The organism is Selenomonas sp. GACV-9, from assembly GCA_900116485.1.
In the GTDB taxonomy this organism is placed as follows: domain Bacteria; phylum Bacillota; class Negativicutes; order Selenomonadales; family Selenomonadaceae; genus Selenomonas_A; species Selenomonas_A ruminantium_G.
This window is the reverse complement of sequence record FPAX01000001.1, coordinates 461372-519042: the sequence shown is the minus strand read 5'-3', so window position 1 is coordinate 519042 and position 57671 is coordinate 461372. Positions and strand designations below refer to the sequence as shown.

The following is a 57671-nucleotide window of genomic DNA, read 5'->3' as shown; positions in this document are numbered from 1 at the left end:
AGAGCTCGGCCATCTATGTGGCCGACCCCAATACGGCAGTGCCTGTATACCGGAATGCCCGGACGGAGGAGACGGTCCGTTCGCTGGCGCTGACGTATACCTGGGCACCGCGCTGGGAGAACGCACCGCAGGATTTCCTGCGCATCTATCAGAATCAGGAAACGATCGATGGCCGCATGAGCGCTGCCTATACAGACGATCTGCGGGCGCTGGGCGCAGAGTATCAGAAGAACTGGCGGCTTGGCGATAAGAATACGCTCATCAGCGGTGTGTCCTACAATCATGAGAATATCCAGGAGGAGAATGATGGTAGCCTTGACCGTTCGGCGGCAACGACTTCTTTATATATGGAAGACAACTGGCAGTTTGATAAGGGCTGGCTGCTGAATTTCGGCACCCGGTGGGAGAACCACAGCGATTTCGGTGCGGATTTCACTTCGCATATCGGCTTGAACAAGGAGCTCTCGCAGGCAACGAATGCCTACATTTCCTGGGGGCAGGCCGTCAACAATCCTACCTTGAAGATGCGCTATGCCAACACCCTGTATTGGGAGGGGAATCCGAATCTCAAGCAGGAGAAATCGGAGACGGTGACGGTCGGCGTCAAGTCGAAACTGTCGGCGGCTACGGATCTGAATCTCAGCATGTATTACAGCAAGGTGGACGATGCTCTGGACTGGATCTATACCGACAAGACGCGGTATTACAATGTTGCCGATGAGACGCGGCGTGGCCTGGACATCAACCTGCGTCATCGCTTCTCGCCGCAGTGGGCGCTGGGCCTTGGCTATGCCTACGCCCAGGTGGAGGAAAGCGGTACGACCTGGAATAACCTGTATCGCAAGAATAACCAGCCCAACCGCTATCTGCTGGGATTGGGATACCAGCAGGACAAATGGGATGCCGAGGCGACCCTGCAGCATGTGTCTGGCCGCGTGGTCGGGGCGAATGCGTTCCTGGACAGCCAGTACACGACGCTGGATATGGTCGTCAACTACCGGTGCTCGGCGGCTACGAAACTGTATCTCAAGGGCTATAACCTGACCAATGCAAGCTACGAGTCCATTGCGGCAAGTGCGGGCTATTACATGGCGCCGGGGCGCAGCGTGGTCTTTGGTATTCAGCATGCGTTTTGATGATGATGGATTGTGAGGTTTGTATATGGAATATATTGCAACGGGAATAGAATTCTTCCAGAAGGGCGGCGCGGTCATGTATGTGCTCGTGCTTTGCTCGCTGCTGGTGGCAGCAATCGGCGTGGAACGCGCCCTTTACTACCGGCAGGCAGATTCCGGCCGGGAGTTTGCGCGCCGGTTCAGCCAGGAAATGGCGTCTGGCCGTTTCGGCGAGGCGGCCAGCCTTGCCAAGGCGGCCTCCGGCGCACTGGCATCCATACTGTGGACTGCCATGCATAAGCCAAGCGATGCGCAGGCTGCGCATCATATGGAACTGCAGACGGGAATCGAGCTGTCCAGGTTCCGCCAGCGGCTCTATTATCTCAGTGTCATCGTGACGATGGCACCGCTTTTGGGGCTGCTGGGAACCATCAGCGGCATGATTTCGTCCTTCAGTGTGTTCAATGTCACGGCGGGTCAGGCGACGGCTATCACCGGCGGTGTCGGTGAGGCGCTCATCGCTACGGCCATGGGGCTCTGCGTGGCGATCGCCGCTCTGACCGTCCATGCGTATTTTACCCAGCGGGTGGAAAACATCGTCACGGACATGGAGCTCTGTTGCTCGCTGGTTGAGGAGCATCGGGCGGAGCTGCTGGCGGCTGCGGAGGATGTCCAGGATGGCAGCTATGTGCTGAAAGGCGGCGCATTATGAGGCTCAGGGATAGACGGGCCGGTTCGCAGCCTGAAGTCATGATCATTCCGATGATTGACATCATGTTTTTCCTGTTGGTGTTTTTCATGATGAGTACACTGTACATGGTCAATCTGAAGACCGTCGATGTCGAGATGCCAAAGGCACAGCATGCAGAGACGCAGATGAATGTGAACTATCTGGTCACGCTGAAGCAGGATGGCTCGTTGTGGCTCGAAGATGAGCCGGTGGCCGAGCAGGATCTGCTGGAGCGGGCCAAGCAGGAATACAAGCGCAATCCGCGCTTTGCCGTTGTGGTACGGGCTGACCAGAATATCGACTATGGTCTGGTGGTCGCCCTGCTGGATAAGCTGCGCGGCGCGGGGATTGCCCGGTTCGGGCTGGCGGCTGAGCCGGGAGGCACCCATGGAGAGTAACAGAAGGCATAAGGCCATAGCCTGGGGCATTTCTGTGGCGGTCCATCTGCTGTTGTTTGCCGTGGTAGCTTTGACGGGCCTGTTTGCCAAGCTGTCGTCAGATCCCGATAAGGTGCTGGATGTCACGCTCTACGAGCTGGAGACGGCAGCAGCCGGCGGCGCTGAGGCTGCGGGAGCTGAAAGCGGTGGAAATGCGGAGCCTGCGGCTGGCGATGCTATGGCCGTCACCGTGGAGGAGGCGGTATTGGATCAGTCCGCTGCCGTGGTACGCGCGGTCGAAGAGAAGGCCGCAGCGAAAGCGGAGAGCACGCAGGCTGCCCGGCAGGAAAGCGGCAGTGGAGAGAAGGGCAAGGAATCCAGCCAGACTGGCAGCGGAATGGCAGGGCAAGAAAAGGGAAGCAAGGAAGGGACTGGGATAGGAGAAGGCCAGGAAACGGGAGCGGGCAGTGGCGACAGGGATGATGCCGCTGCCGGGCGCCCCGCTGTGCCGCCGCAGCTTGTCGCTGGTGCGGCGCCTGCATATCCGGAGGGCCTGCGCCGGCAAGGGATAGAGGGGGCGGTGCGCGTGCGCGTGGTCGTTGGCCGGGACGGCAGTGTGGAAAGCGCGGCGGTGACATCGTCTTCGGGGTACGAGGAGATGGATGCTGCTGCCGTGGCGGCTGCTTACCGCTATCGCTTCGCAGCGGCGCGCAACAGCTATGGCGACCCCGTGCGCTGTGCGGTCGGACAGACCGTGCAATTCCGTTTGGATGGAGCAGGATAATGCGTCCAGCTTGGCGAATTAAACAACAGAAATCGTTGACGATTCCGTTGCCAAGCAGAAGGATAGGACGCCTGCCCCATGAACATAGTGAGGGATAAGAATGAGGACTGTTGTATGTTGGGAAAGGCATATGACAGTCCTTTTTTGTGCAGGCGGCGTCAGCGCAGCTGTTTCCGCTGCTTGAAGACGAGGACTCGTCCGCGCAGCAGGAACTGGACATTTGCTTGCTGGAAGATCTGTCTCTTAAAAGGGGAGCTGCGAGTATGAGAAATTTTTTGGAAAAACTGTTGTATCGGTTCATGCGGAAGAACCGCAGGAACATCCTGGATAAAATGGTACGCATCGTACTGGGAAGCAATCTGGCGGCAGTGCTCATTTTAGGAGGGATCGCACTCTATGGCATGAGCTTTGCGCTCAGGCAGGCACAGGATATGGGGGAGAGCCTGGGGGAGAATTCCTATGAGAACAGTTCGAGACTGCTGATAAGCCAGCGGCAGGAAGAACTGGTACACATTGCCCAGGACAATGCGGCTATCATCAATCACAGGATGCTGGACATTTCCCGGAGTGTGCAGGGCGTGGCCAGGGAGGCTGAAGAAATCGAGCGCTATCCGCAGCGGTTCCTGTCACAGGAGGTGAATATCCCGACGCCTGCCAATTACCGCAGCCTGTATCTTTATCTCCAGTATGGGCCGGAGGTTTCGCCGGAGGCTTATCAGAAGCATATCTCCATGATGGCCAATATCGGGGATCTGCTGGCCCGGACGATAGAGAGCAATGACATGGCCGAATCGGTATTCATCACCGCCAAGGATAACTTCACCTTGTCTGTGGATGCCCCACGGGTGCTGGCCGAGGATAAGTCAGATATCCCCAAGCCGCACTATGATGCAGTCGGCAGCGACTGGTACAAGCGGGCAGCTGGCAAGGATGGTCTGGTTTTTACCCCGGTCAGGCGGTTCATGTTCAACAAGAAGCTGGGGATGTTCTGCTCGGTGCCTTATTATGGGACGGATGGCAGGCTGGCTGGCGTGGCCTGCATGCAGACCTCGCTGGACAATCTGCGCCATATCCTGAAGGAAACCAACCTGCACGATGAGGGCTTCTGCTTCGTGACGGACAACCGGGGATACGTCATCCTGTCTTCCCAGGAGAACGCTGCTGGGAAGGAGCGGGAACTGGAGGTGAATATCCAGAACGACCTCCGGCAGTCGGATAATGCGACGCTGGCGCTGACCATCCGGGAGATGGTGGCCGGAGGGAATGGCGTGCGGCAGACGCAGGTGGATGGCAAGGATTACTACATCGCCTTTGCGCCTATCGAAAGCACGGGCTGGAGCTTTGCGGCTGCCTTTGCCGCTGACGATGTCATCGCTCCGGCGCTGCAGAACAAGGCCGACATTGCCCAGGTCACCAAAGAGAAAACCTCCCTCATGCAGCAGAAGATGTCGCTCATCATATTCCTGATGGTGGTGTTCATCGCTGTCCTGCTGGTGGTGTTCGTTTACAGTGGCAGGAAACTTTCCCGGCAGTTCGTGGCACCTATCCACGAATTGGCAGATGGTGTAAGGGAGATTACCAGTGGCAATCTCAGCAAGAAGGTGGAGATCCGCACAGGGGATGAGATCGAGCATCTGGCAGTCTGTTTCAATGCCATGACCGATGAGCTGCAGACCTATATGAAGAATCTCACCGCAGCCACGGCCGAGAAGGAGCGCATAGCCACGGAACTTTCCGTTGCCAGAGACATCCAGCTGGGCGCCCTGCCGCAGGAATTCCTGCAGGACAAGAAAAGCATCCAGCTTTATGCGGCCATGTTTGCCGCCAAGGAAGTGGGTGGAGATTTCTATGACTTCTATATGTTGGACGAGAATCATCTGGTGCTGGCGATGGCTGATGTATCGGGCAAGGGGGTGCCTGCGGCCCTGTTCATGATGCGGGCTAAGACGACGCTGAAGAATCTGGTGCTTATGGCAAGGGTCCCCGATGATTTCGCCGCGGTCATGACACTGGCCAACCAGGAGCTTTGCCAGGACAATGAGGAAATGATGTTTGTCACCGTCTTCCTGGCCCAGCTGGATCTCACGACGGGTGAGCTCATCTACGTGAATGGTGGCCACAATCCGCCGCTGGTCAGCCATGACGGCCGTTACAGCTATATCCGGGAGGAGCGGGGACAGCCGGCCCTGGGCGCACTGGAAGAGGCAGCTTACGAGGCCCACAGGCTGCGGCTGGCGCCGGGGGAGAAGCTCTTCCTGTATACCGATGGGGTGACGGAAGCCATGGACACGCAGAAGCGCTTCTACTCAGAGGAACGCCTGCAGCAGACGCTGGATCGTATCGGTCGTGAGGCCGATGTGCAGGAGATCCTGACAGCGGTCAGACACGATATAGCTGTCCATGCAGAGGGGGCGGAGCAGTCCGACGATATTACCATGCTGGGGCTGATGTACTGTGGGAAATAAGGGCTGGCAGGCATAGGAAGGCTTTGCCTGTCGACAAGATCTGGATAATAGAGTTATAATGCGGCATCGATCAGCAGCAGGCTGCCCTGGAAGTCCAGCTGAAGGAGCTGGAGGTTGCCAAGGAACGCCTGACCCTGCGTGCCCCGGAGGATGGCAAGATCCTCAAAGTGCTGGCCAAGGAGGGGGAGATGATTTCGCCCTCCACGCCGGTGCTGCTCAGTGGCAACATTGCCAAGGATGCGAAGGTCGCTGTCATCAATCTGGATAACTCGGCGTATTCGCGCGAATTGATAAACCATATCGAGGCTTCGGAGTTCATGAAGGTCACGGCGGTGCTGAACACGCCGCAGGATCCCAAGGAGCTGTTCTATCAGGACAAGGCTGTGGCAGTGGTCTACTTCCCGCCGGGGCTGGAAAAGGCCCGCTATACCGGTGAGGCGGCCAATCTCGGCGTTTTCTATGATAACACCAGTTCTGCGGCTACCAGCAACATCAAGGAGGACCTCAATGAAATCGTAGGGCTGGACAATGCGGTGGCCAACGGTGACGTGGGCAGCAGCAATGACAGTCTGCAGGGGCAGCTCAGTCTGGCATCCCGTAATCTCTTCAATCCCCAGGATTCCAAGGATAACGGCGAAACGCTTGGGTTCCTGCTATTCTTTGGGGCCATGTTCTTTACCTTTGCCACCATCGGCATCAGCTATGTGTTTCCGCTGACCTGGGAATTCCATTTCCAGCGGGATATCATCGCCCGCGGGGCAGGCTTCCTGGATATTTCCCAGACCTTTGGGGCTTTCCTCCTCTATACCCGTGGGTTTTGGCGATAGATTGGAACCATCTGACAGGAAATAATCGTTCTGTGGCGAAGTATAGGCATAGAGAGGTTATGTCGACGGATTGATATGAGGATGGTGTATGCAGATGACAGAGGAAAAGGCGTATATCGATCATGCGGCGGTTACGGTAGCCGATATCCAGTGGAGCTTGGCGTTCTTTGAAGAGGTGCTGGGCATGACCGTGACCCGGCGGCGGGAAAATGATGGCAAATTGCAGCAGGTTTGGCTCGATGGTGGTATTCAGCTCATCGAGGCTCCCGCTACAGTTCCAAGCGGTCAGGCCCATCACTTGGGGATAAGGGTGCGTGACTTTACGGGCACGCTGGCGAAAATGCTGGCTTATGAGGGCGTGCATTCCGTGGAGGGAAAGCCGGAAAAATGGGTGCAGCTGCCTGATGGCTTGCTATTGGAGCTGTTTCCCATTGAGACATAATCCAAAATAATATAAGCAACGAGATGCTCGTCAGGTGGTACAACTTTGACGGGCTTCTTTTTTTACGGCAAGGCAACAAAAAAACAAAAAAAAAAAGAAAAATATCTGCTTTTGCTATTGATTTATCTGTTATTGTGTTGTATTATGAGCATGTAAGCAAAAATAAGACAAAAGAAAACAAACAAAAACAACATGGTTTTCTTTAGGGGAGTTGGCAAAATGGCGAATACGTACTATCTGGCCATTGATATTGGGGCATCTTCCGGGCGGCACATCCTGGGCTGGCTGGAACATGGGAAAATCAGGCTGGAGGAGCTATATCGGTTTGAAAATAAGCTGGTGAAGCGGAATGGCCATCTGTGCTGGGATATCGAGCATCTCTTTGCAGAGGTGGTGGCAGGAATCAAGGAATGTCAGCATCGGGAGAGGATTCCCGCCAGCATCGGCATTGACACTTGGGGCGTTGATTTCGTGCTGTTGGACAAGGAGGGGAAAATCCTTGGGGACACGGTGGCTTACCGCGACAGCCGTACCCAGGGCATGGACGAGGAAGTCCGCCGGGTAATCAGCGATGAGGAACTTTACAGCCGCAACGGCATTCAGAAACAGCTGTTCAATTCCATTTATCAGCTGTTGGCCATTAAGAAGGAAACGCCGGAGCTATTGGATGAAGCAGAAAGCTTCCTGATGATCCCTGAATACCTCAACTACCGGCTGACAGGCATAAAGAAAAACGAGTACACCAACGCCACCACGGGGCAGCTGGTCAATGCTCAGACCCGGGATTGGGATTATGAACTCCTGGAAAAGCTGGGGATTCCTACCAATATATTTGGTGAGCTGAATATGCCTAAGACGGTGGTAGGGAAATTAAGCCTGGAGATAGAGGCAGAAGTTGGTTTCCAAACTGAGGTCGTACTGCCTGCTACTCATGATACGGGGTCGGCGGTAATGGCGGTGCCGTCCATCACGGACGACAGCATTTACTTGAGTTCCGGAACCTGGTCGCTGATGGGCATTGAACGCCTGATTCCTGATTGTACGGAGAAGAGCCGGGCCTACAACTTCACCAATGAAGGGGGTTACCACTACCGCTACCGTTTCTTGAAAAACATCATGGGTATGTGGATGATGCAGTCCCTGCGACGGGAGTTCCGGCACAAATATACCTTCGAAGAGCTCTATCAGCTGGCCTATATTGGCAGGTATTTCACTTCGGTGGTTAATGTCAACGACGAATCCTTCTTAGCACCGGACAATATGATTGAAGCCATTAAGGATTACTGTCGCAAGCATAATCAGGAAGTGCCGGAAACGGAGGGGGAAATCCTTTACTGCGTGTATATGAGTCTGGCTCGCTGTTATGCGCAGACGGTGGCAGAAATTGAAGAGGTCACGGGAAAAAAATATGATTGTATTCATGTGGTGGGGGGCGGTTGCCAGGATAAGTTCCTCAATGCTCTGTTGGCCACAGAAACGGGCAAGGAAGTTTTCGCTGGGCCTGTTGAAGCTACGGCTATCGGGAACTTGTTGGCTCAGATGCTTAGAGATGAATGTTTTGCCGATTTGCGTGAGGCACGGCAGGTAGTAGCCAAGTCCTTTGCCATGGAAAAAGTGGAAGGCAAATTGGTATTTTGATAAATGGAGGCGTAATCATGTCCAGATTTGAAGAAGCGGCAAAAAAATATGCCACCTTAGGCATTGATGTGGAAAAAGTACTGGCAAAGCTGAAAGATGTCAGTATTTCACTGCATTGCTGGCAGGGGGATGATGTGCGGGGCTTTGATACGGACCCCAATAAACCCCTAACCGGCGGCATTCAGACCACGGGAAATTACCCGGGCAGAGCCCGTAATCCTGAGGAACTGATGGCGGATATCGATGAGGTGATTTCCCTGGTGCCGGGGAAGCCAAAGATGAACCTCCATGCCAATTATGCGATTTTTGACAAGGACGAATGGGTAGATAGGGACAAGCTGGAGCCTAAGCACTTTGCCAAATGGGTGGAGTTCTGCAAGGAGCGTGGACTGGGCTGCGATTTTAACCCCACATTCTTTTCTCATCCCAAGTGTGACCCGCTGACCTTGTCTTCGCCCAATGAGGAAACCCGCAAGTTCTGGATTGATCATGGCAAGGCCTCGATCCGCATCAGCTCTTATCTGGCCAAAGAACTGGGTCAGCCCTGCGTCATGAACATTTGGACAGGGGATGGCTTCAAAGACATTCCCGGTGACCGCCTTGGCCCTCGGAAACGCTATAAGGAAAGTATCGATGCCATTTTAGCCGAGCCATTTGACTTCAAGCAGGTCAAGCCTTGTGTAGAAAGCAAGGTCTTTGGCATCGGCGTGGAATCCTATACGGCAGGCAGCGGAGAATTTGCCCTGACCTATGCCGCCATGAACAAGGATAAGTGCATCCCGCTGATGGATAACGGCCATTACCATCCCACGGAAGTGGTCAGCGATAAGATTCCCGCACTTCTCACCTTCTTTGATGAGATTGCCCTCCATGTGACCCGCCCGGTACGTTGGGACAGCGACCATGTGGTGCTCTTCGATGATGAAACCAAGGAAATCGCCCGGGAAATCGTCCGCTGCGGCGGCCTGGGTGGCCGGGTGAAGATGGCTCTGGATTACTTTGACGCTTCCATCAACCGTGTTTCGGCCTGGACTGTGGGCTACCGCAACTTCCAGAAGGCTCTGCTCTTTGCCATGCTGCAGCCGGTGGAGGAACTCAAAGCCTTGCAGGATACGGGTAATTTCACCAAGTTGATGGTGGTGCAGGAAGAACTGAAGACCCTGCCCTTCGGGGATGTGTGGGCGGAGTACTGCAGCCGCAGTGATGCTCCCCAGGATGGGGAATGGTTCGCCAAAGTTGAAGCATATGAAGAAAATGTACTGGCTAAACGCCGGTAAGAAGGAAGGTTTATTTATGGATATCAAACAGGCGAAATTTATGGAGGGCTTTATCCGACTAACGTCGGATGCTTTTAAAAAGGGGTGGCACGAACGCAACGGGGGAAATTTGACCTACCGTGTGGCTGAGGTTGAGGTGGAGGCCGTGAAGGACAGCCTGCACGAAGTAACGGAATGGCTGCCTATTGGCAATAAGGTACCGGGGCTTGCCGGGGAATATTTCTTGGTTACTGGTAGCGGCAAGTACATGCGCAATGTGGAGCTGGCTCCCGAAGATAATGCAGCCCTGATTAAGATTGACGACAAGGGGGAAAACTACGGAATTGTCTGGGGGCTGGAGAGTGGCGGCCGTCCCACCAGCGAACTGCCCACGCATCTGGCCAATCATGAGCTCAAAAAGAAGATGACGGGGGGACGCAATCGCATTATCTACCACGCCCATCCCACCAATCTTATTGCGCTGACTTTTGTTTTGCCCTTAAACGACAAGGATTTTACCCGGGAACTCTGGGAGATGGCAACGGAAGACCCCGTGATTTTCCCTGAAGGGGTAGGTGTCGTTCATTGGATGGTGCCAGGTGGCAAAGCCATTGCTGATGTGACCACCAAGCTTATGGAAAAATATCGGGTGGTGGTCTGGGCTCATCATGGACTCTTTGTTTGTGGCGATGATTTTGATGAAGCTTTCGGCCTTATGGATACGGTGGAGAAGGCCTCGGAAATCTGTGTCAAAGTTCGCTCCATGGGCGGTAAACGCCAAACCATCACCAAGGAAAATTTCCTGGACTTGGCTGAGGATTTTAACATCAATTTGAACAAAGACCTGATAGATTGATTTTATGTATAGGCGGGCGGAAGCCCTACGGGCTTCCACGGCTTATACTGGAAATTATCACAATATTTATTTCTTTAACAAGTTTAAGAAGAGAGTGAAAGGAAAGGTAAGATGTTTAACGTAAAACTCGATTACAACATGTCTGCCTGGAAAAAGACCTTGATTGCAGGTCTTATCAGCTACATTGATGCAGGTTCAATTGTGGCTGGAGCTTCAGGTCTCACCATGTGGCAGGACTATCTGGGCATGAGCAGTGTTCAGATGGGGCTCCTGGCGGCATTGTCCTCCAACACCGGTGGTGCAGCTATCGGTGCTCTTATCGGTGGTAAAATCTGTGATAAGTATGGCCGCAAGTTCGTGTACAACTGGGCGTTGCTCATCTATATGATTGGTGTGGCAATCATCTGTCTGGCAACGAATTATCCGATGTTCCTGTTGGGGTACGTTATCGTAGGTTTGATGGTTGGTGCTGATGTGGTTGCTTCCTGGACATTTATTGCGGAAGAAGCACCATCGAGGAATCGAGCGAAACACTGCGGCTCGGCCCAGATTGCGTGGATGCTTGGCCCTGTGGTAGTGTTTGCTGCATCCATTCCCATGAATGAGATGTTTGGCCTGTTGGGCAACAGGATTATCTTCGCTCACCTTATCGTGGTGGCTGCCTGGATCTGGTATCAGCGTCTGAAGATGCCGGAATCCACGGAATGGACTGCGGCTAAAAAGCTGGAGGCTGAATTGGCTGCCAAGGGCATTCAGCAGAAGAAAGTCCGCTATGCCGATATCCTGCGTGGTACTAGCTTCAAGACAGTGGCACTGTGCGTCTGCGTTTATGCATTCTGGAATCTGGCTGCCAGCACCAATGGATTCTTCATGCCTTATGTGTATGAGCATGTAGGCAATCTTAGCAACTCCATGGCTTTGGGGATGACAGCGTTGAACTTTGCCGTATGTATTCTCACCACGATTATCTTCATGTACACGGCAGATAGATTTAATCGTCGCAAGGTCTACGCGATTTTCTCCGGCCTGGGTGTCATCAGCTGGTTCGTCTGGGCACTGCCCGGTGAAATGCTCCAGACCTGGATGCTGTTCTTCTTTACCATTGTATGGGGCTTCTCCATGCAGCAGCAGTTCTATCAGCTTTGGAGCTCCGAACTCTTTCCCGTGCGTTACCGCGCTACGGCGCAGGGCTTTACCTTCTTCGTTACGAGATTTTCCGCAGCCATTTGGGGCTTTGCGGTTCCCCTGATTATGGAGGCACTGGGCTTCCAGATTGCTGCAATGCTCATGATTGGCTTCTGTGTGATCAGCTGGTTGGCTGGTACCCTTTGGGGCGGCGATGATCGGGGCAAGACTTTGGACGAAATCACCCGTGACCGTTACGGCGATGAGATTGACGCAAACGGCTGGCTGGTTGACGATACCAGCCCGGAACATGCTATGGTTCATAAATAATGGGAGATGGCAAATATGGAACGCTTTGCCTGGAAGGCAACAGTTAAAGAGGGGAAACTTGCCGAGTATAAGAAACGCCACGACAACATCTGGCCAGAACTCAAGCAGGTGCTCAAAGATGCTGGCATTGGCAACTATACCATCTGGAATGTAGGCAACGAACTCTTTGGCTACTTCGAATGTGATAAGGGGGTGGCCTATGCTGAACAGCATCAGGCGGCCAGCTCGGTGGTGGACAAATGGAATGAATACATGAAGGATGTCATGGTCATGGAAATGGACCCGGAAACGGGAGCCCAGCCGAAAATGCAGCAGGTATTCTTCCTGGCGTAAACAAAGAAAAATCCCTGAGATGCGAAATTGCATCTTAGGGATTTCTTTGTTCAGGTTAACAGATGAGTTCGACCTGTGCCTGGGTCAGAGCCTTTTGCCAGTGTTTTTCAGGAGCGGTGTTGGTAACGATGGTATCGATATCGGCAAGGCTGCAGGTTTGGACGAAGGCGGTTTTGTCGAATTTTGACTGGTCAACAAGGAGCAGGGATTTCTTCGCCTGGGCCAGCATGACCTGCTTGACGGCGGATTCTTCCTCGTTGGATTCCATCACGCCACGTTTGGAATCAAGTCCCTTGCAGCTGATGAGGACTACGTCGGCATAGTAGCGCTGCAGGGCATTGCAGGTAGCCGTGCCGGTCAGAGCCATGGAATTGGCCCGCAGAGTGCCGCCCGTGGAGATAATGCGGAAGGGGGAGGCGGAAAAATCGTAGGCCAGACGGATGGAGTTGGTTATAATGGTAATATTGCGGCGTTCCTTCAGATGATGCAGCAAGGTCAGGCAGGTGGTACTGGAGTCCACCATAATGGTATCGCCGTCATTTATCAGTTCCTGGGCTTTCTGAGCGATGGCTTCCTTGCTTTCGCTGTTGATGGTGCTGCGCTTCATAAAGGAAATATCCTCGCTGGTCTGCTGCTCGTTAAGGATGGCACCCCCATAGCTTCTACGCAGGAGGTTTTCATTTTCCAGCTTTTCCAAATCGCGGCGGATGGTTTCTTCTGTTACCTTAAAGAGCCGGCTGAGTTCGGAAACGTATACTTTCTTATCTTGTTTTATCTTGTCAACGATTCGCTGTCGTCGTTCAATACCAAGCATAAAATCACTCCTATAATAAAGATTTATACCTATATTATAACGAATAACAGAATGGTATGCAAGGAAACGGAATAAAAACAACATAAAAACAGATTAGCGTTTTTTTACGCTTCCGTGACGCAGGTGGTGTTCATTATAGCCGATTAGTGGTATCCTATCGTTAGGAGTTGACATGTCAAAAATGAGGGGCATGAGATCAGCATTGAGGATGAGTGGTTAATGATACGGACAGACGAGTGGCATGACCTGACAGCAGGAGAATTGCCGAAGCTGATGCTGGATAAGCTGGAGTCCTTTGGCTTCACCCATGATGGCAGTACATATAGCTACCGTGAAGATTTACTGGCAGGCAGTTTTCGGCTGTATGTCAGGGTGCAAGAAAATGGAGCGATAGCAACATTGCTGCTGGATACAGAGTCAGAGGAGCCCTATGTGCTGCATCTGGTGGAAAATGCCCAGGGAGCCTTTGTGGGAGAGGTTAGAACCGCTTATCAGGCGGTGCTTAACCGCATAGGTGAGGCTTGCGGAGAGCATGGCAGTTTCCATGGGTCTTATGTAGAGGAACTACTGCGTTATGTGCAGAATACCTATGGAGATGAAATCGAATATCCCTGGAAGGATGATATGGATGCGGCGGTCATTCGCTCCCATCTGACCAGGAAATGGTATGCGGTCTTTATGAAGGTTCATCCCAGCAAGATTGGCCTTGGCGGCAGTCAGCCCATCCGCATTATGAATCTCCACGGCACGGCAGAGCAGGTGGCCGTCCTGGTGGATGGGGAGCGGTATTTTCCCGGCTGGCATATGAACCGAAAATACTGGTATACAGTGTGCCTTGATGGAAGTATACCCATGTTTGAGCTTCAGCGAAGAATCGACGAGAGTTTCGAATTGTCCCGGCCAAAGAAACGGCGTTGATGGATATTACAAAGAATAATGGAGAGGGAACATGCAGATATTATACGTACATGGCAGAGCTGGAAGCGCGAGGGATAATCTATACCGAATTTGGGGAGGATTTGTCCTGGGAATATCTGAGCTACGTCAGGAGCCATCCTATCAAATGGAATGTGCCGACGCAAATTCTGTATGGCGAAAAGGACCAGCTGACGTCATTGGCAACGATGCAGGACTTCGCTGAAAAGCATCAGGCAGGGCTGACTGTTATGGAAAATGGTGAGCACTGGTTCCATACGGAAGAACAGATGAAATTCTTGGACGATTGGATGAAAACTGATTGGAATATTATACAGGAGGAATGATGAAAACTGAGATTTTGCCACAGGAAAGCCCTCGTGCGGAGGCCTTTTCCTTATGGATGACGTCGCCCATGCCAATGGTAACATTAGTTAAGACGCTAAATGTTAGTCGCTTGTTGAAGCTGAGCAAGAAGAGTGGCATAAAATTCACAGCATTAATGTGTTGGTGCATTGGCAGGGCTGCCAGCAAAATAGAAGAATTTTACTTATTGCCAGAAGATGGAAAACTATATCGGTTCGACAAAATGGGGATAAATGTTATTGTGGCCAACAAACAAGGCGGGATTAGCTCTTGCGACATTCCCTTTTCTGCTGATTTGGAGCAATTCAATCGGGACTACTTGACATTAACGGAAAAGGCGGCGCAGGAATGCAAAAGCAGTTTCCTTGAAGACTGCATGATTATCGGTACATCAGCCATGATACAGACAGAACTGGACTGTATTGTGAATCAGTATACGGAAAAATTCTCAAATCCAATGGTTATGTGGGGGAAATATCGTAAAGGCTTTTTCAAAACCGTTTTACCGGTATCCTTTCAGTTTCATCATGTGCAAATGGATGGAGGCCATGCGGCAAAATTTTTAGACCAGTTACAGATGGAAATTCAATATTGTGGTAGAGAAAGTTGAGCTGGATTGATGCAATATCATAATATAAAACAGGCGAAATTTTTGGCTAGACCCAATCGCTTCGTGGCCAAGGTTCAGGTGGATGGCAGCGAGGAAACGGTTCACGTAAAGAACACGGGCCGCTGCCGGGAACTGCTTCTGCCCGGTGTTAACGTAATCTTATCCGAGGCCGATAATCCCAACCGCAAGACACGCTATGATTTGATTGCGGTGGAAAAGGAAGAGCTGGGCCTCGTAAATATCGACAGTCAGGCACCCAACAAAATCGTGCAGGAATGGCTGGCAGGGCAGAACTTTGACCATATCAAGTCAGAGTATAAATACGGGGATTCCCGCATAGATTTCTATATGGAGCGGCAGGGGCAGAAATACCTGCTGGAGGTTAAGGGCTGTACCTTAGAAATCGATGGTGTGGGCTATTTTCCGGACGCGCCCACCGAGCGGGGCGTAAAGCATATCCATGAATTAATCAAAGCTAGGCAGGAAGGTTATCGGTGCGGCTTGGCTTTTGTCATTCAGATGCCTAGGGTAAAAGAAGTACGGCCAAATATGGAGACTCATCCAGCCTTCGGTGAGGCATTGGAAAAGGCCAAGGCGGCAGGCGTTAAAATCCTTATGCTGGGCTGTGAGGTTCACCCGGATTCGCTGACCATTGATGCTGGGCGCATAAGTGACAAGTGGGGAGCATGATCATGGGTACTGCAAGGAGAATAATCTTGCGGAAGTAGTGATTCGTCTATAATTTACCTCGTATTATGTACTATGTCAGAAAGACATGGTGGTCTATTATAGGAGATCCCCTTGTCAATGTGCAGACGATTTTGGGCATCCGTTTGGTAAAAACGCAGTATAATCAAGGACAAAGAGAAATTTTATTGCGTATAAGGGGGCTGCGTTATTAACAGGAGCAGGCTGAAATTGGAAAATGACGATATTGGTTGATGCAGCTGCTTGCCAATTAGAATTATTCGCAGATAGAATAGAAATATCGATTTGAGTGCAAGGAATGGATCCTTGGTTAAAAATAGGAGGAGATAAAATGAAAGAATTGATTTGCAAGCCGATTGGTTACATACAGTCCCCTTATCAGACGCGGGAAAAAACACCGAAAAGTGGGGATGAGTATCCTGACCAGGAAGCTGTGATGGAAATCTCGGAGGAATATGCTGAGGCTATGGCTGATATGGAAGCCAGCAAGAAATATGAGGTGTTGTTTTGGTTTGATAAAGTCCCTGACGTGAAGCTTAAAGTGCCGTTTCGGGGCGTTGGGCCTATGATGGGGATTTTTTCTACCCATGCGCCATACCGGCCGAATCCCATTGGAGCTTCTGTCGTAACCGTAACGAAAATCGAGGGGCAGCGTATATATTTTACTGGTGTTGACATGATGGATGGTACCCCTGTATTCGATATAAAACCGTTTGATTTTTAAGCGGGGAAGTGTATGCCATGGCTAATATATTTGTGGCGGTATAATGCCCGAAGAAAAAAGCGTGTTTTACAGGAATTAAATCGGAAAAATTGCAGAAGGGGAAAACTGGTTGTTGATAAGGCAGTCAGGTTTTTGTATCTTGGCGTAGTGTCTTCGATGCCTATAAAAAAGGTTTTGTGAGGGAGGATATGCTTATGCTGGCAGATTATCATGTGCATACGGAGTTCAGTGATGATTCCCGTGAACCGATGGAGGAGCAGGCAAAACGGGCGGTTTCTCTGGGCTTGCAGGAAATGTGCTTTACCGATCACGTGGATTATGGCATCAAGAAGGACTGGGATGAGGGTGGTATCGAGTACCGCGGCGGCGATGGCATAGGTCTGGCGGCAGAGGAACTGCAGCCCTTGGCCAATGTGGATTATCCTCAATACTTTGCGAAATTCAGCTGGGTCAAGACTGACTTTGCGGAAGAGATTGACTTGCGTTGTGGTTTAGAATTCGGCGTGCAGGTCGGCACAATTCCCAAGTATGAGGCTTTGTTTGCGAAATACGCGGATAAGCTGGACTTTGTGCTGCTCTCCATCCATCAGGTGGAGAACAAGGAATTCTGGAACCAGGAATTCCAGCAGGGCCGCAGCCAGCAGGAGTACAACGAGCGGTACTATCAGGAAATGTATGACGTGATGAAGAACTTCAAGCATTACGCGGTGCTGGCACACTTGAACCTTATCAGCCGGTATGACAAGCAGGGGAAATATTTCTTTGCGGCAGTCCGGGATATGGTGGCGGAAATCCTGAAGCTTGCCATCGCAGATGGCAAGGGCATTGAGCTCAACACTTCCTCCTGGCATTATGGCCTTGATGATACCATGCCTGACCGGGATATCCTGCGGCTCTACAAGGATTTGGGAGGGAAAATCATCACGATTGGCTCTGATGCCCATTCCACAAAGTATCTGGCTGATCATATGGAAGATGCCCGGTCCATCCTGCGGGATGAGATTGGCATGAAGGAAATCTATACATTCAAGAAAATGGAGCCTGTGGGGCATAAATTGTTGTGAAAATGGAGTTGATGGTGTGAGCAAGATTATCTTTATTGACGTGGATGGTACGCTGGTGGATTATGACAATGCCTTGCCGGAATCGGCAGTGGCGGCTATCCGCCAGGCCAGGGCAAATGGGCATAAGGTATATATCAGCACGGGCCGCAGCCGGGCCGAGGTCTATCAGGAAATCTGGGACATCGGCCTTGACGGCATGATTGGCGGCAACGGCAGCTATGTGGAGGACGACGGGCAGGTGGTCATGCACCAGCTGCTCACGGCAGAGCAGAGCCGCCGCATCGTGGACTGGCTCCATGAGCGCCAGCTGGAATTTTATCTCGAAAGCAACAACGGTCTCTTTGCCAGTGAGAACTTCGAGACCCGGGGCGAGCCTGTCATGCAGGAATATTCGGCCCGCAAGGGACAGGACAATGCCGCCAGGATGACCGTGCGGCAGGCTTTCCCCGAAATGATTTTCGGCGGGGAGCTTTACCGGGACGATCTGAACAAGGTCAGCTTCATCCTCGAAAGCTATGAGGACTTCCTGGCAGCCAAGGAGGCCTTCCCGGATCTGCAGGCAGGCACCTGGGGCGGCGTCGGGGAAACGGCTCTGTTCGGGGACTTGGGCGTCAAGGGCATCACCAAGGCCCATGCGATTGATGAGCTGCTGAAACACATTGGTGGCAGGATTGAGGATACCATCGCTTTTGGCGACGCCAAGATTGATATTCCGATGTTTGAATACTGTGCCGTGGGTGTGGCCATGGGCAATGGCGGCGAGGAAATCAAGGCGATGGCAGATTTCGTGACAGATGCCGTGGCCGAGGATGGACTCTTCCATGCGTTTCAGCGGCTGGGGTTGATTTGATACAGGCAACGTGGTAACATAGGAGCATAAGAACATAAAAAGGTGCCTGCTGCCACCGGGGAGCAGGAAAGACGCTATATCTTTATCGTTAGGTCAGCGAAGATAAAGATATGGCGTCTTTTGCATAGTAGAAGGGAGATATGACGATGTTCAGGCAAATGAGACGTTTCAAGCAGCAGATTACCAACGAGGAATGCCGCGAGGTATTGAAGGATACCAAGCGAGGCGTGCTTTCCTTGCTGGGGGAGGATGGCTATCCCTATGGAGTGCCTATCAATCATTGGTACTGCGTAGAAGATGGCAAGCTATATTTCCATGGAGCCAAGACGGGCCATAAGCTTGAGGCCATCAAGAAGTGTGACAAGGCCAGCTTCTGTGCCTACGATGAGGGCTACCGCAAAGAAGGGGAATGGGCCCTCAATATCAAGAGTGTCATCGTTTTTGGCCGCATCAGCCTGGTGTCGGATGAAGCCTTGTCTCGCAAGATATGCACCCATCTGGTAGGCAAATTCACCGATGATGAAGAATATCTGCAAAAAGAATTAAAAAATGCCCTGTCGCGGGTGCAATGTTTGGAAATGAGCATTGAGCATATGACGGGCAAACTAGTGAATGAGGCGTAAGTCACCCCAGGCAAATGTTGCCCAACGGTCATTTACTTTCGGGAGGAGCAGCGCGAATAGTTTTCCGCGCAGACTATATTTTTTCATTTCTTCGTTGAAACTATGTTCCGAAAGCAAGCGGATTCCGTCGGTCAATGCTACAATTTCCTGGGCGGAGTCGGTACCAGAACGGAAATGTGCATTGGTGTTTTTGACCGTATCATGGTGTTTTTCATTGCGTATCATCAGTTTGCTGTTTTGCTCGGCAATTAAGATGCCACGAGGAAAATTATCTTTCAGGATGTTGAGCAATGTGCGGATCTGCTCCAATGTGAAGTACATAAACAGTCCTTCTGCAAGGAAAACCGGCGGAGCTTGTCTGCCCGCAAGCATTTTTTTACTTCGTTGCACCAGGTATCTTCCAGTACGTTGCCAGGCAGCATTGTCACGCGATCCTGTTCAGGAAAGGCTTTGCGCCGTGCGGCGATGGAGTCAGGCAGATCCAGGTCAAACCACCAGATTTTGCCGTTATCCATTCGGGAAAAGCGGTTGTCAAAACCGGCACCGATATTTACGACTACGGTGTCTGGTGCCTGGGCGATAATTTCTTTTAACTGGCGGTCCAGCATGATGGTTCGGGCTACCACACCTTCATGGGATAGAAATTTATCGTAGGGTTTTGTGTCAATATCCAACGCGTTGATGATTTCTACAGCTTTTGGGTCTATGATGCGCGCATTGGGGCGCAGGGTCTCATTGGCCTTGATGACAAGGGGAATGAGAGCTGTGGTCTGAACATCACCTAATTTAAGTTCCATGATTGCCTCCAATCCTTATACTTATGTTTGTTCTTGAGGAATAATATAGCACTAATGAGAATGAAAATCAATTAATATATTTAGTGGCAAAAAAGGAACGATAATGCTATTATAGGCTTGTTGTAGAAATCAATTTGGAGGTTTATTTCTTTGGCATAACCGTAGCAGGTGCCTGTGCGCTGATGGGGTGGAAACGGCTTTGCTTTGCGCACCGCTACCTGTGACAAGAGGCGATGATGATACATGGATTATAGGGTAGAATACAGGAAAAGTAGCTTGCCTATGGCCGAGTTCAGGAAGAGGTACCAGGACAGGGATAAGTATATTGCGTACTGCAGGGAGTGTCCAAACTATGATACAGTGTGGTCGTGTCCGCCATTGCATTTTGATGCGGACGCGTATTTGGCAAAGTATCAATGGATCCATGTGATAGGCTGCAAGGTTATATTGGACAGGCATATCATAGAAGCGGCAGATACGGCAAAGAACATCAAATCCGTAGGGGGGCAAATCGTAACTGCGGTCAAATTGGACATGGAGCAGCGGATGCGGAAGATGGAAGAGGCTGTGCCGGGAAGTATATCGCTTTCTTCTGGGGGCTGTAATATGTGTCCTGAATGTACCAGGAAAGAGGGCAGACCATGCAGATATCCTGACAAGATGCGGTACTCGCTGGATGCCTTTGGCTTTGATTTGAGTGCCATCGCCAAAGATATGCTGGGGATGGAGATTCAGTGGTGCAAGGATCGGTTGCCGGATTATTTCACGTTGGTACATGGATGGTTGACCGTGGAGGAGACGGATATCTATGGCATATTCTGCCGGCCGCTTGACATGTTCATGAGCGAGGTGGACCACGCGAAATATCCGAAGGCAGAGCAGAAATACCGGTTTGAACGCGAGGGATTGAACGGTAAAGGAACCTCGGCGGTTGGGAATTGAGACCGAGCCAATCTGTACTGATGATTTTACCGGGGAGAAAATGATCTTTTTTTATAATTTAAGTTTTTCTGAGCACTTGAGAATTTCATCGTAATGAGAAATTTTGTAGTCTAATATTTGGAGAAAGTCACAGGTCCTGAGGATATCAAAGGGTTCTCGGCGGAGCAGCGCAGGGTGCTGGCTCGCGAAATGCGGGATGCCATGCTGAAAAGAGCCAGTATCCATGGCGGCCATTTCGGCCCGGATTTCGGTATTGTGGAGGCCACGATTGCCTTGCATACGGTGTTTGATTCACCGAAGGATAAGTTTGTCTTTGATATTTCTCATCAGGCCTATCCCCATAAGATGCTGACGGGCCGTAAGGATGCTTACCTCTATGAAGACCATTATGATGATGTGTCTGGCTATACCAATCCCGAGGAAAGCGCGCACGATATGTTCAATGTGGGGCATACTTCCACTTCCATCAGTCTGGCAACGGGCTTGGCCAAGGCTCGTGATTTGAAGGGCGACAAGGAAAACATCATCGCCATTATCGGCGATGGTTCCATGAGCGGCGGTGAGGCTTTGGAAGGGCTCGATACTGCGGGAGAGATGAAGTCCAACCTCATTATCCTCTTCAATGACAATGACCAGAGCATTGCCGAGGTGCATGGCGGTATGTATAAGGGCTTCAAGGAGCTGAGGGATACCAATGGCCAGTCGGAACGCAATCTGTTCAAGGCTATGGGGCTTGATTATCGCTTCGTGGCCGATGGCAATGATGCCGAGGCGATGATTGCGGCTCTGGAGGAAGTCAAGGATATCGATCATCCTGTGGTGCTGCATATCGTCACCAAAAAAGGAAAAGGCTATAAGTTTGCCGAAGAGAATAAGGAAGAGTGGCACTGGCATATGCCCTTTGATATCGAGACCGGTGAAGTGACACAGCCGTTGATTGACCCTTATGCGGAGCAAACGGCGGAGACCTTCCTGCGGCTGGCCAAGGAGGATAAGAAATTCATCGCCATCTCGGCCGCTACGCCTGCCAGCATGGGGCTTACCCAGGCACGCCGTGAGGAGCTGGGTGAGCATTACATCGATGTGGGTATTGCCGAGGAGCAGGCGGTGGCTATGGCATCCGGTCTGGCGAAAAATGGTGCCCATCCGGTCTTTGGGGATTATTCCTCGTTCTTCCAGCGTACCTATGATCAGCTGGCACAGGATGTATGCGTCAATAATAGTCCCGCGACGTTTTTGGTATTCTGGGCCTCTATGTACGGCATGAATGATGTAACCCATCTGGGCTTCTACGATATCCCCATGATGAGCAATATCCCCAATCTTGTTTATCTGGCACCCACTTCGCCGGAGGAATATCAGGCCATGCTGGACTGGTCGGTGGCGCAGGAAAAATACCCGGTAGCCATCCGGGTGCCCCATATGATGGTGGGGAGCTCCAACCGTCCTGTCCGCAAGAGCTATGACGAGCTGAACAAGTACGAGGTGGTCCGCCAGGGCAGCCAGGTGGCTCTTATCGGTCTGGGCAGTTTCTGCAATCTGGCGGAAGGAGCGGCAGCCAAGCTCAAAGAACAGGGCATTGAGGCTACGGTAATCAATCCGCTCTTTATCACGGGGCTGGATGAGGAACTGCTGGAAAGCCTGAAGGAAAACCACGATATGGTGGTGACGCTGGAAGATGGCGTGCTGGAAGGCGGCTTCGGCGAGAAGATTGCCCGCTTCTATGGTGCTGACAGGATGAAGGTGCTGAACTTCGGCCTGCTCAAGAAATTCTATGACCGCTATGATTACGGTAAGCTGGCGCAGGAACATCATCTGACTGCTGAACAGATTGCCGAGGATATCATAAAGACTTTATAAGTGTAGAAGGATCCATTATGAGCAAAGCATTAGTCGCGTATTTTTCTGCCAGCGGTGTGACGGCCAAGGTTGCCAGCAAGCTGGCCGAGGCCGCAGGGGCAGATCTTTTCGAGATCAAGCCGGAGGTGCCCTACACAAAAGAAGACCTGAACTGGCAGGACAAGAACTCCCGCAGCAGCGTGGAGATGCGGGATACTGCCTCCCGTCCGGCGGTGACGGGCAAGGTGGAGAACATGGGAGATTATGATGTGATTTTCCTGGGCTTCCCCATCTGGTGGTATGTAGCTCCTCACATCACCAACAGCTTTCTGGAAGAATATGACATGTCAGGCAAGAAGATTATCCTCTTTGCAACTTCCGGTGGCAGCGGCTTCGGCAAAAGTGTCGCAGGCCTTCAGGATAGCTGCCCAGGGGCGACAGTCATGGAAGGAAAAATTTTGAACGGCGGTCCTTCAATCGATGCGTTGAAAGAATGGGTGGAAAGTCTGACGCTTTGATTTATAATGGGGAAAAAGATGAACCGCAGAACATTTATTATGGGAGGTATCGGTGCTGTGGGCATGCTGTCTGCCGGCGGCTGGCTCTTTACCAGGCGGCCGGAGTTCGGCCGCCTGCCCCAAGGGCAAAGGCTGGCCCGCGTGCAGGCCTCGCCCCATTATAAAAACGGCCAGTTCCAAAATCTGGTGCCGGTGCAGGTGATGAATGAGGAGAGCGGGGAGAACCGCTTCGCGGCTATGGCGAAATTCCTCTTTGGGGATAAATCCGAGCTATCTCTCCAGGAACCCATGCTATCCCAAAAGACAGATCTGAAGGCTTTGGACAAAGACAAGGATGCTGTGGTGTGGCTGGGGCATTCCAGCTTCTTTTTGCAGCTGGGAGGACAGCGGATTCTGATTGACCCGGTATTCAGCGACTATGCTTCGCCGGTGTTTTTCATCAACAAGGCCTTTCCGGGCAGCAATATCTATACGGCAGCGGATATGCCGGGGATTGATGTGCTGGCCATCTCCCATGACCATTGGGATCACTTGGACTATCCCACGGTGATGGCGCTGAAGCCCAAAATCAAGAATATTGTCTGTCCGCTGGGCGTGGGGGAATATTTCGAGCAATGGGGATTTGACCTCTCAATTATCCATGAGGAAGATTGGGATACGGAAATCAGATTGGCGGATGATTTTTCCGTCCATATCCTGCCCTCCCAGCATTTTTCGGGGCGTTTTCTGAGGCGCAATCCGACGTTGTGGTGCGGTATGGCCTTTGTGACGCCTGTGCGCAAGGTCTACTACACCGGCGATGGCGGCTATGGGGAACATTTCAAGGCCATTGGGCAAAAGTTTGGCGGCTTTGACCTGATGCTGGGGGAAAACGGCCAGTACAACATGGCCTGGCACGCCATCCATATGCTGCCTGAGGAAACGGCCCAAGCAGCGGTGGATGTGGGGGCCAAGCTGCTCCTGCCTGCCCACGGCGGCAAGTTTGCCCTTTCCCGTCACCCTTGGCAGGAGCCTTATCGCAGGCTGACTGAAGCCAGTCAGGATAAGGACTATAAGCTGCTGACCCCGGCAATCGGGGAGCTGGTCCATATAGATAGTAAACAGAGGCGGCCCTTTGACGCTTGGTGGGAAAAGATGGCGTGAAGAATATTTAGACCAATGAGGAGATAGATTTTGAGTTTAATCACAATATACCCTGATTGTACCCCAGCTTTTTGACCGCATCTATCAATACATTCTTTATCGGGCGTTGGAGCATGTGCCGTAGTATGGCTGGGGCACGGTGCTCTCCTATGTACAGCTCAATACGGATTTTATCTATTTGCACTATCAGTTGACCGGTCAACTTGACGAGTCAATTCGCCGTTGGTCCGAGCAGATTGAGTATAGTACCGAGAATGTCAGAATGCTGCTGGAACTGTTGGCGTGATAAGAGGAGAATATTGATGGGAAATATAGGCTTCGCGTTGTAAATTCTGGATAATTTGCTAAAATATTAATGATAGTTTGGATACTGGATGACATCATGCAGCAAAGAAGATGATTTTATGGACAAGAAGCAACGCACAGAAGAAGATATTAAGCGGCTCTATATTACTCCTGCCCTTGAGGCCAAATGGGAGCAAGAGCATATCTTCATGGAAAAGCAGATAACGGATGGTCGTATCAATATCAAGGGCAATATGGCAGTGCGGGAAAAGCCCAAGCGTGCGGATTATGTACTCTACTATAAGGGAAATTATCCCCTGGCAATCGTGGAAGCCAAGGATAACAGCCGCTTGCCTTCCTATGGCTTGCAGCAAGCCAAGGAATACGCCCGGATGATGGACATAAAATTTGCCTACAGTTCCAACGGCGATTCCTTTGCAGAGTTTGACTTTCTCACAGGCAAGGAACGCAGTCTGGCTTTGGAGGATTTCCCCTCAGAAAAAGAACTCATGGAAAGATTCACCCGAGAGGGGAATCTCACGACAGAAGAAGTAAAAATCATCAATCAGCCCTTCTATACTGGCAAGAACTCCCCCCGCTACTATCAGCAGGTGGCAGTTGACCGCACACTGGATGCTATTGCCAAAGGACAAAAACGGCTGCTTTTGGTAATGGCCACTGGTACTGGCAAGACTTATACAGCCTTTCAGATTGTCTACCGCTTGCTAAAAGCCAAGCTCAAGAAGAAAATCCTCTATCTGGCTGACCGCAATATCTTGGTAGATCAGTCTATCCTGCAGGATTTCAGCCCGCTGGCCAAGGTCATTCACAAAGTGGACTTTAGCCGTGACAACCCCAACCAGATTTCGGCTTACGAGGTTTATTTTGCCCTTTACCAGCAGATGGTAGGCAATGATGATGTTCCCCACTTTCAGGAACTCTTTGACCCGGATTTCTTTGACCTCATAATTGTGGACGAGTGCCATCGCGGCTCTGCCAAGGAGGAAAGCCGTTGGCGGCGTGTGCTGGAATATTTTAGTTCAGCTACCCAAATTGGCATGACCGCCACCCCCAAGGAAACAAAATATGTTTCTAATACGGATTATTTCGGCGAGCCCGTCTACACCTACAGCTTGAACCAAGGCATCAATGACGGCTTCCTTGCACCTTTCCGTGTTATCGAGCCTCGCATGAATGTCAGTGACGGCTGGCGGCCTCTTAAGGGGCAGCGCGATTATTTCGGACAGGAAATTCCTGACCGTATCTATGACTGCACCGATTACGATTACAACATCGTGCTGGAAGATCGCATCAGGGAAGTGGCAGAACAAATAACCGCCTATCTCAAGGCAACAGACCGGATGGCCAAGACCATTGTCTTCTGTGCAGACGAAAACGCCGCCGAGCGGATGAGAAAGGCTCTAGCGGAGCTGAATGAAGATATGCTGAAACTTAATCCCGATTATGTGGTACGGATTACCGGCAGTGATACTTATGGCAAGAGCAAGCTCAGTTATTTTATATCCGTCCGGGAAAGGTTCCCCGTCATTGCCACCACCTCCGAGCTGCTTTCCACCGGAGTGGATGCCAAAATGACCAAAGTAATCGCCATCGACAAGCATATCGGCTCCATGACTCTCTTTAAGCAAATAGTAGGTCGTGGTACCCGTATCAGAGAAGATGCAGGGAAGACCAGCTTCACCATTATGGACTTCCGCGGCGTGACCCGACTCTTTGCCGACCCGGCTTGGGACGGCCCCATAGAGCGTGTACCGGACTTCACTCCCGGCAAGGGCGTAAATGAAGACCCGGCTCCTTATGAGCCGGATTCACCGGCAGACCCTGATAATCCCACAGAACCTGATGAACCCAAGGAGCCACACACTGTGCCCTTTGTGCGGGCTGACGGCTGTAAGGTGTTCACTACGACCAAAACTATCTCCATCTATGACACAGACGGCAAACTGCTGAGGCAGGAAAACATCGTGGACTACACCAAGGAAAACGTCCGAGGGCATTATGGCGACCTCTCCAAGTTCATACGCACTTGGTCAGAAGCAGACAAGAAAGAGGCCATCGCCGAGGCTCTAGCCCAGCAAGGAATTGACCTTGACAAGCTGAAGCACGACATGCAGCTGGACGATGTGGACGATTATGACTTCATCTGCCATGTGGCCTACGACCAAAAGCCCCTCACGCGCAGAGAACGAGCAGAGGGCGTAAAGAAACGGGACTTCCTCCACAGATTCAAGGACGCAGCCCGAGAAGTGCTGGAAATCCTCTTGGAGAAGTACATGAACCTTGGTATCAAGGAAATCGAAAATACAGCGGTGCTGAATCTCGCCGAGTTTCAGAAATTCGGCAAGCCCAGCCGCATAGCCGCCTTGTTTGGCGGCAAGCAGGGTTACAAAGAAGCCCTCAAAGCATTGGAACACGAACTATACAAGAACGAAGATGAGGCAGGTTAAGTAAATGGCAGAAAATATAGGTGGTCTCGTAAAAAGATTGCAGGACATTATGCGGCAGGATGCAGGTATCAACGGCGATGCCCAGCGTATCGAGCAGATTGTGTGGATGCTGTTTCTAAAGGTCTACAGCGCCAAAGAAGCAGAATGGGAATTTGACGATGAAGAATTTGTGTCCATTATCCCGGAGAAATACCGCTGGCAGAATTGGGCCCATGAAGAAAAACAAGGGGACGGCCTGACTGGTGACGACCTGCTGGACTTTGTGAACGCCATGTTCAAAGCCTTCAAGGAACTTGCCATCACGCAGGATACTCCCTTGCGAAAAGCCATTGTCCGCACCGTCTTTGAGGACACCAACCAATACATGAAGGATGGCGTTCTGCTGCGGCAAATGGTCAATGAACTGGATACCATCGACCTTTCCGGCTATGAGGAAATCCATGCGCTGGGGGACATTTACGAGACTATCCTGAAAGACCTGCAATCTGCCGGTCACGCTGGCGAGTTTTACACGCCTCGAGCTGTCACCGACTTTATGGCGAAAATGATAGAGCCGAAGCTGGGGGAGACTATGGCAGATTTTGCCTGCGGCACCGGGGGCTTTATCATCAGCTGGCTGAAGGAGCTGGTGCTACAGGTCAAGAACACTGAGGACAGGGAAAAGGTGGGCAGCTCCATTTACGGCATCGAGAAAAAGCAATTCCCCTATATGCTGGCCATCACCAACCTGCTGCTCCATGACATTGACGAGCCGAGGATTTACCACGACAACAGCCTTGCTCACAGCGTGCTGGACTATACGGAAAAGGATGCCTTTGATAAAATCCTCATGAATCCACCATACGGCGGCACTGAAGGTGAGGCCATTAAGAAAAACTTCCCTGAGAATTTGGCTAATTCCGAGACCGCTGACCTCTTTATGAGCGTCATTATGTACCGTCTGAAGGAAAATGGCCGGGCTGCCGTGGTGCTGCCGGACGGTTTCCTCTTTGGCACTGATAACACCAAAACCGCCATCAAGAAGAAACTCATGGACGAGTTCAACCTGCATACCATTATCCGGCTCCCCGGCAGTGTCTTTGCTCCCTACACCAGCATTACCACCAACCTGCTGTTCTTTGATAACACTGAGCCTACCAAGGGAGTTTGGTTCTACCGTCTGGATATGCCTGAGGGCTACAAGCACTTCTCCAAGACCAAGCCCATGAAGCTGGAGCATTTCCAGCCCGTCATGGAGTGGTGGCAGCATAGGGAGGAAATCGAGGCAGATGGCTGGCCCAAGGCCAAGCGCTACACAGCAGAAGAAATCGCCAATAGTGGCTACAACCTCGACCTGTGCGGCTTCCCCCATAAGGAAGAAGAAATCCTTGACCCGCTCGACCTGATACAGAGCTATCAAGAGCACCGCAAAGAGTTGAACCATGAGATAGACCAGGTACTGGCTGAAATCACCAAACGCATTGGAGGCAGCTTATGACACCCCAGCAATTGAAAAATAGCATCCTTCAGCGAGCCATAGAGGGAAGACTGGTGGAACAAAGGCCAGAGGAAGGCAATGCAAAAGAACTGCTCAAGGAGATACAGGTAGAGAAGGCGCGGCTGGTTGAGGAAGGAAAAATCAAGAAGCCCAAGGTATTGCCGCCTATCACTGAGGAAGAAAAGCCTTTTGATATTCCTGAAGGGTGGGAGTGGGTACGCTGGGGAGATTTGTCTCAGTCTATCCAATATGGATATAATGCACCAGCACAAACAAAAGGTCGTATAAAAATGGTGCGAATCAGTGATATTCAGGATAACCGCGTATTGTGGGAGACAGTGCCATATTGTCAAATCGATGAAGAAAATATAGAGACATATGCTTTGCAAACTAATGATATATTATTTGCACGGACTGGCGGGACTGTAGGCAAATCATATCTTGTAACAGAAGTTCCAGAAGAAGCCATTTATGCTGGCTACTTGATTCGTACAAGATATAGTAATTTACTCGTTCCACAATACTTAAAATTTTTCATGGAGAGTTCAATCTACTGGGAACAGCTAAGAAATGGTACTATTGCGACAGCACAACCTAACTGCAATGGAAAGACACTTGGAAATATGATCCTCCCATTTCCACCACTTGCAGAACAACGCCGTATTGTAGCAAAAATTGAAGAAATCCTTCCCCTTATCGACAAATACGACAAAGCCTACACCAAACTAACCGACTTCAACACCCGCTTCCCGGAGGCCATGAAGAAAAGCCTGCTCCAGTACGCCATTCAGGGCAAGCTGGTGGAGCAGCGCGCCGATGAAGGCACAGCCCAAGACCTCATCAAAGACATACAGGCAGAGAAGAAGCGGCTTATAGCCGAGAAGAAAATCAAGAAGCCCAAGGTACTGCCACCTATCACGGAAGAGGAAATTCCCTTTGATATACCTGAAGGGTGGGATTGGGTGAGATTGGGTGAAATTGGAGACTGGGGGTCTGGAGCAACGCCTAAACGCCATCACCCTGAATACTACGGTGGAGATATTCCATGGCTGAAAACTGGTGACCTAAATGATGGTTACATATCAGAAATTCCTGAAACAATCACCCAAGAAGGATTTGATAATTCTTCAGTAAGGTTAAATCCTGTTGGTAGTGTCCTAATGGCAATGTATGGGGCTACTATTGGAAAATTAGGTATTTTAACCGTTCCTGCAACAACAAATCAGGCATGTTGTGCCTGTGCACTTTTTGCAGAAATGAATCCTCAATATCTTTTTTATTATCTCATGTCTCAACGCACAAATTTCATAAAGCTAGGCGAAGGGGGAGCGCAACCTAATATTTCAAAAGAGAAAATCGTTAACTTTTTATTCCCTATGCCCCCACTAGCCGAGCAACACCGCATCGTTGCCAAACTGGAAGAGCTGTTGCCCTTTTGTGATCAGCTTAGAAGTAAGTCAAAATAAGGGGAGCAAGATGAAAAAGATATTTGCATCCCTAGCTGCTGGTTTGCTTATCGCCAGCGCAGTACCTGCTAGGTAAAAACCGAAAACAATGAGGCCGCTTGCTGTAGCAGGCGACTTCATTGTTTTCTAAAAAATTCATCACTAAAAGTATTTGACTTGAAGCTGACTCCAAGTGCTAAAGTAATAACATGCCAGAGGTACAGGAAAAGTTGTGATAACAGGAAGGTATCTGCCTGTGCATAGGCGAATTTGTTAGTAAAATGTCAGTACAGAATAGGTGGAGACATGAACAGAAGAACATTTATTATCGGCGGCGTGGGCACGCTGGGGCTGCTAGCGGGCGGTGCGTTCTTAGCCCAAGGTACTTTGTATCGCAAGGCGGCTAATGGGGTTCGTAGTCTGGCGGGAGATTTGGATGCCCAATATCTGCGCCAGCTGATTACAGCCGATGCGGCCCATAGCCGGACGATTATGTGGCAGGCGGAGGATGTTTTAACTAGGCCGGCCATCGAATACCGCATCCAGGGGCAGGCGGAAGTGCAGCAGGTTCCTGCCCGGGAGGATTTTTTCAGCGATGATGGGGTCAAGAACAAGCAGTATCTGGCACAGTTGCAGGATTTGCAGGCCGCTGCTACTTATGAATATCGGGTGGTGACAGAAACAGCTGCCAGCGACTGGCATACCTTGCAGACGGCGGGGGATGGTGATTTTGAGTGCCTGCTGTTTCCCGATTCCCAGTCCAGCGATTACAGCGATTGGGAGAATTTAGCGCAAAATGCGGCAAAGCGCAATCCCCAGGCGGCCTTTTTCATCAATATGGGGGATATCGTGGACAATGGCGAAGACCATACCCAGTGGCAGGCCTGGTTTCATGGCGTCGAGGGTATTATTGATCGCCTGCCCTTTGTGCCCCTGATGGGCAATCACGAAACCTATGACCAGAACTGGAAGGTGCGACTGCCGGAGGCCTACCTGCATTACTTTGCTGTACCGGAAAACGGGAGTCGTGATTTTGCCCGCTACTACTATTCCTTTGACTATGGCCCGGTGCATTTCATGGTGCTGAACAGCCAATGGGATGAAACGGAGGATTTCAAGTTCGGGCTCAAGGAGGAGCAGATAGAGTGGCTTAGGAAGGATGCTCAGCAAAGCACTAAGCAGTGGAAAATCGTGCTGATTCACAAGGATGTTCTGCAATACCGCATTCACAACCGCCCCGAGCGGCAAGAAGGAATTTCCGATGTAGGAGAAGCCTTTATGCCTCTCTTTGAGGAATTGGGCATTGACATTGTGTTTTCGGCTCATCTGCACACTTACCGCAATCGCGGTCATATTCGCGGGAACCATCATGACAGCAAGGGGCCTCTCTATATCCTTACAGGGGTGGCAGGGAACGTGCGTTATCCGGGACTTTGGATAGACCATGCATTGGATGAGCGGGTTGCTCCACAGCCGGAGACAGACAATTACCTTACTATGGATGTGACGAAAGAGCGTATTGTCATCAAATGTTTCCTGCCGGACGGGCAGGAAATAGACCAGGTGGAAGTGGCAAAGAAGTAATAAGGGAAAGGTGGCAAGGCTATGGAAAAGCGAATGTCCAGACGAAAATTTGTTAAATTGGCCGGGGCAGCTCTGGCCGTTGTAGCACTGCCAGGGTGCAGTCTGGCAGCAGATAAACTTACCGAAGAAAAAAAGACGCAGGTACCAACAGCCGTAAAAAGTGGCGATATCTATGTACCGTACAGTGAGCGTCAGGGGAAAGAATCCGTAGTCTATTTTACCCGTGACCTGTCGGCGGCAGGCCTCTTAAAAATCTATGACAGGATAAGTCGGGACCTGAGGGGGAAAGTGGCAGTGAAGCTGCACACCGGCGAGCCCCATGGCCCCAATATCATTCCCCGTCCCTGGGTAAAGAGACTTTTGGCTGACCGCTTGCCTGAGGCTCATATCATCGAAACCAACACCTATTACAATGGTGGCCGTTATACCACGGAAGACCACCGCAGAACGCTGGCCATTAACGGTTGGACGGAGTTTGCCACAGTGGACATCACCGATGAGCCAGGAACTGCCATGCTGCCGGTGCCTGGGGGTAAGTGGTTCCAGGAAATGAGCGTGGGTCAGAATATGCTGAACTACGATTCCCTGCTGACACTGACCCATTTCAAGGGGCATGCCATGGGAGGTTTTGGCGGCTCCAACAAGAATTTGGGCATTGGCTGTGCCGATGGTCGCATTGGCAAGAAAATGATTCACAGCGGTGACAGCGGCCAGCAGTGGGGCATCGTGCAGGAAGAGTTTATGGAACGTATGACCGAGTCCACCAAGGCCACGGTAAATCACTTTGCCGGGAAAATCGCCTTTATCAATGTTTTGCGGAATATGAGTGTGGACTGCGATTGTGCAGGTACCGGGGCCAAGCCCGTGGTAACTCCCGATGTGGGCATTGTGGCTTCTCTGGATATTCTGGCTGCCGACCAGGCTAGCGTGGATTTGGTCTATGCCCTGCCAGAAGAAAGCAAGCATGACTTGGTGGAGCGGATGGAATCCCGCCATAGCATGCGTCAGCTTACCTATATGAAAGAAATGGGTATGGGCAATGACCGTTACCAGCTTGTAGATATTGATAATAGCGATAAGATAATCGATGCACAGACAGCAGTCCAGGGGATTAAAGGTACCTGGGCTGGCGAAAAAATCTGATGGGGGTGTGTTATGAAAAGCTGGGCTTTTATGCCGGTTGGCCAAAAGCCTGGGCAGCATTCAACCTGGCCAAGGAAGTATATAACGAAGATGCGGCAAAGAATATCAGTCGCGAAGGAGATGTCAATATGGATTTGGAAACCATCAAGCAAACCAGCTTATTCCCCGTAGGGGGCGAAAACGTCAACTACGCCCAGTATTTTGATGGCAAGAGCTATCTTCATATGATTTCCTTGGACCAGGTGGTTATCGGTAATGTAACCTTTGAGCCGGGCTGTCGCAATCACTGGCATATCCACCACGCCGACAAAGGCGGCGGGCAGATGCTTCTCGTCACTGCTGGACGGGGTTACTATCAGGAATGGGGCGAGCCTGCCCAGGAATTGAAGCCCGGCGATGTGGTGCATATTCCTGCAAATGTGAAACACTGGCATGGGGCTGCCAAGGACTCCGCCTTCCAGCATATCGCCATCGAGGTGCCGGGAGAGAATACTTCCAGCGAATGGTGCGAGCCGGTAGATGAAAAAGAGTACGATAAGCTAAAATGATGAATCGCAGAACATTTATTATTGGAGGTATCGGTGCAGTGGGGATGTTAGCTGCTGGTGGCTGGTCTTTTCCTCTTTGGGGATAAATCCGAGCTATCGCCCAAGGAAACCATGCTATCTCAAAAGACAGATCTGAAGGCTTTGGACAAAGACAAGGATGCTGTGGTCTGGTTGGGGCATTACTGCTCCTGCCAGACCACGGCGGCAAAAAGCAGAACTTTGCGTCCTGGTGGGAGAATATGAAATAAAAGAAGAGGCTATTGCATGTAAGTGATATGCTCACACATGCAATAGCCTCTTTACGTGTGTCTGCTTTAAGGGAACTTAGCACGGGTAGACGAACCCCAGGGAGTTGCTGAAAATTTTCGTGAGGTTATTTCCGGTCAAAGATGGTGCTGCGCAAGTGCCAGGTCAGGCAGCTGCCAACAAAGGCTACGATTATGCCGCCTGTTACATCGGAGGGATAGTGGACACCTGCATATAGCCGGGAAAAGGCCATGATGACCGCGAAAATTTATGGGTTTATTGTCAATGAGAAAAGACACAGTGCATTATTCCTTTTTTTCTTTCTTTAAGGGCGAGCCTTCCATGGACAAATTCTCCTTGGCATAAGCCTGCAGGTCATCATGATTTTCCACCACATCTTCTACATAGGCTTTGATGTCTTTTTTGAGGCCTTCCGTATCGGCCGCAGACATTTCTCCGAGTTTTTGGAATGTCTGTTTGTTTTGGCGGGTAAACTCATAATCGTCGTCGTATTTGCGGAACAGCAGGCGGATCATCTTGCGGCGCAGGAATTTTTCCCGGATGATATTGTCCCGCTCCTGAATCCAGGCAACGGACAGCACCGCCAAAACCAGGAATCCCATATAGCCCAGCAAGGGATACATCCAGGATACCAGCTGGGTGAAACCGCCGAAGCTGCAGATATAGCCCAAGATTACAATGCTAATGATATAACGATGCATTTTGCGTACATCATCACCGGCGAAACGGCGGGCGGTGGCGTAATAAAGACTGAAGGCCGTGTTGAAAATCAAGGCAAAGATGACCAAAGCATAGGCGAAAGCAAACAGGGGGTGGATGTGGTTGACAATCATGAGCATGGGGATTTCGGCATCCTTGACCATGTCCAGATTGGCAAAGAGGGCCAGTGCCGCGCAGGTAACGATAACACCGATGATCACGCCGCCTAAGGCACCGCCTTTTTCTGCATCGCCGATACGGATGACGGAGCCGCCGAGCACCAATGCCATGGAAACGCCATTCATCACGCAGAGAGCAAAGTAATTCATAACGGATAGGTAGATATTCGGCATAACAGGTTCCATGGTGTCTGCCACCGCATTGAGCGCCGTAAAGTCATAGGTTTTTCCAGCAAAGGTGTAGGCCGTTACCACCAGGATCATCAAAATGATAAGGGGGGTAAAGATTCCCAACACCCGTGTGATTTTGTTGAAATCCATAAAGGAGATGACAATGATCAGCAGGGAGCAGAGCAAAGCTCCTGCCCAGCTGGGCAGCCCGAACTGTTGCTGTAAATTGGCCCCGGCACCAGCCACCATGACAAAGCCGACAACAAAACAGGAAATGATCAACGTAACGTCAATGATGCGATTGATGACGGGATGGGCGATTTGTTCCAGCACTTCCTGATGGTTGCTGGATTGATAATGCGAACCAAGCGTCACAATAATCCGGCCAAAGATAACATTCAGCAAGCCGAGGGCAATCACACCCCAGATTCCTGCTTGTCCGAAACTCAAAAAGTATTGCAGCATATCCTGGCCGGAAGAAAGCCCAGCTCCCACCAAAACGCCCACATAGGCCATGGCTATGGATAAGGCTTCCTTACTGATACGCAAAAAATTCATGGAATCACCTCGTATAGCAAAAAATGAAAAACATATAAATATAAATTGATTTATACTCAAATGACCTGGGATACTCCATAATGTATTAATCTGTTTCTGGTGTAATTCGCAGGATAAAACTTACGGGAAGTTCAGCTTCAGCATTTAGCCATTTTTGCAAGCGGGTTTGTTCGTCTTCGGTAAGTGGTGATTTGCATGTAATGACGGCCAGGAATCCTGTGGGGATGATTTGGCCATCCTTGTTTTCCGTGGCAACGGTGGCTCCTTCAACGCCGGTGAAGGAGGGGAACAGGATAGGGGCTTTTTCCCGTATGCTGGCCAGCAGCTTTTGGTCGGCCTCGAATCGCTGGTAGGCGGGGCTGTAACGCATGCTCAGTTCCTTGTACTTGCGCAAATCTTCCTGGGCCTTGGCAAGGCTTGCTCCTCCAGCGGCGTTCCACTGGGTGTTGATGAGGTTTTGGACATCCTCAGCGCGGACGGTGCCGGACAGATCGTTCTGAATGATATGCAGGTTCCAGTCTGCAAAATGGGAATAAGTCTGCAGCTTTTTTTCCAGTTCGGCCTGTTCTTCATCTGTAACCGTCCGGCCGATAAGAGTCAGATCCAGTTTTTTCTCCTGGGGATTCAGATGAAAGGCGACGACTTGCGGGTTTCCCTGCTGGAAATTGCTTTCGATATAGGCTTTGACCTGAGCATGTTCCAGATTGTTGCGGATGCTCTGGTAGGCCATATACATGCTGGGCAGGATGATGAGCACGCCCAACAGAGAGAGAAGCCAGCGCTGGCGGCGGAAAACTTGCTCGGATACATAGGTCTTGGCAGGAATCTTGATGAATTTCAGCACGATAAAGGTGGTCAGGCAGATGAAGAAGCTGTTGATAAAGAAGAGGTAGAGTGCGCCAAAGAAGAACTTGGGCGAATAGGTGGCCAGTCCATAGCCTGCCGTGCATAAGGGCGGCATCAGGGCGGTGGCGATAGCTACGCCGGGAATCACATTGCTCTTTTCGATGCGGGTGCTGCCGATGATGCCGGCCAGGCCGCCAAAGATGGCGATAAGCACGTCCCAGATGGTCGGCTCCGTGCGGGCTAGAAGTTCTGTGGAAGCGGTGTCAATGGGGGAGAGGGTAAAATATACCGCTGAGGTCAGGACGGAGAGTGTGACCTGAAACACGAGCTTCAGGAAGGATTCCCGGACATAGGCGCTGTCATAAGTAGCCATGCCATAGCCTAGGGACATGATGACCCCCATCAGGGGCGAGATCAGCATGGCACCGATGATGACGGCGGTGCTGTTCATGTTCAGACCAATCGAGGCAATGAAAATGGCAAGAATCAGGATGCACATGTTTGTGCCTTTGAGGGTGCCGCCGCTATAGATGCGCGCCGCGATTTCTTCCAAGGGAGCGCGGTCCTTTTCCAGGTCAAAGATATTGGCGGCGACGGTTTTGAGGGTATTCATAGATATTCCTCCTTCGATGGCCGTTGCGTGTCTCAAACGCCGTATAGCTCCTTCATGAAATACCTTCTGGGAACGAAAAATGGAACGTCCGCTTCTCCATAACTTCGTGATACAGGCTAGATTTCCTGCTGTCCAATTGATTGCTTCAAAATAAAATAGAGGGCGGGAAGATTGGCCAGCGCTTTGAGCACTTTGTCAAAAGTGCCATGGAACAGGGCGATACAAATGAGGATTTTATAGCTAATGATTTCTTTCGCAAGAAGGGCAAGCTGATTCGTACGTCGTCGGTTATGATTCGTGATGATGAGGGCAAACTGATCGGTGCGCTCTGTATCAATATCGACATGACAAGGATGTTGCAGCAGGCAGAATACATTCAGTCCTTCCTGCCCCAGGTGAAGGAAAAACCAACGGTCAAGAAGGATGTTTCTCCTGACCGGGTGGAAGATATGGTCTTTTCCAGGCAGAGCAGGCCCTCCATAATATGGAAAAAGTGCTGATGGGAGCAGGCCTCAGCCGTGATCAGGTCGTGATGATGCATGTTTATGTGTCAGATATTGCCGATTCCGGGCTAAGGTGGAAAATGAAGGCGTGTATTATGCCAACCATGTGTATAATCCCTTCTTCTACGAGGGAACCAAAACCTATATATACGAAACCTTTGAGCAGCTGGGCAGGATTCCGGAGCATATCTTCATCCCGCTGGGCAATGGCACTTTGTTCATCGGTGTCATGAAGGGGCTGGAGGAACTGCTGGCCAGCGGTTCCATCGACCATTTCCCTCAGGTCGTGATTGTACAGAGTGAACGCTGCCAGCCTTTTATCAAGGCTATGGAAAAAGGCGGGCATGACATTTCGCCGGAGCCGGTGGAACGCACGCAGGCAGAAGGGATTGCTATCGGCTTACCTATGCGGGGGGCAGAGATCCTGGACTATATTTACCGCCACAAGGTGAAGGCGGCCACCATTCCTGAGGATAAGATCCTCGCTGCCCGGGAAGCGCTGTCCCGCCGGGGCATATATGCAGAACATACCACTGCTGCTGTATATGCTGGTTATTTACACTATTGCGAGGAGCATGGACGTACCCGCGATGCCCTGATCTCCATGTGCGGGGCTGGGCTGAAGTCTGACCACTGAAGATAGTGAATGAAATCCCCTTAAGTGAGCACTTTTTCAAGGGCTTGCTTAAGGGGATTTTTGACTTATTTGCAGAAAGACTTGCAAAATGCAGGTAGTAGCGGTATGACATAGCAAGTACATATAAAAAAATATCAAAACTCTGGGCCAATGCGGGCCTGGGGAATCCAGCAAACCTTGCACGGATATGTAAAAGTGATTGAATCACGAACGATTATCCGGTAAATTGCTATAATCATAATAACATCGAGAAATTGATATTCGTTTGGAGGTATGATTATGGCAAAATATATCGTAGTTGGCGGCGTGGCAGGCGGTGCTACGGCAGCTGCCCGTCTGCGGCGGCTGGACGAAGGGGCAGAAATCATTCTGGTGGAGCGTGGCGGCGATATTTCCTTTGCCAATTGCGGCCTGCCCTATTATGTAGGGGGCGTTATTCCTCGGCAGGAAGATTTGCTGGTGATGACACCGGCAAAATTCCGCGGGCTTTTTCATGTGGATGTGCGGGTGCAAAGCGAAGTCATAAAGGTGGATACGGCAGCCCGCCAGGTAGTTATTCGCCATGGGGAGGAAGAATATCCGGAAAGCTATGATGCCCTGCTGCTGTCTCCGGGTGCCCAGCCCCTGCGGCCGCCGATTCCGGGCATCGACCATGAACGCATTGTAACCCTGCGCAATGTACCAGATGCTGCGGTTTTGAAGAAGCTGGCCGGGGATTATCCTCAGGGGCGTGCCGTGGTGGTCGGCGGCGGTTTCATCGGCGTGGAAGCGGCGGAGAATCTGCAGGCCCAGGGCCTGTCCGTGACATTGGTGGAAGCAGCACCCCATATTCTGGCTCCTTTTGATACGGATATGGCAGCCCTGGCAGAAGCAGAACTGCGTCAGAATGGCGTGAAACTGCTATTGGAGCAGGGTGTACAGGAATTCCTTCATCCTGGGAATGGCACCATTGGCGTTAAAATTCCTCAAGAGGTGTTGACGGCTGATTTTGTGGTGCTGGCCATTGGCGTGCGCCCGGATACGGCATTCCTGCAGGACAGTGGTATCAAGCTGGGGGAGCGAGGGCATATTTTAGTTGATGAATATATGCAGACCAGCGCCCCGGCAGTCTTTGCCGTAGGTGATGCGGTGATGACCTTTGACGGCCTGACGGGAAAGAAGGCGGCGTTGCCTTTGGCTGGTCCCGCCAACCGTCAGGGGCGGCTGGCCGCTGACAATATTGCTGGCAAAAAACGCAAGTATGCCGGCGTGGTGGGTAGTTCTGTGCTCAAGGTCTTTTCTTTGACTGCTGCCGCCACTGGCAAAAACGAGCGGGCCTTGCAGCAGGCGGGGCTGGTTTATGGCAAAGACTATCGTTATACCATCACCTATCCCAATGATCATGCATCCTATTATCCCCAGGCGGAGCCCTTCGCCCTTAAAGTGCTGTTCAGCCTGCAGGATGGCAAGGTCCTTGGTGCCCAGGCAATTGGTAAAAAGGGCGTGGATAAGCGGATTGATGTGTTGGCTTCTGTTTTGCGTTTAGGCGGCACGGTGTATGATTTGGAAGATTTGGAGCTTGCCTATGCGCCGCCCTTCTCTTCAGCCAAAGACCCGGTGAATATGGCCGGATACTATGGCGATAACATCCTGCAGGGGCTGACTAATCCCCTGTTGCCGGCGGAACTGGTGGCAGAACAGGAGCGGGGGGCATTGATCATCGATGTGCGTCCGCCGGAAATGTTTGCGGCAGGTCATGTAGAGGGCGCAATCAATATCCCGGCGGCAAAAATGCGGGAACAGCTGGATAAGCTGGATAAAAAAAGGCCTCTGGTGGTCATCTGCAAAATCGGCATGAACGGATATTTCATGGAACGTATGCTGAAGCAGTCAGGCTTTGAGGTTCGCAATATGATGGGTGGTTTCACCTATCTGCAGGGAATCTTGCCCTAAACGACTTATATTGCCTTGGGGTCAATCCTTACCTTGGCCTTCTTTGGCGGCCGGCGGCTGGATGTCTATTACACCTGGGATAATATTCCGTTGAGCCTTTTCCTATCTGGCGGGGTGGATGGACCTGTGCTTCTCGTCATATTTCACGGCCCTGGACATGCCGGGGCGTTCCCTGCTGCTGTCCTTCGTGGGCACGCTGGTTCTGCCTACCGCATTACTGTTCCTGCTGGCCCCTGTCTATGGCTTGCTGGGAATCTGGCTGATGCCGCCGATAGCCAGCTTCTTCAGCGGAATCTTGGCCCTGTTTCTCTATCGGAACAGCCAGTCTGATTGGGGCAGAAAATTGCTGACCAGTCAGTCCTGAGAAAATGATGTTTTATAATATGGCACGTCGTCTGGAATGATATATGTCTACGCCATTTTATTTTGATAATCAGAACATACAGGCACATTTTTAGAACTAAGCATAATGAGTGGGCTGATGCAAAGCATTCTTTGCATCAGCCCATGTTTATTAATATTTATTTTTGCATGATATAAAGGGTATCTGAATAGGTATCCATTGTAGTGTTATTTTTTAGTTGTGTAACAAAGTAGTCAGTTACTGCTTGGCAAGCACCTTTGATATCATGGGTAAAGCCATGGTCTTTTCCGGGAACAAGCTTTAGCTGGCCATTGAAATAAATTCTGTGATACCGCTGGCTGTAAGTGTAGGGGACGATGACATCCCCAGTGCCGTGAATCATGAAGGCAGGACCCTGGTACCTGACTGCTGTTTCGTAGATTGGGAGCGTCTGGGCGGTCAGAACATAATTTTTGCCTAGTTGAAGGTCGTTATAGAGAGGAATAGTTTCTGGGAGATTATTAGCGTCATAATGAGCATTCATACAAATCCCGCGAATGGCATCATCTCGCAGTACAGCTGCTGGTGCCATTAGAGCCAGGCTTTTGACTTTTTCGGTGCCAAGAATACCCGCAGTCATGCTGGCCACCACGCCGCCTTGGGAATGGCCTGCCAGGGAAATGGATGTCACATGGGGGAGTTTGGCAGCGTAATCATAAACCTTTTTAGCATCCTCGATTTCATTGAGTACTGTCATGTCATGGAAGAGGCCTTCACTTTTGCCATGGCCGTTAAAGTCAAAACGGAGGCTGGCAATGCCATTCTTTTCTAAGTTATTGGCAAGCGTATGTATCAGCTCCGTATCCTTGTTAGAAGTAAAACCATGGCAGACAATCACCAGTGGGTAATCCTTTGCTCCATCAGGAGTCTGAAGTATAGCGGAAAGTTTACCATGGTCACCTTGAATGCTCAAATCCTTGCTTTGGGCAAGGCTGACTCCCGTGCTTCTCGTATTTCTCCCGAGATTCCTGCATAAGGTCGATATGTTCATTCTGGAAGCTTCTCTGATTTTACGTCAGGCGATTAACAGGGAGAAGCAGCGGCTTCAATGGTTGCGTGAGGAGCAGGCCAAACTTCCGAAATAGTTAGATATGCTGTGCCATGGGCAATGGCGGTGAGGAAATCAAGGCTTCAGCAGAAGATGTAAAAATCTGATTTGATGGTCTGGCTTTTGAGTGATGCAAAAAGAAAAATGGTGCTAACTTTGCGGTTGGCACCATTTTTCTGCATTTTGGGGATATAGGGATTAAGATTTGAGTTTTTCCGAGCACTTGAGAATTTCATTGTAATGGGTAATCTTGTAATCCAGCCGCTCAATGGTGGTTTGCAAGGTTTCCAGCTGTTCCTGCAGGCGGGCACGCTGCTCTACTAAAATATCCTTGCGGGCTGCCTCGGTACCTTTCTGGAAGAATAGGGCAACGTAGTCGATAAGGGCTTCTACCTGCACCCCGGCGCCGCGCATGCACTTGACAAATTCCACCCAGCCGCAGGAGGCCTCGTCAAAATCCCGGATGCCGTTTTCCTTGCGGGGGACATGGGGGATAAGGCCAATCCGTTCATAGTAACGGATTGTGTCAGCGGACAAATCGTATTTCTCACTTACTTCTTTGATGGTCATCTATCTCACCTCACTGTGGGGAAACGCATATCATGCTTTAAGTTTAACACTTGGAGTTCGCTCTAAGTCAAGAATATTTTACAAAATTTTTTTACAAAAGGCTATTGACTTGAAGTTTGCTCCAAGGTATAGACTTACAATCATCAGCTGAAATTTTGAAGTTTGTAAGATAGAGCAAAGGAGCAAGTTTATGTATTTAGAGAAAGTCAATGGCCCCCAGGATATCAAAGGTTTTTCGGCAGAGCAGCGTAAGGTGCTGGCTCACGAAATGCGGGATGCCATGCTGAAAAGAGCAAGTATCCATGGCGGCCACTTCGGCCCGGATTTTGGTATTGTGGAGGCTACTATCGCCCTGCATACGGTCTTTGATTCACCGAAGGACAAGTTTGTCTTTGATATTTCCCATCAGGCCTATCCTCATAAGATGCTGACAGGCCGTAAGGATGCCTATCTCTATGAGGAGCATTATGATGATGTGTCTGGCTATACCAATCCAGAAGAAAGTCCGCATGACATGTTCAATGTGGGGCATACGTCTACATCCATCAGTCTGGCAACGGGACTGGCCAAGGCACGTGACCTCAAGGGCGACAAGGAAAACATCATTGCCATTATCGGTGATGGTTCCATGAGTGGCGGCGAAGCCTTGGAAGGGATGGATACTGCCGGGGAAATGAAGTCCAATCTGATTATTATGTTCAACGATAATGACCAGAGCATTGCCGAGGTGCATGGCGGCATGTATAAGGGCTTCAAAGAGCTGCGTGATACCAACGGTAAGTCAGAGCGTAATCTGTTCAAGGCAATGGGGCTTGATTATCGCTTCGTGGCCGATGGCAATGATGTCGAGGCGATGATTGCGGCTCTGGAGGAAGTCAAGGATATCGATCATCCTGTGGTGTTGCATATCGTCACTCAAAAGGGAAAAGGCTATAAGTTTGCCGAAGAGAACAAAGAAGACTGGCATTGGCATATGCCCTTTGATATTGAAACGGGCGAGGTCAAGCAGGCGCTGGTTGATCCCTACGCAGAGCAGACCGCCGAAACTTTCCTGCGGCTGGCCAAGGAAGATAAGAAATTCCTTGCCATCTCTGCAGCTACTCCGGCCAGCATGGGGCTTACGCAAGCTCGTCGTGAGGAACTTGGAGAACACTACATTGACGTGGGCATTGCTGAGGAGCAGGCCGTAGCCATGGCATCTGGGTTGGCTAAAAATGGTGCTCATCCTGTCTTTGGAGACTATTCAAGTTTCTTTCAGCGCACCTATGATCAGCTGGCGCAGGATGTCTGCGTCAATAATAGCCCGGCAACCTTCCTGGTGTTCTGGGCCTCCATGTACGGCATGAACGATGTGACACATCTGGGGTTCTACGATATTCCCATGATGAGCAATATCCCGAACCTCGTGTATCTGGCACCGACTTCTCCGGAAGAATATCAGGCCATGCTGGACTGGGCTATCCCACAGGAAAAATATCCCGTGGCTATCCGCGTTCCCCATGCTATGGTAGGCAGCTCCAAGCGTCCGGTGCGCAAGTCTTATGACGAACTCAATCGGTACGAAGTGGTGAAGGAAGGCAGCCATGTAGCCCTGATCGGCTTGGGCAATTTCTATAATCTGGCGGAAGAAGCAGCGACCAAACTCAAAGAACAGGGCATCGAGGCCACGCTGATCAATCCGCTGTTTATCACCGGGCAGGATAAGGAATTGCTGGAAAAACTGAAGGAGAACCATGAACTGGTGGCAACCTTGGAAGATGGTGTGCTGGATGGCGGTTTCGGCGAAAAGATTGCCTGCTTCTACAGCGCAGACAAAATGAAGGTGCTGAACTTCGGTCTGTCCAAGAAATTCTATGACCGCTATGATTATGGAACTTTGGCTAAAGAAAATCACTTAACGGCGGAGCAGATTGCAGAGGATATTCTGGCAAATTTGTAAATCAGACTTGGCAGGAGTTGCACAAGGTGAACAACTATGGACATAACTACTATGGCCTCTTGCAGCTAAGGCCGTAAGATTTCCGTATGTTTTATCGTGGGCTTTGAGAACATGAGATACTACCGGAGTACTACGAATGATAATGTGAAAAAAGGGCATCGTGAAGTGGGGTATGTAGTATTATACCCTTTCACGATGCCCTTTTCTTGTTCCCCGCTTACGGACTTGAGGCAGGAACCCGGAAAGTGTTGGCGAATATCCACTATAACGGGAGCAAGTATTCATATAGACAAGGATGTTTCCTGGATGGCGAAGCTCAGCTCCAGAAGAGGGCCCATGATAAAGATCTCTTTGCATCTGTTCACCTTAAACGGGTGTGGTGAGAAGGATTTCTACCGTCAGGAGAGGAAGGAGCACAAGGATGAGAAAATCCCAAAAACTGGCAATATTGGCAGCCTTGACAGCAGGGTTAAACTTTTGCGGCCACGTTGAAGCCTATGATTCCGATAGCGTAGATTTTGGCGGCAGGCAATTTATTGACTTTGCCTTTTTAAATACAGGGGAAAAGATTTCAAATATAACCGATGATTCAGGCTCGGGGTACGCACTGCCGCTGAGTCTCAGGGACGCGATAAAATCTGCCACCACCTACTGGTCAGAAATGCTGGGGCCAAGGTCGGGATTCACTTCTCCCTGGCAGATTATAGTTGTCACGCAGGACAACTACCAAAATGCCAATGCTATCACAGCTTCAATTAAAGACGGAACTATGGTTAATGATAACTATGTTGCCCAAATGTTGCAGGGAAAAATGAATCTTGATTATCTGGATATTGAAAAATTGAAAACGGATACTACTGATAAGGTGGGCACATATGCTTTTTCAACCATCAGCATAGGACAGCATTTTGGTGCCAATCGTGACGGCGCTCCTGAGGGGTGGTGGGGGGATTCGGACACGGTGCTTCCCACCAATGAACAAGCCGCTGATTTTGTCGGCTGCTTCCGTCATGAACTGGTACATGCCCTGGGGGTGAGTGCCAGCACAGAGTATTGTGACTGGAACGGAAAGGCAGTAAAGGAGAAAGTTACCTATGTCGATGGTGTCAGTACGCTGGCCTTGGCCAGATTTACAAATACCGAAGACGAGGACTTTTGGAATCTCCATCTGGTGGACCAGAACGGAAATCATGGCAAGCCAGGTATGATGATCGTGACTACTGAAGGTTTTAACCTTTTAAAGACAAAGAATCCAGACCTTAAGGAATCGGATTGCTTTATTGTAGATCTGGGAAATTTTGCCTATTTTGTAGGGGACAATGTAACGGATGCCCTGGCAGGGGCAACTTTCAACGGCGTTTCCGGCATACCTACCAACGCTTTTGAAATGAAAAGGGATGGCAGCGCCTATAAGCAAGATTTTGAAGGCTCCCACTTCCAGACAGCTGGTGTGCAAAGCCATCGTTTTTATACCAACTATACCACCTTCATGGAGGTGGAGTTGGCGGCCCTGCAGGATTTGGGCTATGATTTCGACAGAAAGGCGTATTTCGGACGTTCTGTTTATGGCAACGGTTTGACCATCGACAATACCCAGGGATATTCTGCGAGAAATTCTGACGGCACGGCTTATCTTGAAAATACTTACAGTCAGGTTCCTCTGGGAATTGGTCTCCACGTTTACGGAGCGAATAACAATATTACCCAGTCCGCAGATATTTTGACACAAGGCGTTGGCGCAACAGGCATCCGGGTAGATGGCGAAGGCAATACGATAAATGTTCCCACATCAATTGAAATCCATGGGGACGGTTATAGGGGGAAGGGAATCTTATTTGCCTATGGCCGCCAGCAAAATCTCAATTTGGCGGGAAATGTGACGGCCAATGGGACAGGCGGCAATGCGGTGGAATTCAACTTTGGTTCAAGCTCCAATGGAGCCCTTGATGAATACCGTGGCTCCTACATTCGCTACAGTCGTGGAGTCAGTGCCTACACCGGCGAAATCACCAAGTCGGAAAATAAAGTCCTGAACGATATGAACAGCAACACTTACAATGCCTCAGCCGATGAATTGAAGGGGGAATTGATTACAGACTTCAATTTGTCCGGCAAAATTTCCGGCAGTGAAAATGCAATCTATATTGGCAGAAATGCCTTTGTCAAAAATATCAACGTGAATAAAGGGGCAGAAATAAGCGGCGCTATCACTTCTGATTGGAAGCATTTTTCTGAAGAACAGGGAATTTTCGATACGGAAAAAAACACCACCTATCAGGAACAAAATAGGGACACCAATGAAGTGGAGACAAAGAACGGAATCATCAAGCCCTTGCTGATTCAATATAACGGAGGCGAGTACGCTTATGCCGACTATATCCCCGACTTGGTGACTAATTTGAACTTTGATATGCAGGATGGGGCCATGCTCTATCAAGGAAATGTCAGTGGCTCCGACAATATGAAGATGAACGTGAAGAGTGGCAATCTGGTATATATGGGAACGGCAGATGTTGTTCATTTAAATGTTTCAAAGGGAGCCGGGCTTTTCGGTGGAACCTATACCGTAAATGATATGACCTTACGCATGGCAGAGGGCTTTTCAGATGAGACCACAGGCAAGTTCATTAACCACGGCACCATTGGCGCTTACTCTGCCGATACCAGCATGTCCATTACGGGAAATCTCGTTTCCGATGGTACTTTGAGCGCTTACGGCGGCGGTTCTCAGGGGAATATCTCCGTCAGTGGTACAGCGGATCTGGAGGGCTCCACGATTTCTGCTACAAATGCCCTGCCTGATGAAAACTTGAACGTGCTGAAGGCCGGAACGCTAATAGGTAATTTGGCGAATCCTGACGGAAAGCCCTGTGCTGTAACGGGGATGCTCTCGACCACGGGTTCTATAGAAGGAAACACGTTGAAGGTTCGAACACATTCCGCCAACAATCTCGGAGAAATGACAGCAGAGCAGGCCGATGCCTATGATGCCATGGATGCCATGCAGAAGAGCCTCGTGGGGGATACCCGGCGAAATGAGATGCGTAACCTCTACAGTCTTAGCCCATCAGCTGCGAAACATGCTCTCACGGGAATTGGTTCATCGGCAGCGCCGCAGATGGCTTCCCTTGTCCAGCAGAGCACCGTTGCCGGCCGTGTGATTTCTGACCGCCTGAGCACGGCATTTTCCACCCGGCCAGCGGAGGTGACCGTTCCGGTGAGTCATTTCGCGGATGATGGAGATGAGAAGGGCATCAAGATGAGCACGGATCTTCCCATGGCACAGGATAATAATGCCTGGATGAAGTTCACCAAGAATTGGGGCAATCTCAGGGGCGGTACAAACTATCATGGCAGCGCCATATCGGGAGGATATGACCGTCTGCTCAACGACAACTGGAGGGGCGGCGTCTTTGTGAGCTACCAGTCAACGGGCTTTGGAGCAGACTCCGGCAAGGGAAGCATCTATGATACGAGGTTTGGCGTTTATGCTGGTTATCATAAAAATGCTGCCGATGCCTATCTCTATGCGGACTACGGCTGGATTCGGAACAAACTGCATCGCAGCATTGGGATGCTCGGTCTTAGTACAGAGGCGCAGTATGATTCCCAGCTGGCAGAAATTGGAGGGGAGTATAAGTATGACCTCCACGCAAATGACGGCAGGACTTGGCATGTCAGCCCCTACGCTAGCCTTCAGCTTTCCTGGCTGAATCAGAAGGCCTACGCGGAAAATGGCGCAGGCATCTTCAACCAGCATGTTTCAGGGCAGCACAACACCTATTTTGCGGGACAGCTGGGTGTGGAACTGAAACGTTATCTGAAGTGTGGCAGCTATGGCATGCGCCTGGGGGTGAAGCATGCCTTTGCCGGGGCAGATCCAGAACTTTCCTTTAGCTATGAGGGCAATGACAGCCGGTTCTATACTCTTCGAAACAATCAGGACAGAACCCACTTCATGCTCGCGCTATCCGGAGAGACTGAATTTGCCAAGGGCTGGTTCCTGGATGGTGAAGCCCAGCTCCAGAAGGGTGCCCATGATAAAGACATCTTTGCATCTGTTCAGCTTAAAAGGGTGTGGTGACTCAGTTCATCAAGTACATATGAATTGCCTTAAATAGGCATAAGGGATTAAATATAATGATTTTTGACCAGTCAATTGACTGGTCAAATTTTTTACAAAATATATTGACATAGTGTCATTATAACCCTATAATACAAAGTGTCAATAAAAGTTACATTGTGTCATTTTACTGCGACGGAGGAATATATATGCCAAAGATATCGGAAGAAGAGATGCTGGCACGGCGGGAAAGTATTGTCGATGCCTGTGCCAAACTGTATGAGACGATGAGTTTCAAGGACATCACCCTGAAGGAAGTTGGGAAGGTCACGACCTTCAACCGCACTGCCATCTACAACTATTTCAACACCAAGGAGGAAATCTTCCTGGCGCTGATGCAGCGGGAGTATGAATTATGGGTGGCAGATCTGGAGGGCATGATGGCAGCGCATGCTGCTATGAGCCGGGAAGAACTGGCCTCTGCGCTGGCACATTCATTGGAGAAACGGCAGCGTCTGCTGAAACTTCTGTCCATGAATCACTTTGATATGGAGGAGAACAGCCGTCATGAGAATCTGGTAGAATTCAAGAAAGCTTATGGTGCTTCCATCAAGGCGGTGCATCGTTGTCTGGAGAAGTATTGTCCGGAGATGAGCGAGGAGGAAAAGACAAGCTTCCTTTATGCCTATTTTCCCTTTATGTACGGCATCTACCCCTATGTGATGGTTACCGACAAGCAGCGGCAGGCCATGGAAGAAGCCGATGTGGGGTTTCGTTACTATACGATTTACGAGATTACCTACAACTGCCTGCGCAAGCTGCTAGGCGTCGAGAAGAGCGTGTAAGATGGACCAAATCCGTTGAATGTGTAAGGAGGAGCGAAGATGAAAGTTTTGGTAATGCATGGCAGCAAGCGCAAGAATGGCAATACGGGGCTGCTGGCTGGTGAGTTTATCCGTGGTGCCGAGGAGGCTGGCCATCAGGTAGAGCGGGTGGAACTGGGCGATATGAAGTTCGGTGACTGTCTGGGCTGTATGGCTTGCTGGAAGAATCCGGGTAAGTGTGTGCAGAAGGATGATATGACAGCGGTACTGGAAAAATTTGGGCAGGCGGATGCAATCGTGTTTGCTTCTCCCATGTATTTCTTTTCCTGGACCAGTCTGATGAAGCGTGGCATCGACAGACTGTATCCTTATATGACCATTGCCAAGGATAAGACTTTCTACCTGATTACAGCAGGCGGTGTACCCGAGGCAAAGCTCTTTGACAATATGCTGCAGGATTTTCAGAAATATGTGGAATGCTTCAATATGCATGGGGGCGAGAATAACCGCAATGGCGGCCATATCCTGGGCAAGGGCGCACTGGCTCCGGGAAATGTAAAGGAAACTGTTGCCATGCAGGAAGCCTATGAGATGGGGAAGAATCTCGGCAAAAATTAAAGGATGAAGCCGGTTTTTCATGTTTTAGGAGCTATAGGATAATGAAAAGACGCGATTTCTTGAAAGTAAGCGCCTTGGGCGCATTGACACTCTTGGGCACAGGCGGCGGTCTGCTCGAAACGGCTGCTGCCTCGCCGCAGGAGGTAAGGCTTCCACGTGGGCGCAAGATTGATATGCATGCTCATGCCATGCTGCCAAGTTATCTGGAAGGGTTGCAGGAGCTGGGCATAGATGCGGCAGCGGAGGAGGGCTATCCCTTACCCAAGTGGTCGGAGACGGCACATCTTGAATTCATGGCCGCAGCAGGTATTGACTATACGGTGCTGTCGCAAGCCACGCCGCATATTTACAATGGGGACGAAAAACTGTCCTGCAAGGTGGCACGGCGGATAAATGTGGAAACAGCGGCATTATGTCAAAATTATCCGGACAAATTCGGTTTTGTGGCGGCTCTGCCCTTCCCAGCCATTGATGGTTCCATCGAGGAAATAGCTTACGCTATGGATGAATTAGGAGCCATCGGCGTGAAGGTGCCCAGCAACGCCCAGGGAATCTATCTGGGGGATGAACGCTGGGAGAAAATCTTTGCCGAGCTTGACCGCCGCAAGGCGCTGGTCATCGTCCATCCCAGTCCCGCCCCGCAGCTACCAAGGCAGGGGACGGTAACGGGCAGGGTTATGGCGCTCTACGAGTATCCGGCAGATACCACCAGAGCGATGCTGAATCTGCTCGCCAGCGGCATGCTGGAACGCTATCCCCGGATAAAACTGGTAGTGCCCCATTGCGGTTCCTTCCTGCCCTATATGAAGCAGCGGGCAAAAGCCATGTTTGCCATGCTTGCCGGGATGAAGATGATGGAGCCGGTGGATATGGGAAAAAGTATGGGCAATCTCTATTTTGACCTGGCCGGAGATCCCATGCCCGATGCGCTGGATATGCTATTGACGATCACGGATCAGGAGCATATCCTGTATGGCAGTGATTATCCCTATGTACCAGCACCGGTGCTGCTCCAGAAGAAAGCGGCTTTGGACAGGGAACTTGCCCAGCGTGAATGGCTGGAACAGATATATTGTCAAAATTCGCAAAAGTTGATTTCTTAATAGCGGAAATTTTTTTACTTTTAATATTGACATTGTGTCATTTAGAGAATATAATACAATCATCAAATAAAAATTACACAGTGTCATTTTAAGCACGAGAGGAGCATATACAATGATTGAGAAGAAAATGCCGAAAATAGCTTTGGGGGCCTGGTCCTGGGGTTCTGGTGCAGTTGGCGGTGATCAGGTGTTTGGCAATCATCTGGAAAAGGAAGATTTGCAGCCGATTTTTGATGCGGCCATGCAGAACGGGCTGAACCTTTGGGATACGACCACGGTTTATGGCATGGGGGCTTTGGAGGATATTCTGGGCAGTTTCGTGCGTCAGGTCAAGGCTGAGGATGTGATTATCTCCACCAAATTCACGCCGCAGATTGCGGGGATGTATGAAGAATCCATGGTCAAGATGGCAGAGGCAAGCTGCCAGCGTCTGGGTATTGATGTGATTGACATTTACTGGATCCACAATCCCATGGACGTGGAGCGTTGGACGCCGGAGTTGATTCCCTTGCTGAAAGCTGGCACGGTTAAGCAGGTGGGCGTATCCAATCATGACCTGTCTCAGATCAAGCGGGCTAACGAAATCCTGCAGGCAGAAGGCTTCAAGGTTTCTGCGGTGCAGAACCATTTCAGCCTGCTCAATCGTTCCTCAGAGCGGGCAGGAATCCTGAAATATTGCAAGGAAAATGATATCAAGTTCTTTGCCTATATGGTATTGGAACAGGGCGCGCTTTCCGGCAAGTACGATACAAAACATCCCTTCCCCGCAGGTTCTGACCGTGCCAAGAGTTATAATCCCATTCTGGCACAGCTGGAAGACCTTACGGCTGAGATGGCAAAAATCGGTGAAGCGCATGGCCTCAGCGTGGCACAGGTTGGCACGGCATGGGCCATTTCCAAAGGTGTGCTGCCCATTATCGGTGTGACTAAGGTGCGCCATGTGGAGGATGCGGCTAAGACTGCCAGTGTAACGCTTACCGCAGAAGAAATTTCCCGTTTGGAAGAACTGGCGGACAAGACCAATGTATCTACGATTCGTGAATGGGAAAAGAAAATGGATTAATACGAAAACGATGTGTGAGGATGAAAGCATGCAATACACGCAATTAGGTAATTCTGATTTACAGGTGTCGCGCATTTGTTTGGGCTGCATGGGCTTTGGCAATGCAGGTACAGGCCAGCACAGTTGGACGGTAGATGAAACAGCTACTCGTGAGATTGTAAAGCATGCGCTGGATGAAGGCGTAAATTTCTTTGACACGGCCATTGCTTATCAGAATGGTACCAGCGAAGAATATCTAGGCAGGGCGCTGAAGGATTATGCTAAGCGGGAGGATGTGGTGGTAGCCACGAAGTTCCTGCCCCGCAGCCAGCAGGAAATCGAAAAGGGCGTGACCGGTCAGGAGCATATCCAGAAGCAGCTGGATCTTAGCCTGCAGCATCTGGGCATGGATTATGTTGACCTCTATATCTATCACATGTGGGATTACCAGACGCCCATCTATGATATCCTGGACGGCATGACCAGAATGGTCAAGGCTGGCAAGGTACGTTATATCGGTATTGCCAACTGCTATGCTTATCAACTGGCCAAAGCCAATGCGCTGGCGGAAAAAGAAGGTTTTGCCAAGTTTGTATCCGTACAGAATCATTATAATTTGCTGTTCCGGGAGGAAGAGCGGGAAATGAGCAAACTTTGTGCCGAGGATAATATTGCCATGACGCCATACAGCGCGCTGGCCAGTGGCCGCCTGTCCCGCAGGCCGGGCGAAACTTCCCAGCGTTTGCAGGAAGACAGTTATGCCAAGCTCAAATATGATGGCACAGCTGACGCTGATGAAAAAATCATTCTGCGGGTAGCGGAACTGGCGGATAAATACGGCGTGTCCATGACAGAGATTTCCCTGGCCTGGCTGCTCACCAAAGTAACCGCTCCTGTGGCCGGTGCCACGAAACGGCATCATATTGATGGTGCGGTAAAGGCTGTGGAACTTGACTGGTCAGAAGAGGATATTGCCTATCTGGAAGAACTCTATATCCCCCACAAGCTGGTGGGCGTGATGGCCCAGAATACCCGCAGCAGCAATAAAAAAGAGCAGGTCTGGATGAAGAATGCCCCAAAGGGTATGCAGTAAAGTAAATTAAAAATATGCTTGACTTGAAGTTCACTTCAAGTGTTAAGGTGAAGATAACCTGATATTATCGGGCAGGAAGGAGCGTCGCGTGAAGGGAAAGAAAATCTTGGCCGCAGCAATAGCTGCAGGCATGATCATGACAAATTTTACATTTATGGAGGCAGCTACGGCACAGACGAAAAAAGCAGTAAAGATTACACAGACCGCAGGCAGAACGCAATTAGGGGAATTTGCCCCGGATTTTGCCCGCTATAATGATGATATTCTCTTTGGAGAGGTATGGTCAAAAAATGATGTTCTGTCCTTGCATGACCGCAGCATCGTGACGGTTTCGGCATTGGTGGCCAGCGGCATGACGGACAGCTCTTTGAAATATCATCTGCAGTCGGCGAAGAAAAACGGCGTTACCCGTGAGGAAATGGCTGAGGTCATCACCCAGCTGGGGTTCTATGCGGGCTGGCCCAAGGCTTGGGCGGCGTTCAATCTGGCCAAGGAAGTCTATAACGAGCCAGCTACCAAGAATACAGAGATTAAAGGAAACAATCATATGGATTTGGAAACCATCAAGGAAACCAGCTTGTTCCCCGTTGGCGGTGAAAATGTCAACTATGCCCAGTATTTTGACGGCAAAAGCTATCTCCATATGGTTTCTCTTGACCAGGTAGTGATTGGCAATGTGACCTTTGAGCCGGGCTGCCGCAACCATTGGCATATTCATCATGCCGACAAAGGCGGCGGGCAGATGCTGCTGGTCACTGCCGGCCGTGGCTGGTATCAGGAATGGGGCAAGCCTGCTCAGGAATTGAAGGTGGGAGATGTCGTGCATATCCCCGCAGGTGTCAAGCACTGGCATGGCGCCGCCAAGGACTCCGCCTTCCAGCATATTGCCATCGAGGTGCCGGGGGAAAATACTTCCAATGAGTGGTGTGAGCCGGTGGAGGAAAAGGAGTATAACAAGCTGCCCTGAAAATAAAAGGATTGATGTGTATGAACAGACGAGAGTTTTTGAAAGTCAGCGGCATGGGGGCGGTAACCTTCTTTTTGGCCGGCTGCGGCCTGTCAGCCCTGACCGGCGATGAGTCAAAAGCAAATGTGGTCCCGGAAAAGGGCAGCGTATCAGGAGGCGCGAATATGAAAATTGTGGTAATCACCAGCAGTCCCCATCCGAAAAGTGAATCAACATCCATTTATCTGGCTGACCGGTTTACGGATGGAGCCAGAAGTGCCGGCCATGAGGTTTTTACCTTTGATGCAGCCAATGAGGAAACTCATCCCTGCCGTGGCTGCGACAAATGCGGTATGGACGGCCCGTGCATTTTCAAGGATGCCATTGAAAACACGCTGATGCCCAAGATGCTGGAGGCAGACCTGATCGTGCTGACCACACCGCTGTATTACTTTGGCATGTCGGCGCAGTTAAAGACGATTGTTGACCGCTTCTATTCCCGCACGGGCAAGCTTCATGGCAAGAAATCCATCATGATGGCCACGGCCTACAACAGTGCCGATTGGACGATGGAAGCATTGGTCAATCATTATAACACGCTGGTACGCTACATGGAATGGCAGGATGTTGGTCAGGTGATGGCCACGGGCTGCGGCGCCCGCTCGCTGGTGGAAAAATCCCAGTTTGCCGATATTGCCTATAAAATCGGAGCGAATCTCTAAAAAGGCTTGACTTAGAGTTGGCTTTAAGTGATAGAGTTTAACCATAAATGTTGATGTGAGCTGACCGGAAAGGAGCAAAACGCATGAAGAAATTATGGATTGCCTGCTTGTCCATGCTGATGGTACTGGGGCTGATGGGCTGCGGCACGGATAATGGCAAGGCCGAGGAAAAGACACCGCCAGCTAAAACGGTGGCTCAGGCGGCTAATACTGATGCTGCGGCAGCAGGAGATAAGATCTTAGTCGCTTATTTTTCCGCGACAGGCAATACGAAGCAGCTGGCGGAGAATACCGCCAAGGCCCTGGGCGCAGATTTGTATGAAATTCGGCCGGAATCCCCCTATACGGCCGAAGACCTGAATTACAATGATGAAACGACCAGAGCCACGGTAGAGCAGAAAAATGATGGCTTCCGCCCCTCCTTAGCGGACAAGAATGCCCCCATTGCCAGCTACAAGACCATTATCCTGGCCTATCCCATCTGGTGGGCTCAGGCGCCCCGCATCATGGACACATTCGTGGAAAGCTATGACTTTACGGGCAAGAATATGACGGCTATTTGCACATCCGGCGGCAGTGATATCGGCAGCAGTGCAGATTATCTGGCCAGGATTACCAAAGGCAAGGCCAACTGGAAGCCGGGTAAGTTATTCAGCCCGCAGGCTGGGGCAGATGAAATCAAAGCCTGGTACAATGGCTTAGGCTTATGAATTACCGGAGCATAAATCGGCGCATGGCCGTAACGGCGCTTTTGCCGTTGCTGTTTGTGCTGGCCATGAGTTTTCACTATATCCCCAAGCTGCTGCATGAAATCATAGGCGCAGCCTGGTTCCTGCTGGCAGGCGTTCATCTCTATCAGAATCGTCACTGGCTGAAAAGCTTGCGGCAGGGCAAATGGAATTTTCGGCGGGCTTTGGGCACGGTCATTGATATATTGCTGATTGCCGTGGTGCTGGTGACTGTGTTTGCCGGTCTTGGCATATCCAACTTCCTGCTGAAAGATATCATGCCGCTGGAAATCCAGCGCAGCATTGTCATTCATCAGTATCATGTGTCCCTGCCCTATGCCCTGCTGATTTTATGCGGCCTCCATTGGGGGCTGCATTTCAAAGGCTGGCTGGGGCAGTGGCAAAAGGTCTTTGACTGGAAACTGTCTGCTGTGGCTAAACGGGCAGTTGTGGCAGCTTTGAGTCTGGCGGCGCTCAGTGCAGGGATTTATGCGTCCTTCCTGAACCGCATCGGCGACCGCCTGCTGATGAAACATATCTTTGCCACGGCAGCCACCAACGAACCGGCGGTCATCTATGTACTGCTGCTCTGTGGAACCATCGGACTCTATGTTTTGCTGGGAGCCGCATTGCAGCGCTATCTAAAAGCATGAACATTTGATATGGGAGGTAATCACATGAGTAAGAAATTAGTTGCCTATTTTTCCGCTAGCGGTGTAACGGCAAAGGCTGCCAAGAACCTTGCCGAGGCGGCTGGGGCAGATTTATTTGAAATCAAGCCGGAAGTGCCCTATACCCAGGCTGATTTGGATTGGCATGATAAAAATTCCCGCAGCTCCGTGGAGATGCGGGATAGTAAATCTCGTCCGCAGATTGCGGCAGGTGACGCCAGGATTGCGGACTATGATGTGATATTTGTGGGCTTTCCCATCTGGTGGTATGTGGCGCCCACCATCATCAACACATTCCTGGAAAGCTATGATTTTGCCGGCAAGACCATTATTCTCTTCGCCACCTCCGGCGGCAGCGGCTTTGGCAAGGCCGTGGAAGGACTGAAAGGAAGCGTGGCAGACAGTACCGCTATCCGGGAAGGCAAGCTGTTGAATGGGAATCCTTCGGTTGCTGACCTTAAAAACTGGGTGGAGAGCTTATAAGCGTGACAAGCATCAGGCAATGTGCATGAAATATGTGCATTGCCTTTTGTCGTTGAGGAGGCAGGTAATTGGACGGTGAAAATTGAATTATACAATCGGAAGATGGAGTTCAAAAGAGAAGGTGATTCCCTATCCGGCTGGGCTTGATACGGTTACAGAAGGTGCTTCATCTGCCCCAGCCGAAATAAATCATAAGGATTCACCGTATTTTACAAAAATGGATTTCTACAACATGGAAAGTATCCCGGGACGCCGTATTGTACTTTCCCACTATAAGACCTATCAACAGGCAAGAGAGTATACCTGTGGCCCAGCAGCTGCCCTGACCGTGCTTTATTGGTATGGGAACAGGGATTATGATGAAATGAGCTTGACAAAGGCCATGAAAACCCAGGGGTATCCAATCGGTACCGGGCTTAGAAATATGGTTGGATTCTTTAAAGGAATCGGCTGGGAAGTGCGCAGCAGCCTGAACAGCGATAAACTTAGCCGCTATGAGGATTTCCGTACCTTTATCTTGGAATCGCTGGCTCATGGGAAACCGGTACTGGTGGAAAATATAGAGTGGGGCGGTCATTGGCGGGCTATTATTGGCTATGACAACATGGGAACGAAGTCAATGCTGGATGATATGCTTATTTTTGCAGATCCTTACGATACTTGTGACCATAAACAGGATGGATATACAGCTGGTAATGCTACAAAATTCTACTCCATGTGGTTTGATCATTCCATGCTGCCCAAGAAGGAGCGCTATCAACCTTGGATTATAGCTTATCCGAAGGACGCTGATACTGTAGGAAAATAGGGGGATTGATTATGAATAAGATGAAAAGAATATGGTTCTATGTATTCCTGGTTTGCCTGTTGATTGTGTCCAATTATACTGTCGCATCTACGGGGACAACGAATACGGATGGTGGTATGTATGTTGTCAACTGTGAAAGCTGGATAAGCCTTCGGGCATATGCATCTACAGATGCTCCCGTCATCGCGAAGATACCACTTGGAGATATGGTGAATATTATTGATGACAATGATCCCTGCTATCAAAAGATGATATTTGCCCATGTCCGCTATCATGGGAATACGGGTTATGCATTATACAGCTATTTGACTCCTCATTGCACGTTATACCGTGTGGACAACTGTAACGAGTGGATAAGCCTGCGTTCAGCACCGTCCGCGGATGCAGCGGTGATTACCCGTATTCCGCTAGGGGAATACGTTCGCTTTGTCAAAGCAGGCAGCAACGGGTACTACTATGTTTACTACAAAGGAAATCTGGGTTATGCACTGGCTGAGTATCTTTCATAAGTTGTGAAACTGGTGGTTTCCTTAGCGTGCAATATACAGCTAGAGGCGTAGTGAAATACTAATAGCAAAAATAAAGCCATCAATAAGGCAGATATCTCAATCTGTGCTTATTGATGGCTTTTGCTATCTGATAACGGTTGATCTTACTGTTCTACTTCAGCATCGTCTGCGGTATATTCCTCCAGGGAGTTTTCCCGCACCTGGATGCAGATGAAGCTGATGCCTTCATTGGCAGCTGCCGAGAATTGACGCCGCGCAGCTGGGGCAATGCGCAGCCAATCGCCAGCTGCGAGTTCTACGGTCTGCCCGTCAATCACAGCTGTGCCCTTACCGGCCGTGACGAAGTAAATCTCCTCGTTTTTCTTGTGGTAGTGTACAAAGGGAACACCGGCTCCGGCGGGCAGGTTGTTGACGCTGATCTCTGCCCCCGTCAGGTTCAATTTGTCATGCAGTTCAGTTCTTGCATCGCTTGCCACAGTGATTTTGTTAAAATTTGCCATTTGATTTTCCTCCAATGAGTTTTTGTTGTAATGATATCGATTACAATAAAATAAT

The 57671-nt window shown here is 50.5% G+C and carries 57 protein-coding genes (1 of these 57 cut by a window edge); 48 read left to right on the top strand and 9 right to left on the bottom strand.

Annotation, left to right across the window (positions count from 1 at the left end; genetic code table 11):
* The 12 genes from BM322_RS02450 to BM322_RS02395 all read left to right on the top strand — a co-directional run.
* Positions 1 to 1136: the 3' portion of a TonB-dependent siderophore receptor gene (locus tag BM322_RS02450; RefSeq protein WP_075428285.1), read on the top strand. It extends 787 nt beyond the left edge of the window; 1136 of the gene's 1923 nt are visible here — the last part of the coding sequence; the start codon falls outside the window, past its left edge; it ends in the stop codon at positions 1134 to 1136.
* A gap of 25 nt (positions 1137 to 1161) precedes the next feature.
* A complete protein-coding gene (locus BM322_RS02445; protein ID WP_075428284.1) occupies positions 1162 to 1827 on the top strand; it encodes a MotA/TolQ/ExbB proton channel family protein in 666 nt (221 codons plus the stop codon).
* On the top strand, positions 1824 to 2243 hold the full coding sequence (locus BM322_RS02440) for a biopolymer transporter ExbD (RefSeq protein WP_075428283.1): 420 nt from the start codon (positions 1824 to 1826) through the stop codon (positions 2241 to 2243). Before BM322_RS02445 ends, BM322_RS02440 begins: the two co-directional genes overlap by 4 nt.
* The gene (locus BM322_RS02435) at positions 2233 to 3006 is read left to right on the top strand and encodes a TonB family protein (RefSeq protein WP_075428282.1); all 774 of its coding nucleotides are present in this window, start codon (positions 2233 to 2235) and stop codon (positions 3004 to 3006) included. Before BM322_RS02440 ends, BM322_RS02435 begins: the two co-directional genes overlap by 11 nt.
* 263 nt (positions 3007 to 3269) lie before the next feature.
* A complete protein-coding gene (locus BM322_RS02430; protein WP_075428281.1) occupies positions 3270 to 5471 on the top strand; it encodes a SpoIIE family protein phosphatase in 2202 nt (733 codons plus the stop codon).
* A 188-nt stretch (positions 5472 to 5659) separates the two neighbouring features.
* On the top strand, positions 5660 to 6298 hold the full coding sequence (locus tag BM322_RS02425; protein ID WP_075428280.1) for an ABC transporter permease: 639 nt from the start codon (positions 5660 to 5662) through the stop codon (positions 6296 to 6298).
* Positions 6299 to 6386: 88 nt separating this feature from the next.
* On the top strand, positions 6387 to 6740 hold the full coding sequence (locus tag BM322_RS02420; protein WP_318254499.1) for a VOC family protein: 354 nt from the start codon (positions 6387 to 6389) through the stop codon (positions 6738 to 6740).
* A gap of 219 nt (positions 6741 to 6959) precedes the next feature.
* Entirely contained in the window at positions 6960 to 8378 is a 1419-nt protein-coding gene (gene rhaB, locus BM322_RS02415) for a rhamnulokinase (RefSeq protein ID WP_075428279.1), read from the top strand.
* A gap of 17 nt (positions 8379 to 8395) precedes the next feature.
* On the top strand, positions 8396 to 9655 hold the full coding sequence (locus tag BM322_RS02410) for an L-rhamnose isomerase (protein WP_075428278.1): 1260 nt from the start codon (positions 8396 to 8398) through the stop codon (positions 9653 to 9655).
* Positions 9656 to 9671: 16 nt separating this feature from the next.
* Positions 9672 to 10490, top strand: a complete 819-nt coding sequence (gene rhaD, locus BM322_RS02405) for a rhamnulose-1-phosphate aldolase (RefSeq protein WP_075428277.1) — start codon at positions 9672 to 9674, stop codon at positions 10488 to 10490.
* 111 nt (positions 10491 to 10601) lie between these two features.
* On the top strand, positions 10602 to 11945 hold the full coding sequence (locus BM322_RS02400; RefSeq protein ID WP_075428276.1) for an MFS transporter: 1344 nt from the start codon (positions 10602 to 10604) through the stop codon (positions 11943 to 11945).
* A gap of 15 nt (positions 11946 to 11960) precedes the next feature.
* Positions 11961 to 12278, top strand: coding sequence for an L-rhamnose mutarotase (locus BM322_RS02395; RefSeq protein ID WP_075428275.1), 318 nt, complete (start codon positions 11961 to 11963; stop codon positions 12276 to 12278).
* Positions 12279 to 12333: 55 nt separating this feature from the next.
* Here the strand turns inward: BM322_RS02395 and BM322_RS02390 are convergent, their stop codons facing one another.
* The gene (locus BM322_RS02390) at positions 12334 to 13092 is read right to left on the bottom strand and encodes a DeoR/GlpR family DNA-binding transcription regulator (RefSeq protein ID WP_075428274.1); all 759 of its coding nucleotides are present in this window, start codon (positions 13090 to 13092) and stop codon (positions 12334 to 12336) included.
* Positions 13093 to 13311: 219 nt separating this feature from the next.
* On the opposite strand from BM322_RS02390, the gene BM322_RS02385 reads away from it, so the two are divergent.
* The 8 genes from BM322_RS02385 to BM322_RS02350 all read left to right on the top strand — a co-directional run bounded on the left by BM322_RS02385 (position 13312) and on the right by BM322_RS02350 (position 18952).
* Positions 13312 to 14010: an MmcQ/YjbR family DNA-binding protein gene (locus tag BM322_RS02385; RefSeq protein ID WP_075428273.1), complete on the top strand. Its 699-nt coding sequence runs from the start codon at positions 13312 to 13314 to the stop codon at positions 14008 to 14010.
* Between the two features lie 50 nt (positions 14011 to 14060).
* Positions 14061 to 14354, top strand: coding sequence for an alpha/beta fold hydrolase (locus BM322_RS02380; protein WP_075428464.1), 294 nt, complete (start codon positions 14061 to 14063; stop codon positions 14352 to 14354).
* Entirely contained in the window at positions 14351 to 14983 is a 633-nt protein-coding gene (locus tag BM322_RS02375) for a CatA-like O-acetyltransferase, family 2 (RefSeq protein ID WP_318254498.1), read from the top strand. The genes BM322_RS02380 and BM322_RS02375 overlap by 4 nt, the downstream gene beginning before the upstream one ends.
* Before the next feature lie 9 nt (positions 14984 to 14992).
* Positions 14993 to 15673, top strand: coding sequence for a DNA/RNA nuclease SfsA (gene sfsA / locus BM322_RS02370; RefSeq protein WP_075428463.1), 681 nt, complete (start codon positions 14993 to 14995; stop codon positions 15671 to 15673).
* 349 nt (positions 15674 to 16022) lie between these two features.
* A complete protein-coding gene (tsaA, locus tag BM322_RS02365; RefSeq protein ID WP_075428271.1) occupies positions 16023 to 16415 on the top strand; it encodes a tRNA (N6-threonylcarbamoyladenosine(37)-N6)-methyltransferase TrmO in 393 nt (130 codons plus the stop codon).
* A gap of 194 nt (positions 16416 to 16609) precedes the next feature.
* Positions 16610 to 17479, top strand: coding sequence for a histidinol-phosphatase HisJ family protein (locus tag BM322_RS02360; protein ID WP_075428270.1), 870 nt, complete (start codon positions 16610 to 16612; stop codon positions 17477 to 17479).
* Positions 17480 to 17495: 16 nt separating this feature from the next.
* Positions 17496 to 18329, top strand: coding sequence for an HAD family hydrolase (locus tag BM322_RS02355; RefSeq protein WP_075428269.1), 834 nt, complete (start codon positions 17496 to 17498; stop codon positions 18327 to 18329).
* 146 nt (positions 18330 to 18475) lie between these two features.
* Positions 18476 to 18952 (top strand): pyridoxamine 5'-phosphate oxidase family protein, encoded by a 477-nt coding sequence (locus BM322_RS02350; RefSeq protein ID WP_082334353.1) that lies wholly within the window; start codon positions 18476 to 18478, stop codon positions 18950 to 18952.
* On the opposite strand, the gene BM322_RS13655 is transcribed toward BM322_RS02350, so the two are convergent.
* Both BM322_RS13655 and BM322_RS13650 read right to left on the bottom strand, forming a co-directional pair.
* Complete coding sequence (locus BM322_RS13655) at positions 18935 to 19273, bottom strand: hypothetical protein (RefSeq protein ID WP_218154592.1); 339 nt, start codon at positions 19271 to 19273, stop codon at positions 18935 to 18937. The two genes, BM322_RS02350 and BM322_RS13655, sit on opposite strands and share 18 nt — an antisense overlap.
* Entirely contained in the window at positions 19228 to 19749 is a 522-nt protein-coding gene (locus BM322_RS13650; RefSeq protein WP_218154591.1) for a class I SAM-dependent methyltransferase, read from the bottom strand. Before BM322_RS13650 ends, BM322_RS13655 begins: the two co-directional genes overlap by 46 nt.
* A 243-nt stretch (positions 19750 to 19992) precedes the next feature.
* Between BM322_RS13650 and BM322_RS13765 the strand changes: the two genes are divergently transcribed.
* The 10 genes from BM322_RS13765 (at position 19993) to BM322_RS02295 (ending at position 33141) form a co-directional block, all read left to right on the top strand.
* On the top strand, positions 19993 to 20691 hold the full coding sequence (locus BM322_RS13765) for a DUF2284 domain-containing protein (RefSeq protein WP_075428267.1): 699 nt from the start codon (positions 19993 to 19995) through the stop codon (positions 20689 to 20691).
* 117 nt (positions 20692 to 20808) lie between these two features.
* Entirely contained in the window at positions 20809 to 22551 is a 1743-nt protein-coding gene (locus BM322_RS02335; RefSeq protein ID WP_075428266.1) for a 1-deoxy-D-xylulose-5-phosphate synthase, read from the top strand.
* A 17-nt stretch (positions 22552 to 22568) separates the two neighbouring features.
* On the top strand, positions 22569 to 23048 hold the full coding sequence (locus tag BM322_RS02330) for a flavodoxin (RefSeq protein ID WP_075428265.1): 480 nt from the start codon (positions 22569 to 22571) through the stop codon (positions 23046 to 23048).
* Between the two features lie 18 nt (positions 23049 to 23066).
* Positions 23067 to 24191, top strand: coding sequence for an MBL fold metallo-hydrolase (locus BM322_RS02325; protein WP_075428264.1), 1125 nt, complete (start codon positions 23067 to 23069; stop codon positions 24189 to 24191).
* A gap of 404 nt (positions 24192 to 24595) precedes the next feature.
* Complete coding sequence (gene hsdR, locus BM322_RS02320) at positions 24596 to 26944, top strand: EcoAI/FtnUII family type I restriction enzme subunit R (protein ID WP_075428263.1); 2349 nt, start codon at positions 24596 to 24598, stop codon at positions 26942 to 26944.
* A 4-nt stretch (positions 26945 to 26948) separates the two neighbouring features.
* Positions 26949 to 28421 carry a class I SAM-dependent DNA methyltransferase gene (locus BM322_RS02315; protein WP_075428262.1) on the top strand — a complete coding sequence of 491 codons (1473 nt, stop codon included), beginning with the start codon at positions 26949 to 26951 and terminating at the stop codon, positions 28419 to 28421.
* Positions 28418 to 29887 carry a restriction endonuclease subunit S gene (locus BM322_RS02310; RefSeq protein ID WP_075428261.1) on the top strand — a complete coding sequence of 490 codons (1470 nt, stop codon included), beginning with the start codon at positions 28418 to 28420 and terminating at the stop codon, positions 29885 to 29887. The genes BM322_RS02315 and BM322_RS02310 overlap by 4 nt, the downstream gene beginning before the upstream one ends.
* 285 nt (positions 29888 to 30172) lie before the next feature.
* Entirely contained in the window at positions 30173 to 31450 is a 1278-nt protein-coding gene (locus BM322_RS02305; protein WP_075428260.1) for a metallophosphoesterase family protein, read from the top strand.
* Between the two features lie 21 nt (positions 31451 to 31471).
* A complete protein-coding gene (locus tag BM322_RS02300; protein WP_075428259.1) occupies positions 31472 to 32593 on the top strand; it encodes a DUF362 domain-containing protein in 1122 nt (373 codons plus the stop codon).
* Entirely contained in the window at positions 32593 to 33141 is a 549-nt protein-coding gene (locus BM322_RS02295; RefSeq protein WP_318254497.1) for a cupin domain-containing protein, read from the top strand. Before BM322_RS02300 ends, BM322_RS02295 begins: the two co-directional genes overlap by 1 nt.
* Before the next feature lie 373 nt (positions 33142 to 33514).
* On the opposite strand, the gene BM322_RS13850 is transcribed toward BM322_RS02295, so the two are convergent.
* From BM322_RS13850 to BM322_RS02275, 3 genes are all read right to left on the bottom strand, one after another.
* Positions 33515 to 33643 carry a phosphatase PAP2 family protein gene (locus tag BM322_RS13850; RefSeq protein ID WP_407047820.1) on the bottom strand — a complete coding sequence of 43 codons (129 nt, stop codon included), beginning with the start codon at positions 33641 to 33643 and terminating at the stop codon, positions 33515 to 33517.
* 49 nt (positions 33644 to 33692) lie between these two features.
* Positions 33693 to 35015: a hypothetical protein gene (locus BM322_RS02280; RefSeq protein ID WP_075428257.1), complete on the bottom strand. Its 1323-nt coding sequence runs from the start codon at positions 35013 to 35015 to the stop codon at positions 33693 to 33695.
* An 85-nt stretch (positions 35016 to 35100) separates the two neighbouring features.
* Positions 35101 to 36474: a DUF389 domain-containing protein gene (locus tag BM322_RS02275; RefSeq protein WP_075428256.1), complete on the bottom strand. Its 1374-nt coding sequence runs from the start codon at positions 36472 to 36474 to the stop codon at positions 35101 to 35103.
* Positions 36475 to 36614: 140 nt separating this feature from the next.
* On the opposite strand from BM322_RS02275, the gene BM322_RS02270 reads away from it, so the two are divergent.
* From BM322_RS02270 to BM322_RS02250, 4 genes are all read left to right on the top strand, one after another.
* The gene (locus BM322_RS02270) at positions 36615 to 36974 is read left to right on the top strand and encodes a PAS domain-containing protein (protein ID WP_082334308.1); all 360 of its coding nucleotides are present in this window, start codon (positions 36615 to 36617) and stop codon (positions 36972 to 36974) included.
* A gap of 76 nt (positions 36975 to 37050) precedes the next feature.
* Positions 37051 to 37614 carry a pyridoxal-phosphate dependent enzyme gene (locus BM322_RS02260; RefSeq protein ID WP_318254496.1) on the top strand — a complete coding sequence of 188 codons (564 nt, stop codon included), beginning with the start codon at positions 37051 to 37053 and terminating at the stop codon, positions 37612 to 37614.
* 279 nt (positions 37615 to 37893) lie between these two features.
* Complete coding sequence (locus tag BM322_RS02255) at positions 37894 to 39546, top strand: FAD-dependent oxidoreductase (protein ID WP_075428255.1); 1653 nt, start codon at positions 37894 to 37896, stop codon at positions 39544 to 39546.
* Positions 39547 to 39664: 118 nt separating this feature from the next.
* Positions 39665 to 39910 carry a hypothetical protein gene (locus BM322_RS02250; RefSeq protein WP_075428254.1) on the top strand — a complete coding sequence of 82 codons (246 nt, stop codon included), beginning with the start codon at positions 39665 to 39667 and terminating at the stop codon, positions 39908 to 39910.
* 157 nt (positions 39911 to 40067) lie between these two features.
* Here the strand turns inward: BM322_RS02250 and BM322_RS02245 are convergent, their stop codons facing one another.
* Positions 40068 to 40940, bottom strand: a complete 873-nt coding sequence (locus BM322_RS02245) for an alpha/beta fold hydrolase (protein WP_075428253.1) — start codon at positions 40938 to 40940, stop codon at positions 40068 to 40070.
* Between the two features lie 255 nt (positions 40941 to 41195).
* Positions 41196 to 41567 (bottom strand): MerR family transcriptional regulator, encoded by a 372-nt coding sequence (locus BM322_RS02240; protein ID WP_075428252.1) that lies wholly within the window; start codon positions 41565 to 41567, stop codon positions 41196 to 41198.
* Positions 41568 to 41757: 190 nt separating this feature from the next.
* On the opposite strand from BM322_RS02240, the gene BM322_RS02235 reads away from it, so the two are divergent.
* The 14 genes from BM322_RS02235 (at position 41758) to BM322_RS02170 (ending at position 57116) form a co-directional block, all read left to right on the top strand.
* A complete protein-coding gene (locus BM322_RS02235) occupies positions 41758 to 43506 on the top strand; it encodes a 1-deoxy-D-xylulose-5-phosphate synthase (protein ID WP_075428251.1) in 1749 nt (582 codons plus the stop codon).
* Between the two features lie 421 nt (positions 43507 to 43927).
* The gene (locus BM322_RS02230) at positions 43928 to 47590 is read left to right on the top strand and encodes an autotransporter domain-containing protein (RefSeq protein WP_075428250.1); all 3663 of its coding nucleotides are present in this window, start codon (positions 43928 to 43930) and stop codon (positions 47588 to 47590) included.
* 188 nt (positions 47591 to 47778) lie between these two features.
* Positions 47779 to 48414, top strand: coding sequence for a TetR/AcrR family transcriptional regulator (locus tag BM322_RS02225; protein WP_075428249.1), 636 nt, complete (start codon positions 47779 to 47781; stop codon positions 48412 to 48414).
* 39 nt (positions 48415 to 48453) lie between these two features.
* Positions 48454 to 49011: a flavodoxin family protein gene (locus BM322_RS02220; RefSeq protein ID WP_075428248.1), complete on the top strand. Its 558-nt coding sequence runs from the start codon at positions 48454 to 48456 to the stop codon at positions 49009 to 49011.
* Between the two features lie 41 nt (positions 49012 to 49052).
* The gene (locus tag BM322_RS02215) at positions 49053 to 50114 is read left to right on the top strand and encodes an amidohydrolase family protein (protein ID WP_075428247.1); all 1062 of its coding nucleotides are present in this window, start codon (positions 49053 to 49055) and stop codon (positions 50112 to 50114) included.
* A 112-nt stretch (positions 50115 to 50226) separates the two neighbouring features.
* Complete coding sequence (locus BM322_RS02210; protein WP_075428246.1) at positions 50227 to 51177, top strand: aldo/keto reductase; 951 nt, start codon at positions 50227 to 50229, stop codon at positions 51175 to 51177.
* Positions 51178 to 51205: 28 nt separating this feature from the next.
* Complete coding sequence (locus BM322_RS02205; RefSeq protein ID WP_075428245.1) at positions 51206 to 52249, top strand: aldo/keto reductase; 1044 nt, start codon at positions 51206 to 51208, stop codon at positions 52247 to 52249.
* 136 nt (positions 52250 to 52385) lie between these two features.
* A complete protein-coding gene (locus BM322_RS02200; RefSeq protein WP_218154598.1) occupies positions 52386 to 53216 on the top strand; it encodes a carboxymuconolactone decarboxylase family protein in 831 nt (276 codons plus the stop codon).
* Between the two features lie 20 nt (positions 53217 to 53236).
* The gene (locus BM322_RS02195) at positions 53237 to 53917 is read left to right on the top strand and encodes a flavodoxin family protein (RefSeq protein ID WP_082334304.1); all 681 of its coding nucleotides are present in this window, start codon (positions 53237 to 53239) and stop codon (positions 53915 to 53917) included.
* An 83-nt stretch (positions 53918 to 54000) separates the two neighbouring features.
* Positions 54001 to 54627, top strand: coding sequence for a flavodoxin (locus BM322_RS02190; protein ID WP_075428244.1), 627 nt, complete (start codon positions 54001 to 54003; stop codon positions 54625 to 54627).
* Positions 54628 to 54650: 23 nt separating this feature from the next.
* Positions 54651 to 55298 carry a hypothetical protein gene (locus tag BM322_RS02185; protein WP_318254495.1) on the top strand — a complete coding sequence of 216 codons (648 nt, stop codon included), beginning with the start codon at positions 54651 to 54653 and terminating at the stop codon, positions 55296 to 55298.
* A gap of 24 nt (positions 55299 to 55322) precedes the next feature.
* A complete protein-coding gene (locus BM322_RS02180) occupies positions 55323 to 55799 on the top strand; it encodes a flavodoxin (RefSeq protein ID WP_033169338.1) in 477 nt (158 codons plus the stop codon).
* Between the two features lie 82 nt (positions 55800 to 55881).
* On the top strand, positions 55882 to 56607 hold the full coding sequence (locus BM322_RS02175; protein ID WP_318254494.1) for a C39 family peptidase: 726 nt from the start codon (positions 55882 to 55884) through the stop codon (positions 56605 to 56607).
* 11 nt (positions 56608 to 56618) lie between these two features.
* Complete coding sequence (locus tag BM322_RS02170; protein ID WP_075428242.1) at positions 56619 to 57116, top strand: SH3 domain-containing protein; 498 nt, start codon at positions 56619 to 56621, stop codon at positions 57114 to 57116.
* A 143-nt stretch (positions 57117 to 57259) separates the two neighbouring features.
* Here the strand turns inward: BM322_RS02170 and BM322_RS02165 are convergent, their stop codons facing one another.
* Positions 57260 to 57616 (bottom strand): cupin domain-containing protein, encoded by a 357-nt coding sequence (locus BM322_RS02165; RefSeq protein ID WP_073092882.1) that lies wholly within the window; start codon positions 57614 to 57616, stop codon positions 57260 to 57262.
* Positions 57617 to 57671 lie beyond the last annotated feature (55 nt).

Bases quoted from the DNA above. Each gene is read 5' to 3' on its own strand.
- BM322_RS02210 (WP_075428246.1), top strand. From the start codon at position 50,227: ATGATTGAGAAGAAAATGCCGAAAATAGCTTTGGGGGCCTGGTCCTGG.
- BM322_RS02315 (WP_075428262.1), top strand. From the start codon at position 26,949: ATGGCAGAAAATATAGGTGGTCTCGTAAAAAGATTGCAGGACATTATG.
- BM322_RS02310 (WP_075428261.1), top strand. From the start codon at position 28,418: ATGACACCCCAGCAATTGAAAAATAGCATCCTTCAGCGAGCCATAGAG.
- rhaB (WP_075428279.1), top strand. From the start codon at position 6,960: ATGGCGAATACGTACTATCTGGCCATTGATATTGGGGCATCTTCCGGG.
- rhaD (WP_075428277.1), top strand. From the start codon at position 9,672: ATGGATATCAAACAGGCGAAATTTATGGAGGGCTTTATCCGACTAACG.
- BM322_RS02190 (WP_075428244.1), top strand. From the start codon at position 54,001: ATGAAGAAATTATGGATTGCCTGCTTGTCCATGCTGATGGTACTGGGG.
- BM322_RS02325 (WP_075428264.1), top strand. From the start codon at position 23,067: ATGAACCGCAGAACATTTATTATGGGAGGTATCGGTGCTGTGGGCATG.
- BM322_RS02410 (WP_075428278.1), top strand. From the start codon at position 8,396: ATGTCCAGATTTGAAGAAGCGGCAAAAAAATATGCCACCTTAGGCATT.
- BM322_RS02170 (WP_075428242.1), top strand. From the start codon at position 56,619: ATGAATAAGATGAAAAGAATATGGTTCTATGTATTCCTGGTTTGCCTG.
- BM322_RS02280 (WP_075428257.1), bottom strand. From the start codon at position 35,015: ATGAATTTTTTGCGTATCAGTAAGGAAGCCTTATCCATAGCCATGGCC.
- tsaA (WP_075428271.1), top strand. From the start codon at position 16,023: ATGAAAGAATTGATTTGCAAGCCGATTGGTTACATACAGTCCCCTTAT.
- BM322_RS02385 (WP_075428273.1), top strand. From the start codon at position 13,312: ATGATACGGACAGACGAGTGGCATGACCTGACAGCAGGAGAATTGCCG.
- BM322_RS02440 (WP_075428283.1), top strand. From the start codon at position 1,824: ATGAGGCTCAGGGATAGACGGGCCGGTTCGCAGCCTGAAGTCATGATC.
- BM322_RS02195 (WP_082334304.1), top strand. From the start codon at position 53,237: ATGAACAGACGAGAGTTTTTGAAAGTCAGCGGCATGGGGGCGGTAACC.
- BM322_RS02165 (WP_073092882.1), bottom strand. From the start codon at position 57,616: ATGGCAAATTTTAACAAAATCACTGTGGCAAGCGATGCAAGAACTGAA.
- BM322_RS02435 (WP_075428282.1), top strand. From the start codon at position 2,233: ATGGAGAGTAACAGAAGGCATAAGGCCATAGCCTGGGGCATTTCTGTG.
- BM322_RS02425 (WP_075428280.1), top strand. From the start codon at position 5,660: ATGATTTCGCCCTCCACGCCGGTGCTGCTCAGTGGCAACATTGCCAAG.
- BM322_RS02220 (WP_075428248.1), top strand. From the start codon at position 48,454: ATGAAAGTTTTGGTAATGCATGGCAGCAAGCGCAAGAATGGCAATACG.
- BM322_RS02235 (WP_075428251.1), top strand. From the start codon at position 41,758: ATGTATTTAGAGAAAGTCAATGGCCCCCAGGATATCAAAGGTTTTTCG.
- BM322_RS02200 (WP_218154598.1), top strand. From the start codon at position 52,386: ATGACAAATTTTACATTTATGGAGGCAGCTACGGCACAGACGAAAAAA.
- BM322_RS02255 (WP_075428255.1), top strand. From the start codon at position 37,894: ATGGCAAAATATATCGTAGTTGGCGGCGTGGCAGGCGGTGCTACGGCA.
- BM322_RS02180 (WP_033169338.1), top strand. From the start codon at position 55,323: ATGAGTAAGAAATTAGTTGCCTATTTTTCCGCTAGCGGTGTAACGGCA.
- BM322_RS02390 (WP_075428274.1), bottom strand. From the start codon at position 13,092: ATGCTTGGTATTGAACGACGACAGCGAATCGTTGACAAGATAAAACAA.
- BM322_RS02230 (WP_075428250.1), top strand. From the start codon at position 43,928: ATGAGAAAATCCCAAAAACTGGCAATATTGGCAGCCTTGACAGCAGGG.
- BM322_RS02300 (WP_075428259.1), top strand. From the start codon at position 31,472: ATGGAAAAGCGAATGTCCAGACGAAAATTTGTTAAATTGGCCGGGGCA.
- BM322_RS02395 (WP_075428275.1), top strand. From the start codon at position 11,961: ATGGAACGCTTTGCCTGGAAGGCAACAGTTAAAGAGGGGAAACTTGCC.
- BM322_RS02420 (WP_318254499.1), top strand. From the start codon at position 6,387: ATGCAGATGACAGAGGAAAAGGCGTATATCGATCATGCGGCGGTTACG.
- BM322_RS02225 (WP_075428249.1), top strand. From the start codon at position 47,779: ATGCCAAAGATATCGGAAGAAGAGATGCTGGCACGGCGGGAAAGTATT.
- BM322_RS13650 (WP_218154591.1), bottom strand. From the start codon at position 19,749: ATGGAACTTAAATTAGGTGATGTTCAGACCACAGCTCTCATTCCCCTT.
- BM322_RS02360 (WP_075428270.1), top strand. From the start codon at position 16,610: ATGCTGGCAGATTATCATGTGCATACGGAGTTCAGTGATGATTCCCGT.
- BM322_RS02205 (WP_075428245.1), top strand. From the start codon at position 51,206: ATGCAATACACGCAATTAGGTAATTCTGATTTACAGGTGTCGCGCATT.
- BM322_RS02240 (WP_075428252.1), bottom strand. From the start codon at position 41,567: ATGACCATCAAAGAAGTAAGTGAGAAATACGATTTGTCCGCTGACACA.
- BM322_RS02305 (WP_075428260.1), top strand. From the start codon at position 30,173: ATGAACAGAAGAACATTTATTATCGGCGGCGTGGGCACGCTGGGGCTG.
- BM322_RS02245 (WP_075428253.1), bottom strand. From the start codon at position 40,940: ATGAACATATCGACCTTATGCAGGAATCTCGGGAGAAATACGAGAAGC.
- BM322_RS02330 (WP_075428265.1), top strand. From the start codon at position 22,569: ATGAGCAAAGCATTAGTCGCGTATTTTTCTGCCAGCGGTGTGACGGCC.
- BM322_RS02275 (WP_075428256.1), bottom strand. From the start codon at position 36,474: ATGAATACCCTCAAAACCGTCGCCGCCAATATCTTTGACCTGGAAAAG.
- hsdR (WP_075428263.1), top strand. From the start codon at position 24,596: ATGGACAAGAAGCAACGCACAGAAGAAGATATTAAGCGGCTCTATATT.
- BM322_RS13765 (WP_075428267.1), top strand. From the start codon at position 19,993: ATGGATTATAGGGTAGAATACAGGAAAAGTAGCTTGCCTATGGCCGAG.
- BM322_RS13655 (WP_218154592.1), bottom strand. From the start codon at position 19,273: ATGTACTTCACATTGGAGCAGATCCGCACATTGCTCAACATCCTGAAA.
- BM322_RS02250 (WP_075428254.1), top strand. From the start codon at position 39,665: ATGGACCTGTGCTTCTCGTCATATTTCACGGCCCTGGACATGCCGGGG.
- BM322_RS02375 (WP_318254498.1), top strand. From the start codon at position 14,351: ATGATGAAAACTGAGATTTTGCCACAGGAAAGCCCTCGTGCGGAGGCC.
- BM322_RS02350 (WP_082334353.1), top strand. From the start codon at position 18,476: ATGTTCAGGCAAATGAGACGTTTCAAGCAGCAGATTACCAACGAGGAA.
- BM322_RS02445 (WP_075428284.1), top strand. From the start codon at position 1,162: ATGGAATATATTGCAACGGGAATAGAATTCTTCCAGAAGGGCGGCGCG.
- BM322_RS02380 (WP_075428464.1), top strand. From the start codon at position 14,061: ATGGCAGAGCTGGAAGCGCGAGGGATAATCTATACCGAATTTGGGGAG.
- BM322_RS02430 (WP_075428281.1), top strand. From the start codon at position 3,270: ATGAGAAATTTTTTGGAAAAACTGTTGTATCGGTTCATGCGGAAGAAC.
- BM322_RS02400 (WP_075428276.1), top strand. From the start codon at position 10,602: ATGTTTAACGTAAAACTCGATTACAACATGTCTGCCTGGAAAAAGACC.
- BM322_RS02295 (WP_318254497.1), top strand. From the start codon at position 32,593: ATGGGGGTGTGTTATGAAAAGCTGGGCTTTTATGCCGGTTGGCCAAAA.
- sfsA (WP_075428463.1), top strand. From the start codon at position 14,993: ATGCAATATCATAATATAAAACAGGCGAAATTTTTGGCTAGACCCAAT.
- BM322_RS02185 (WP_318254495.1), top strand. From the start codon at position 54,651: ATGGCCGTAACGGCGCTTTTGCCGTTGCTGTTTGTGCTGGCCATGAGT.
- BM322_RS02215 (WP_075428247.1), top strand. From the start codon at position 49,053: ATGAAAAGACGCGATTTCTTGAAAGTAAGCGCCTTGGGCGCATTGACA.